Here is a 56,747-nt window from a genome sequence, read left to right as displayed (position 1 = left end):
CACAGAGAACACTCTCATCCGGGTCGCGATCGATCTGCTGCTCGCGCACCAGCAGCACCTTGCCGGGGGCAGTGAGACCGAACTCCGTCAGTCTGTCACTTCGGCACTCGCGGACTCCGGCAATCCGGAACTCGCGAAGTTCAGCACTCGCGAAGTCGCGCACTCCGACACTGCGGGAGTTCCGGCGTTCGGAACTCGTAGAGTCACGATGTCCGGCACTCCGGATGCCCCGAAACTCCAGAGCGCCACAGTCACAGGCTCCGCGACTCCGGATATCCGAAAAGCCCCGACTCCCGGAACCGGCGACTCCGTCGCCGCCGAACCGCCGAACCATCGCGCGAGCGTTCCCCGTTCCGACAACGACGAGCCTGCGGACTCCGATACTTCGGAAGTCCGGGACTCCCGCACTCCGAGACTGTCGGACTCGCGACCTCACGGGCATCTGGACTCCGACAGTCGCGAACTGTCGATGTCCGGAACTGCCGGAGACCCGCACTCAGCGACCTCGGCGCTCCGGCACTCGCTCGGTGCGGCATACGGCCGCGGCGCGGGGGTGGTCGCATGAACGAGCTCGAACGTCCCGACGTCGCTGCGCCGCTCGCGGAGGTCGCGCGCTGGATCCGGCAGGCACGCCCGATCGAAGGGGCGGCGACCGATGAGGACTGCCGCGTCCGCGGCACCCTCATCGGCGAGGCGCTCGCCGAGCGTGAGGTCGCCCAGGGGGAGTCGTGCTGGTACACCGCGCAGTTGGCGACCGGTCACGTCGTCGGACAGTGGGCGACGTCCCTGGAAGAGGCCGAACTCTCCCTCAGCGTGTGGTGGGGGACCGGCTGTCACTGGGTGATCCCCGACGGCGACCTGCGCGTTCGGGAGGAGTACTTCCCGAACGGGGTGCGCACCGCCGCTGCGGCGACGCGTGCGTTCCCGCTCGGGCCTCCGCGGCGTCCGCGTGACCGGTTCGCACCGGCCGAATCCCTGCTCGCCGCGTTCGAGACGACCGACCGCGGAAGGAGCCTGGCATGACCGATCAGCTTGACGACCGCATCCGCGACACTCCGGACGCGACGGATGCCGCCGCCGCCGCGCGGGAGGCGAGACTCGAGCGACGCTGCGAGTACGATCGCAGGTGGCGGAAGGAGAACCACGCGAAGGTCCGCGCGTACCGCCTGGCGTACGACGCCGCGCACCGCGACCAGGTCAACGCCGCTGCCCGCGAGTCGAGCCGGCGGGTGCGGGAGCGCGCCCGCGCCGAAGGCGAGCAGGAACGCCTCGAAGAGGAGCGGCGAGAGCGCAAGCGGCAGGCCTCGCGCGACTGGTACGCGAGGAACAAGGACCGGCACCTCGAGTCGCAGCGCAAGACGAACGCCCGCAAGAAGGCGGAGGACCCAGACAAGTACCGTGTGGACAAGGCCGCGCGTACGAAGAAGTGGGCCGACGCCAACCGGGAAGCCGTCAACGCGCGGCTGCGGGCCAAGTACCGGGAAGACCCGAGCAAGAAGGCGGAGGCCGCCCGCGACTACTACGAGCGCAACGCCGAGAAGGTCAAGGCGAGGCGCCGGGCGTACTACGCCGCGAACCGCGAGAGGCAGCTCGAAGCCCAGGCGCGCTGGCGAGCACGCGAGAAGCGACGCACCGAACTCGGGCTGCCCCCGACGCGCCTGCACCGCACCACTGCCGCCGAGCGCAAGGCGAACGCGGCCGCCGCGGACGCGTTCTTCGCGCGCCAGTACACGCCCCCGCAGATCCGCGCGATCAGGGAACAGGAACCCGCGCCGTCTCGTGAAGCACTCGACCGGTGGGAGCGTGAGAGCGCCCGCGCCAGGGCTGCGTCGTTTCTCGCCGACGACCCCACCGTCCGAGCCGCGCTGAGCGACACCGAACTCCGCCACATCGAGGCGACCGAACGCCGGCGACGCGAACGCGAGCAGCAAGATTCGGCACGCGCCGAACGGGAACAGCTCCGCCGCGAGGAGGAGGAGCGTCTCGACGCGGTCGCCCGCCAGGTCAACGAACGATTTCGCCGCGGCCCTCGTCCGCCCGAGCAGTACGACCCCGCTCACCCACCCGCATTCCCGTCCAGCCCCTCCCGTGGGCTGGGCCTGTGACAATCGACACACCACGACAGGAGCCATCATGATCGACCGGTCCACCGCAGAGGCGGTCACCTACCGCACCGCCGTCACCGCGTTCACCTACTACCCCACGAAGCTGCTCGACGAGCCGGGCTACAACGTCGACGAGGACATCGACTGGTGCCTCGAACCCCTCGACGCGGACCTGCGCCCCGCGTTCCGCACCATCGCCCGCGACGTCATCACCGACCCCAACGCCGACCGTCAGGCCTACATCCGCCACCTGATGAACCTCGTGCCGTAGAACGGATGCCGGATACCGGACGGCGCGCGCCGAAGAGGAGGAACCCCGTGGGGTTCCTGACGCGGGAGTGTAGCGCCGGCAGGACTTCTCCGTTCCGCCGGCCGTGGCATGTGCTCCTCCGCTGCGCTCCGTCCGCCACGCCCCAGCCGGCGGCACTGCGCAGCCCTCCCGACGCTGGAATCCGCTGAGACGAGGAACACCACTCGACCGGTCACGCACGCGACAACGCGAGCGATGTCCACCCCCTGCGCGACACTGGGATCACCAGATCGACCGGTGACGCACAGGAGGTGACGACTTGGACGCGAGCGCCACAGCCCTCATCGGTCTGTCGTTCCTACTCGGCTGCGCGCTGATCATCGTGCTCTGCGTGATCGCCCTCGCCGTCCTCCGGCTCCGGCCCCTCGTCGTGGTCAGCGCCGGCATCGCGCTCGTGCTCGTCCTCGCGGCCGGAGCGATCGTCGCGTGGATCGTGGGCGCGACGGTCGATCCCGCCGAGGTCCTCAGCCGCTGACGACCGAACCCGACCTACCGCGAGATCCCGCCGCGGTCCGGCGTCGGGGTGACCGGTACGGGTGCCGGCGCGAACCGCGGCGCCGCGGGACGCAGGCTGTGACGAAGACGCGTCAGGTGGTCGACGTACTGACGCTGCTGGCGGGCGACAACCTGCGACCCCTGCGGCACCGCGAGGGCAGGAAGCACATCGCGCACGCCGATCTCATACAGCTCGATCAGCGCCCCGGTCACCGCGCCCTCGGCATCCGGATGATCCGCCGCGAACTCCGTGACCCGCCGCAGCTCGCTCATCCACTGCGCCGCCTCAAGCGGCGACATCGGCCGCTCCTGCGCGCGCTCGAGAGCCGCAACCGCACCCGCGAACCTAGGCTGCGCGTCGGACCGCTTCTCATCGAAGACAACCCGGCCCGTGCGATCGAGGATCGTGAGCTGGTCGGCGTCCGCCGACTCCTCCAGCATCGCAACCAGCCCGCGCGTGCCGTCCCAACCCCGGTCGTGCAGTTCGACGCCGGGGAAGGGGGTACGGATGCCGTCCCGCACGTTCGTCAGGTGCGCCGAAACCATGCCCATGACGCTCTCGGCCCGCGACACACCGACCACGACCACACGCGTCTGGAAACCGTCGTTCGCGAACACCCCGGCAGTCGACACCACCGTCGAAGGGTTCGGGAACGCCCCCTCGATCACTAGGGAGCGCGTGATCGCCCGCGCGTGCCGCAGACACGCAGCGAACCACGGCGACGTCTCCTCAGCGACCGTGCGCTGCGCCTCCAGGTCGCCACTTCGAACCGCGGCGAGATAGCGCGGGTGAAAGGCGCGGAGCCCGTCGCCGCTGACGACAGCGAGGTCGGCTGGATGCTGGGCGGCCAGCCCACCGATCACGCGGGTCCGGCCCGAGCCGACCTGGCCGGCCACGAAGATCACCGTCGGAACTGCGTGCGGAGTCGAATCGGGGAAGACCGCGGGCACCACGAGCTGCTCGAGGATCTCCCGGCTCTGGGCCTCACCGAGCTCCCATGCAACGGTCACCGGTCACCACCCGTCAGCTCGCTCACACGCTCACGCAGGCGGGCACGGAGTGCATCCACATCGGGGCGGGCGAACCCATCCACCACCTGCACTTCAGCCCGCCAAGCGGCGATCTCTTCCGCCGCGGCGGTGCGGGCGTCGGCGGAGTCGGCTTGCGCACTCAGCAGGCCGGTGACCTCGCTCAGCGCATCGAGGAGCACCGCCATCGCGCCGCCATCGCCCAGCCGCCACGCGGAATCTCTCGCCATGATCCCCCTCGCCACGAGTCTAGAGCTCGCCCCGGATACGACCGAGAGGAGATCTCGCATGCCCGCGGCGCTGCACACATCGCGGACTATCAGCGGCGATCCCTTTCCGGGCAATGCGCGAAGCAGGAGCGGGGCGTGCGGGCCTGAGACCGTGCGATTGAGGTTGCTTGGCGGGCGAGTCAGGCGCAAGATTCGCTGACTAGTCTCGCCGCGCGCGCACATTGACTACAGTTTGAGGTCATGACGATGGCGTCTGCGGGGTGGCACCCCGACCCAAGCGGCCGGTTTGAGCAACGGTACTGGGATGGGCAACGTTGGACCGAGTACGCGTGGCGCGCAGGCCATCGATACCTTGATCCGATTCCACCCGCTCAAGTCCCAGCAGAGGACGTCGTGGCGAACCCCGAGCGCCACGAAGACCAAGCCGCTATGGCGCATGAGGAATTGGCCGCAACGTTGCGACCGTTGGGCGCTGAGGAGAGCGAGCCTGAGCCTGAGGACGAGCACGTGGCCTTGCCCACGGATATCGACGACGAGTTCACGTTGCCACAATTCCAGCGGGGGTGGTCGGTCCGGAAGCGAACCAAGAAGGCGGCGGAAGCTGCGCAGTACCTACATCCGGGTGAAGTAGTCATCTACCAGGGCACGGGTGGCACGATGCGACCGCTCACGAGCGATCTCGTAGTTACTAACGCGCGTGTTTTCTCATATGGACCAGGGGGCGTCGGACTGACTGTGGCAGTGGAATCTGCCGAGCACGCAGACTTCGATGCGAAGCGTGGACGGATCCACATCACAAACGACGCAGGCGTCGAGGTCAAGATCAGTGCGATTCCCCTCAAAGAGGTTCCGGTCATTGAATGGGCTTTCGAGCGTGCCAAAGTTCACGAGCGGGCCTCCGAGACTCTGGAAGCGATGTCGATCTCCGCCGAGGTCGAACGTGTCTCGAGGCTCGCGATTCGCGAGCGATGGCCCGACGCCACAGTTCTGGGGGACATTACGAAGCGGGCCGACGACGGGATCAAGCGACTGTGCCAAGGCGATGAGGCGCCCTGGTTGGTCATGGCACCCGGGTTCGCGCAGGGGGTGCTCGTAGCGTTCAATGACCGCCTGGCGATTATCAAGACCGGTGCCGCGACAAGCTTCATGGCGGGGGCGCTGGGTGGCGAGCGGAGTACTACCTTCTACTTCGTTGACATCAACGCAATCGAGTACAACTCCGGACTCGTAACCGGTGTTCTCGAGGTACTAACCGCTAGTTATCAGGGCAACACCAACAAGGACTACTGGCGCGGCACGATGCAGTCGCGGAACGCAAACAGCGACGACCCGTACACGCTGAGCAACACCCTGCCGATGGTCAAGTCGGTGTACTCGCAGTGGGCGCCACACATACAAGAACTGCGCGCTCGGATTGCTCAGGCGAAGCGTCCGAGCGCGGCACCTGCCGTTCTCTCGAATGGTGAAACCAGCGGGTCAGAGCTATCCGTGGTGGAGCAACTAGAACGCCTTGCCGCGCTTCGCGCCTCCGGAGTCCTTTCCGAAGAGGAGTTCACGGCGGCAAAGGCGCGTTTGGTCGGACCTTGACCCGTGGCCGGCGAAGGAGCATCCCCATACGGGCACTGCGCGAGACGGGTACGGAGCGTGCGCGCCTAACGCCGTTCGATTGACGTTGCTCGGGCGTGCACCGGGAGTCGTCCCCGATCTCTAGCTCCGATGTGGTGTCACGACGAGAACGGGGCAATCACTGTAGTCGATCAGGGCGATTCTTACCCAGCCGTGGGGGAAGTAGTCATCGGCATTGCGATTGCCAACTCCCAGCTCGCTGTAGGTGAATGACCCGAAAGCACTTCGGAACAACTCGCCAAGCGTGTCCGGCTCCTCAAGTTGAGAGACAAGCGCTTCCAGAGTCTCGATTTGCGACTGTCGGTAGCGACCGAAGTACGCACCGGTTCGCGAGGCGCCGTCGATCGACGCCGACGCTAGCGCAAGCGCCAGTCCGTCGAAACGTAGCCGTAGCTCAAGAGACGCGCACTCGACCTGGCCGCTCACGGTCAACGTCATCTGTATGTTCGCGGCTTCAAGTCCCTCCTCTGGAAATCGAACGGTGAGGTTGTACCGCCCGCCAAAGATCTCCCGCGGGCGTGTCCACTTCACGGAGCTGCGGACATACGTGATGCGGGTCTGCGCGACGCGCCCGAAGGCCATGCGTCCCGAAGGGTTCAGCACGATGGGATAGAAGTGCAGACGCCGCAGTGTCGTCAGCGAAGTATCTCCGCGCGGGTTCCGCGTGGCCCAACGGGTCAGCGTGGAGTCCGGGTTTGCCTTCAGCGTCTCGTAGTTGTCGTACTCGCCGGCCAGGCTGAGCCTGGCCCAGACACTCGATCGCGCCTGGCGCTCCGCGCTCCTGCGGACAGCGCGGGCGAGCTGGAGCGCCATCGGCCGACGCGCCAACGCCGCTTCTCTCTCGCGGCGCTCCTCCTCCAGACGATCGAGGTACGCAATCCACTGCTCGTCGAAGGCTTCCGCGAGCCGCAGTTGAGCCTCCACGACCGCCGCTGTCTGATCAACGAGCTCAGACAGAAGGTGCTCGACGAACTCCAGACTGACTGGCGTCGATGCGACGTACCATTCATCAAGGGTGCTTGTGAAGTCCGTCCCAGTGACGTCATCCGCGATCACGGCGGTCGTCTCCTTGCTCCCGCGACCGTAGGTCGTGAAGTTCTGCGAGCCCACCGTCACCTGCGCGCCGTCGCAGACGAGGACCTTCGCATGTAGCCGCGGGAGAGAGCGAACTTCGACCCCACGACGAAGTAGGAGGCGGGCCCCGATGAGCTGGCCCCTGTAATTGAGCGCTCCAGTGTCGGGCGACAGGTCGGTTACGACTGACAGACGGCTGGCGTCGAGCGTCGCGTTTCCGAGCAAGCGAGCGAGCATGCGGTCGAAGTACGGAGTGAACACCCTCACAGATTGGGTTGCGGCTTGGACCCGGCGTTTTCAGGGCCGATAGACATCGCGAGCCAAGAGGGTGCGATCGTTCTCCGTCGCCATCCACCTACGGTAGCGGTCGACCTGGCTGGGACTGCCGAGGTGCGCGGTTCCCCCCGCGGCGATCCTTCTGCGGGCATCGCTCAAAACACGAACGACGCGTGCGCACCTGGAGCCGTGCGTTTGGCGTTCGATCTACGCGCCGCAAGGCGAAGCTTGTGTTCGGTCCTTCTCGATGAACGCCCGATTCCCGTCGCTGGCTAGCATCACAAGCATGGGAATCGAAGAGGATGCGCGCGGGATCCTGCGGGGCCGGGACGAACGGGACCGACAGGAGCGCATCGCGCGGGAAAGGACTGAACGGGCGGTAGTCGCTCAGATCACGCGCATCGTTTCGCCGTTGGGGCCTGAGTTTGCGAAAGCCGCTCGCGGGCGGAAGTGGTTTGGTCCGAGCGAGTGGCGATTCCAGGTCGTCTACAACTACGACACATCGGGTGGCGGGTACGCGGATCACGGGAAGGCTGACGTCACCGTCTACCGTGACGGAACGGTCCGCGTTACGAGCGAGACAGCGGGATACGGATCGGGCGCGGTCAATCCGGAAGTTGTTCGCTCGAGCATGACTAGGGCCCTTTCCTACATCCTCGACGGCGCCTGACGAGGGGTGAGCGCGGGGCGCGCCGATATCCCCACACGGGCAGTGCTCCAAGCAGGCTGGTCGCGGATGGGCTGTGGTGCGACGCGATGAGGGTCCGTCGAATGACGCATGGGCATGGGACTGCTGCACGAGTAGGCGATCGTGCGCGCCATGTCCAGGGACGATCGCTCGTGTCGCGTGTCAGCCGGTGCGCTGATCCGCGTACCGCGGTGCCATCGACTCCATCTGGTCCATGACGAGCTTGATCGCCTCGGGCTGCTTGTCCGGCGGGTACTTGTACTTCACGAGGAGTCGCTTGATCGATGACCGCAGCTTCGCGCGAACATCGTCGCGCACCGTCCAGTCGGTGCGCACGTCGCGGCGCATGACGGCGACGAGCTCCCGTGCGATCTGCGCGAGCATGTCCTCGCCCTGCACGTCGATCGCGGACTCGTTGGTGGCGACGGCGTCGTAGAACGCGAGTTCGTCGCTCGAGAGCGGGGGCGTGAACGTTGACCCGCGGTTCGCTTCGGCTGCGACGTCCTTGGCCAGCTCGACCAGTTCGGCGATGACCTCGGCAGAGGTGAGCTGCTGGTTCGTGTAGCGGTTCATGATCTCGGCGATCCGCTCCGAGAACGCCCGCTGGCGGACGAGGTTGCCGCGGGTCGCGGCCGCGCCGGCATCCGTCAGCGACTTGCGCAGCGCCTCGATCGCGAGGTGCGCGTTCGGCGCTGCCTGGGCCTTGGCGAGGAACTCGGGTCCGAGGTCGTCGAGGGCGAGGCGAGGCAGGCCGGCGGCGTCGTAGATGTCGACGACATCACCCGGCGCGATCGAGTCAGCGACGAGCGTGCCGAGCAGGCGCGAGATCTCCTCGGGGATCGGCTCGTCGCGCGACTGGCGCTCGGCGGCGTCGAACTTCGCCATCCACACACGGACCTCTTCGTAGAAGGCGATCTCGTCGTGCAGCTCGGCGAGCCCTTCACGCCCGGACGCGAGCGCCCACGCCCGCGCCAGCTGCCCACTCGCCAGCCGGTACTGCGCCGAGAGCCGTTCCGAACCGAGCTCCTCCGCGTTGAGCGGGTTCTGCGGGTCGCGCAGGTAGTTCGTCGCCATGGTCGCCGCGGTTCGCCACGCACGTGAGCCGCCCGCGCGCGCGACGGCCCGCCAGTCGCAGTCGGCAAGCAGATCCCGGATCTGCGCCACCAGCTCGGTCGCGATCGCCACCGCCTCGTCGACATCACGTCCGATCGGCTTGTGCTCCTGATCCGAAACCGTGTACTCCGACAGTGCCTTCGCGAGGTTGTCCGCCAGCGGAGCGTACGCGACGAGCAGTCCGTCCTTCTTGCCGCGGAACGTGCGGTTCACGCGAGCAAGCGTCTGCATCAGCAACGCACCCTTGAGAGGCCGGTCGAGGTACAGCGTGTGCAGCGGCGGGGCGTCGAACCCGGTGAGCATCATGTCCTTGACGATGACCAGCTCGAGCTCGTCCGAAGCATCCTTCAGGCGCGCCTTGATCGCCTTGTTCTCGGAGTCACGCCGCACATGGTCGCTCACCGGCGGCTGATCCGACGCCGACCCCGAGTACACGACCTTGATGCGGCCCGAGTCCAAGGCATCCGAGTGCCAGTCCGGCCGCAGCGCGACGATCGCCGTGTAGAGCCGCGCGCAGATCTCGCGCGTGCCACCCACGATGAGCGCTTTGCCCGGCGACTCGAGGAACGGCTTCATCCGCTCGCGCCGCTCCTCCCAGTGCCGCACCAGATCCTCGGCGAGGGTCTCGATCCGCTCGGGAGCCCCGTACACGGCGTTGACGACGGCGACGGATGCCTCGAGCCGCGCCCGCTCGGTGTCGTCGAGTCCGAGCGTGTACTCGTCGGCGGCGCGATCGATGTCCTCTTCACTCGCCCCGTCGGCGAACGAGACCTTGATCAGCCGCGGCTCGAAGTACACCGGGACCGTCGCCCCGTCATCCACAGCCCGTGTCAGGTCGTAGATGTCGATGTAGTCGCCGAACACCGCACGGGTGTCGCGCTCGGCGAACGAGATCGGGGTGCCCGTGAACGCGATGAGCGTCGCGTTCGGCAGCGCGTCCCGCAGGTGCCGGGCGTACCCGTCGAGGTCGTCGTAGTGGCTGCGGTGCGCTTCGTCGACGACGACGACCACGTTGCGCCGATCGGTGAGGAGCGGATGCTGCGTGCCCGACTGCTTCTCGGCATCGGTCAGCCCGAACTTCTGCAGCGTCGTGAAGTAGATGCCACCCGTGACCCGGTTGCTCAGCTCGTCACGCAGCTGCGCGCGCTCGCGCACCTGCACCGGCCTCTCGGCCAGCAGCAGGCTCTGATCGAACGTCTGGAACAGCTGACCGTCGAGCTCGGTGCGGTCAGTGACGACGATCACGGTCGGGTTCTTGAGCTTCGGATGCCGCGACACGAGGTTCGCGTACAGCTCCATCTCCATCGACTTGCCCGACCCCTGCGTGTGCCACACCACACCGGCCTTGCCGTTCGTCTCGACCGCCTGCACCGTCGAGCCCACCGCCTTCGTCACCGCGAAGTACTGGTGCGGCTTCGCGATGCGCTTGGTGAGGCCGTCGGAGTTCTCGTCGAACGCGGTGAAGCTGCGCACGAGCTGAAGGAACCGCTCCTGGTTGAACAGTCCATTCAGCGCGTCGTCGAGCGGCTCGACCGACATCCCGTTCTCGAGCCGCGGCTGCTTCAGCGGGGCACCGTCGTCGTCGACGTTCCAGGGCGCGAAGTGGTTCAGCGGCGTGAACGGCGTGCCGTACTTGGCCTCGAGCCCGTCGCTCGCGAGCGTCAGCACGCAGAACCGGAACACCATCGGGAACTCGCGCAGATACGTCTGCAACTGCCGATGCGCGTCGGCGACGCCGGCGGATGCCGAGCCGGCGCGCTTCAGCTCGACGACGACCAGCGGCATCCCGTTGACGAACAGGACGATGTCGAACCGGCGGTGCAGATCCCCCTGACGGATCGTGACCTGATTGACGGCCAGCCAGTCGTTCTCGTGCGGCTGCGTTCCGAGCAGCCGGAGCCGCGGATTCTGCTCGACCCCGTCAGAGTCGAAGTAGCTCAGCGGATACCGGTCGACCAGGTACTGATGGATGCGGTGGTTCTCGGTGATCGCGTCCTGCGAGGTCGGCGAAGCGATCTGAGCAACGACCTGCTGCAGATACTCGCCGGGGACGCCAGGGTTCAGGCGACGCAGCGCGTCGAGGAGCCGCGGACGGATGAGCAGGTCATCCCACGTGTCGCGCTGGCCGCTGCCGGGTGCGATGATCTCGCCCTTGGTCGGCTGCCAACCGAGTGGCTCGGCGAGCGTCTCGAGGGCGTCCTGCTCCCAATCGGACTCGGACAGAGCTGTCATGCGACTCCCCTCGTGAGGCTCACGACTTAGCGATGCGCTGCTCGAGCATCTTGCGCCAGACGTCGAGGAATGACGGTGCGAAGTCGCCCCACGACTCTGAGATCTTCGCGATGTCGAGCTTGCCGGTGTGGACCTGCTCGCACAGTTGCAGCCATGCCTCGCCGGTCGCTGCCGTGAGAGCGGCCGCGACGCCAGCGTTCACGACGGTTCCCGCCCCGGGGATCAGCTTGATGACGCTCCGCGCGAGCGCCTGCCCGGCGATTTGCGCACCGAGTTGAGCGAGCGCACCCGCCGACATCATCGTCTTGAGCTCTAGATCGTAGATCGCGGCGATGCGCCCCATCATTCCAAGTTGGATCGGCGCAAGCGCGATCGCATCTGCAACGAGAAGTGGGGTCGCAGCTGCGGTGGCAGCCAAGGCGGAAGCGCCGGCGATGACCGGCCGAGCCATTTCCCGCTTCCAGGGGAGATTGAGCCGCTGAGCGATGCGAAAGGCATCCTTCTCGTCTTCCGGTGAGAGGGCGAGTGTCTCGGAGAGGAGCTCACCGAGGCCATGCTTCGAATCCTTTCCGTGCTTGTCGACGGTGGATGTCGGGATCACGCGTTCATAAGGGATGCTCAGAGGCTGGCCCTCGGCGTCGACGGGGCTCTCGAGCCAATCGATGAATGCCTCAACTCCCTTGGGGACCGACCGGTTGCCCGTGATGGGGTTCCTTCCCCAATCGACCTTCGTCAGCACGAGGATCACAGGCAGCCCTGCGGCATCGAGTTCGCGAATCATCGCGACGTCAGCGGGCGTGAGGCGATCATCGGTGGCCTTCACGCAATACCAGACCACTGCGATCTGCTGATTCGCCGGATACGCCGCGATCGTCTTGAGGTGAGCGCTGAGCTGCTCACCGGGAGGTACGGGCGACCCGATCTCAAACCCTTCGACGTCCCAGATGCCGAGCGACTCATCGCTGAAGTACTGCACGCCGCGCGTCACCGGAAGCCCCTTCCCGACCTTCGCCCAGTCGCGATCGAACACGGCATTGACAAGCGAGGACTTGCCAACCCCCGAGCCGCCAATGACTGCGAGGTTGAACCGGCCGTACCTGGACTTCGCGTCGGCGGTCGCTTCGAGGAACGGCTGCTCGTCGATCTCCGGAGAAGCTGATGTCGGGTTCTTAGGCTCGGTTGTCACGGGTACATCCTCTGGCTGGCTGATATCGGTCATTGTGCGAATTCGAATGTGAGTTCGGCATCGGGGTCGATGCTCTTGGCGAGCTGTGTGAAGTAGAACTCAGCCTGGTCACGGAGAAGCTGCAGGTTGTCGTCCAAGTACTGTTGCTTGAGCTCGTCGTCGACGATCTCGTTGAACTGCTCAGACTCGCTGTCTTGGGGTGTGAATGCACTCAGGACCCCGTCATCGCTGAAGACCCGATCGATCTTCAGGTCGTCGACCCCGATCCAGATGAACTGCGGGACCGTCACCAAGAACTCATGATCGGCCGTCGACTTGATCTCGACACTGTCGACACCGAGCTTCACCTTCATGCTGTACTGCATCAGGCGCGCCTTCTGCAGCCAAGGCAAGTCCTTGAAGAATGCAGGCGGTATCCCCTCGGCCGTAGAGATTCCTTGGACCCCGAGTTGGAGGAGCACCGGCTGCTCCTTTCGCTCGATCGACGTCACTACCTGCTCGTTTCGGACGACGGTCTGAGGGCCAAGCGCTGACGCCACCCAGGGCGGGGTGAGAAGGCCGACCGCAAGGCCGGCCACGAGTGCGCCCACTACAAGGACGACAATCCCGAATGTCGCGAAGTGTGACCAGAGAGGAACGGGCTTCTTCAGGAACTTCATTGGATCCCGGCTTCGGATGCTGTCGGCTTGAACGCTCGCGCGAGGGCAGAGTCAAGCGGATGGCGCGGCCCGCCCGTGGCCTCAATTGCGGGCATGGTGGAGGCCAAGGGCCCAGCTGTTGTTGTCATTGCGGTGTCTCTCCCCGGGTGGATGCAACCGTGCACCCAGTATGAAATCTAGAGTCTCAAGTCCCGTCCTCGCTCATGCACCAGCTTTCGCCGCCATGGCCTCCGCGTCGCGGACGCGGAGTTTGCCCGACATGAGCTGCGGGAGCAGCGCGTCGCGGGTGGTAGCGAGAGTGTCGTTCTCGGCGAGCGTTGCCGCGATCGAGGATTCCAGCGACGTCAGTACTTGCTCGACGACCTCAGCTAGTTTCGGATCGACAGTCCGCAGCTGGATGCCGTGGAGCTGATCGCGGTTGATCGAGCCGAACACGGTTCCTTCCGCCTCGTACGGTTCCCAAGCGTCACGCTCCGCCTTCAACTGATGGAACAGCGTCGCCTGCCTTCCGGTGGTCGAGCGCACCGCGGCGATCCCGCGGCCGATGCAGAGTGCCTCGTTGGCGACGTTCACATCACCAACGGGTGCACGCACGCTGACGAGGATGTCACCGGCGTCCGCGGATCGGACAGGCGAGGTCGTGAAGACCCGACGGGCGGGCGAGCGGAACCCGTAGTCGCGTACACCCTGGTAGAACGGCATTCCGTCGCCGAATTCGTTCAGTGTCTCGCCCTTCGGAGATGAACCCATGATGATTCGCGCGATCGAGTCCAGTCGCACTCGATCCGTGCTGAGAGAGCCAAGCAACACGGTCGATGCGTACAGATCCGCGGTGGTGGCGAGAGCGAGGTTAGCGGCGATCTTGGCGTCAAGGGCGCCGAGCACCTCGGCGATGGACTGCTGCTCGGCGAGGGGAGGAACCGGGAAGTACTGGGCGCCAAAAGCCTCGCGCGTGAGCGACGGGTTCGAGGTTCCGTGCTTGAGGTGGTTCACGCCGACGTGATTCACAAGGTAGTAGGCAAACTTGAGATCCACGCCCGATCGAGGTTGAAGCGAGTAGGCAGTGTCGATCACCCAGTAGTCACGATCTGCCCACTTGACTCCGAGATTGCCCATCCCCTTGCGGCCCACAATGATGCCTGGCCCGTCAAACATCGCCTCGTTGTGCCAGCCCGTCTGCCCGTTGGTTCCATAGACGGGAATACCTCCTGCGACCCGGGATGACTCGACCAGCGCTTTCCCGTATCGGAGCTCAAAGAGATCGCTCGAGCGCTCGAGCGGCCAGATTCCAGTGGAATCCAGACCACGGGCGAGAGAAGCATGCCCGATGTCAGACATCGACCCTCCCCAGCTGCTCACGCACGACCTCAGCCAAGCGCGCGGACTCCGCGAACTGCGCTACGAGTTCTGCCCTCAGCCGGCCAAGCTTCTCCTCGATGGGCTCACCGTCCTCCTCCACCTCGGCGATTCCGACATAGCGCCCGGGGGTGAGCGCGTAGTCCGCGGCCTTGATCTCGGCGAGGGTCGCCGAGTAGCAGAACCCCGGAACGTCCCTATACTCGTCAGGCGCTGCATCCGACTCCACCCCGCGCCACGCGTGGAATGTTCCCGCGATCCTCGCGATGTCCTCGTCGCTGAGCGCGCGCTCGGCGCGGTCGACCATGTGCCCGAGGTTGCGAGCGTCAATGAACAACACCTCGCCAGCCCGCGTGCCCTTGTCCTTCGCGAAGAACCATACGCATACCGGGATGCCGGTCGAACGGAACAGTTGCGTCGGCAACGCCACCATGCACGACACGAGGTCGGCTTCGACGATCTCGGCGCGGATCTGGCCCTCACCGCCGGAGTTCGATGACATCGAGCCGTTGGCCATGACGACGCCGGCCTGTCCGCCGGGGGCGAGCTTGGAGAGGATGTGCTGGATCCACGCGTAGTTCGCGTTGCCTGCGGGTGGCACGCCGAAGCGCCAGCGCGGGTCGTCTTCGCTTCGGGCCCAGTCCTTGATGTTGAAGGGTGGGTTGGCCATGACGAAGTCGGCCTGCAGGCCGGGGTGCAGGTCACGTGCGAACGTGTCTCCCCAGCGCGGACCGAGGTTGCCCGAGAGCCCGTGGATGGCGAGGTTCATCTTCGCCATCCGCCACGTGCGCTCGTTGAGCTCCTGCCCGTACACCGAGATGTCGCTACCTTCGCCGTGGTGCGCGTCGATGAACTTCTCGGCCTGCACGAACATGCCGCCCGATCCGCAGCATGGGTCGTACACGCGCCCGTGCGTGGGCTGCAGCAGTTCGACGAGCACGCGTACCACGCCGGCGGGCGTGTAGAACTCTCCACCGCGCTTGCCTTCGGCGGCGGCGAACTTCTCGAGGAAGTACTCGTATACCTCGCCGAGCAGGTCGCGCGCGCGGCGGCCGTCCGAGCCGCCCTGCCCCTGGGCGGCGAATCGCGCGGAGTTCAGCAAGTCCATCAGCTCGCCGAGGCGCCGCTGGTCGACGTTGTCGCGGTTGAAGATCCGCGGCAGCGTGCCCGAGAGCTGCGGGTTCGCCTGCATGACGGCATCCATCGCCTCGTCGATCAGCAGGCCGATCGACTTCTCGACGCCGTCGACCTGCGCGCCTTTCGCGTTCTCGGCGAGGAACCCCCACCGTGCGTTCGCGGGCACCCAGAACACCCCGCGGCCGGTGTACTCGTCGGTGTCGTCGATGAGGTCGGCGATCTGGTCGTCGTCGTACCCGTCGGCGGTGAGCTCGGCGCGGATGCCGTCACGGCGCTCGTCGAAGGCATCCGACACGTACTTGAGGAAGACGAGCCCGAGGATGACGTCCTTGTACTGCGAGGCGTCCATCGATCCGCGCAGCTTGTCGGCGGCCTTCCAGAGCGTGTCTTTCAGCTCCTTCATGGTCGACGGCGCCTGCGGGGCGGATTTGGGTGTGCGGGGCATGGAGCTTCCTTACTGCGGGTCGGATGCCGCGGGCGCGGTGTCCGGGTCGGTCAGAGTGACGGCGCCGGCGGCCACAGCGGCTGTCAGCGTATCGATGTAGTGGTCGAGATTCGCGACGCGGCTCTCGAGTTCGGCGCGAGTGGCGGCTAGTTCGGCGAGAGCTCGGCGAAGGGGGGCGATGGATGCCGGGGTGACGCGGCGCAGCATCCACCGTTTCCACGCGCCCGGCCCGGCGGGCTGAGTCGGGATGTCGGCGGCGACGAGCTCGGGGACGAGGCCGCCGGGGTCGGCCGCGGTGATCCGCAGGACGCGGGCGGGGTATGCGACGATCTTGGATCCGTCGTGATCGACCCAGGCGGCGGGTGTGGGGCTGGTGCGGAAGACGATGTCGTCGGGGCGGGTGAGCTGCGCGGACGGATGCTGGTGCGCGAAGGTCATCGGGTCGATGCGACGTTTGCCGATCCTCGACGGCGCGCCGAGGTTGTCGGCGGTGACGACGACAAGGCCGGTGGTGCCAGTGTTCTCGATGGCGAGTCTTGTGCCGGGGATGATCCGCGCGTGTCCGTTGCCGATGAGGTCCCCGAGCGCGGCCGGCGGCACCGCTGCCGACGTGTCACCAATCGCCCCGATGTGCTCTGGGAGGTCGATGGCGGCGGTGGCGGCCGCGGCGTCCAGGCTCGCGGCGAGTTCCCCGGCGCGCGAAGCGGATGGCGTGTGCGGGGTTCGCGGGGCGAGGAGTGCGCCGGAGCGTGCGAGGAACGATGGCGTGCGCACGAGTCGCGCGAATCGGAAGGTGCGCGCCAAGACGTCGGCGCGGCTTCCCATGCCGGCGAGGACGTCGCCGACGATGTCCGCGCTCGTGGCGGGAGTGAGTTCGCCATCGATCAGATCCGCAACAGCCGTGAATCGCTCACCGCGGGGCACGTCGCCGGTCGGCGGGCCGAGCACCCACAGTGCGAGCGGTTCGCGGGTCGCGGCAGTGACGAGTCCCTGTGGCAAGCGGACCGCTGCACGAAGGCGACCGGATCGGAGCACGTCGTCGCGCGCCGCTCGGACGGGCGCGGGTAGCGCGTCGATGAGGGCGCGTGCCGGGCCTACCACGACGGCGACGTCATCGTCGCGGAGCGACAGCGCTACGTCGTCGGCATCCGCCAGCATCCGCTCGACGTTGTCGCCGGGCGTCGACGGCACGCGCGCGAGGTGGACGGTCGCGGCGCTGTCGACATCGTCTTCGATCCAGACGTCGGCGACCCGGAGGTGTCGGCGGATGCTCCGCTCGCGAGGCGATGCCACGAGCGAGAGCGCAATGTCATCGCTGACGTCGCTCGCCGTGCGGAGCGCGGTCAGTTCGTCGATTCCGCGGTCGATCACCACCCGATCGACGCCATCCCGCTGGGCGAGCCCCGTCGTGACTTCGAGGATGAAGTCGAGCGCAGTTCCGGCGAGTGGAGCGGCCGAGCCATCCGCTGCAGTCGTTGCGGCGTGACGAGCGCGCGAGATCTCAAGCGCCTGAGCAGGCGAGTACGCCGCATCGATCAGCTGGTCGGCGAATGGCGCCCAGTCTGCGCCACGATCGAGGTGTCGGGACACCTCGGTGCGAAGGAACGCGTCAGCCGGGTCGGCGTCGCCCGCAGCGCGACGCAAGGCGTCGTGCGTCTCGTCGGCGAGTCCGCCCGTGAGAGTGGCCAGGACGACGAGTGCGTCGAGCTCGGCGACGTCCGATGCGTTCGCCCAGTCGAGATCGGCCGGCGCGGCGGCTGCCGCGGCATCCGCCACCGCTTCGGGATTGTTGCCATGGCCTGTACGGACGAGCCACTCGGCCACTTCGCCGGCATCGAAGAGTGGCGACCCCGACTTGCGAGCGATCGGCGCGGGGAACGCATCGTCACCTGTCGCGAATCGTGAGCGCCACATCGATGCGACTGGGCGCCGCACTCTCGCGAGTTCGGCCACATCCGACAGCGAGAGGCGAAGAGGCGCATGGCTCTCGGCTGCTCGCTGGGTGGAAGTCGCGGTGGTCACGAGCCAAACGGTAGTGCACCACGCGTGCCACGGTCATCAATCTGTTGATAAGGGGAATTATCACCTCGCTAGACCACACGGATGCGCGACCTTCGTAGCTTCGGTCACGGCGGACAACTTGTACCGCCGGAGCGGACGGGCCCTACTGGGGGGGCCGGCCCGTCCGCTCGCTTCCGACACGAAAGGACTGACCATGCGACGCACGCTCACTCTGACTCTCACTCTCGCAGTTGCGGGCCCGTTGCTGTTGGTCGGATGCACGCCGACGGCGGCGCCCGATGCGGATCACGTGCCCGATACGGCGCCGGTCGCGACCGCGAAACCGACGCACACGCCGAGCGACGACCCCGACCAGACGGCCACATACGGGGACCGGGTCATCAACGACCGCGGCAACCTCGTCAAGGACGTCGGACAGCTCGCCGGTATGTCCACCGTCGACGACGCCGACGTCACCGCAGCTCAGTTCGCCGTGACCGACATCGTCGTCGACGTCGACTGCACCGACGAGTACGCCGACGCGCCGAAGAACGGCCACTTCGTCGGCATCCATCTCAACGTCGAGACCACCCCGGAACTCGCTCAGGACGAGCTCCCGACCGTGTCGTTCTCGGAGTGGGCGTGGCAGGCGTTCGACGCCGATGACAAGCGGGTGAACGACCCCGTCGGGAACGCCTTCTGGTGCATGGACGCCGGCGACCAGCTGCCGTCCGACATCGGCCCCGGCCAGAGCGCTTCCGGGTGGATCGTCCTCGACCTGCCCACCGACCACGGTGCCGTCGTGCTCACGATGGGCGCCGCCAACGGCTGGGAGTGGGCGTACTGAGCCCGTCCCGACCTCACCTCAATCACAAAGGAGAAATCACAGTGAGCAATCCCTCAACCCCGGCGCCGCCGGCCATGCCCGCCGCTCCCGTGCCCGGCGCGCAGTTCCCGCAGCCGCCCGCGAAGTCGTTCATCGCGACCTGGCTGTTCGCCTGGCTGCTCGGCGTCTTTGGCGTCGACCGCTTCTACCTCGGCAAGGTCGGCACCGGCATCCTCAAGCTCGTCACGTTCGGCGGTCTCGGCATCTGGGTGCTCGTCGACCTGATCATGGTGCTCGTCGGCGCCACCCGCGACAAGCTCGGCCGCCCCCTCGAGGGCTACGACAAGCACCGCGTCATCGCATGGATCGTCACCGGCGTCGTCATCGTCCTCGGCATCGCGATGGGCGCAGTCAACGGCGGGAGCGGTGGGAACGACGCAGTCGACGTGCCCGCCGTGGAGCAGAGCGACACGACCACCGACGAGTCAGAGCAGCCCGCTGAGCCGACCGAGGAGGCACCCGCCGAGGAACCCGCGGTTACTGCGGCGAGCTGGGCGAACGAGGAGTGGGGCGAGTTCGCGCCCGTCGAGCAGTCCGGCACGGGCGACACCCTCATCACCCTCCCCGAAGGAGCGACCGGCGGGATCGTGACCGCGACCCACAACGGTGAGCGCAACTTCGCGATCTCGGTCCTCGACGCCTCGAACGAGACCACCGGCGAACTGCTCGTCAACACCATCGGCACCTACTCGGGCATGACCGCGTGGGGCGTCAACGCCTTCGGCGAGGGCGCACGCCTGCAGGTGACCGCCGACGGGGCATGGACGATCACCATCAGTCCCATGGGGTCGGCGCCGGCCGTCGCGCAGTCGGGGACCGGCGACGCCGTGTTCCTCTATGACGGAGGGGCCGCCGCCCTCACCGCCACCCACGACGGCGAACGCAACTTCGCGATCCTCGAGGAGACCTCCGAAGCGTTCAACATGGGCCTCCTCGTGAACGAGATCGGCACCTACTCCGGTACCGTCCCGCTCTCGGCCGGACCGTCGGTTATCACCGTGACCGCCGACGGCAACTGGACGCTCGCCATCGAGTGATCCATCGGCAGGGGCCGAGTCGCGATACCGCGGCTCGGCCCCTGCTGCCACATCAGGGCGGCTTTGCCGAGCCCCCGAAGTCGACCAATCAGCCAGAACCAGTTCGAAGGATGCGACGCACATGTCTCTGCACAAGTCCCACAGCTGCGGCAAGGTTCGCTTCCGCGACCACCGCGAGGCCGTCTCCGCGCTCCACAACGTCACGACCCTCCGCAAGCGCGCCGAAGAAGACATGGTCCCGTCGCGCCGGCGCGAGGTCCGCACATACGAATGCGACGCCTGCCACGGGCACCACCTCACGAGCATGGCCGCGTGAGTGCGCAGCGGCACTAGCACCTGTCCCCTCGATGATCTGTTCCTCGTTGCGTGGCTGTACAACGTCCACCGTTGTGCCAGAGCGGCCGAGCACTTCGCAGTATGCGTCGGGGTCCTGGACCGGGAATGAGTCAAGCTGCATCGAGCGACAGATCGATGAGGCACGAGGGTGATTGCGGGACCCAACGATGACGGACGACGAGAAGAGATGGTGTTGGCGCCTGATTGAGAAACCTCTGCCGCAGGCTCAGCGCGGTGCTGCACGAGGAGCAGGTGGACCCTGCTAGATGGGCACCGCATTCCTACGTGTGGGTCTGGCTGCGCGAAGCAGCAAGTAGTGACAGCCGGTGGGACGCCGGCCGTTGTCACCCATAGGCTGGCGGGCGTGACCGACGACGAGACCTACGCCTTGCCGGGAACGGCCCTCATCGTGCCTCCGCTGTCTGAGCACCATGACGGCGTTTGGCACTACACCGATGCCCACGGGCTTGCCGGGATTGTCGGGGGCGGTCCGTCAGGCTGGCCGGAGAAGATCGGGGTGCTGTGGGCGACCGCCGCGACCATGCTCAATGATCCCGACGAGCTGGAGTACGGTGTTGCGCGGGTAGTCGAGTGGTTCGAGCAGCAGGACTACCTGGATGAAGGGACCGCAGGCGCCCACATCGTCATTCGCAGCGTCCTGTCGGGCCTTCGCGAATGGATTCTTGCCAATCCGGCATACGTTGTGTGCGCTTCCACTGAGGGGGACATGCTCGGGCAGTGGCGCGGTTACGCCGGGACGGCGGGATACGCAATCAAGCTCGACCCCGCCCATGAGTGGGCGGTCTGGGCTCGGGACGGCCAGGCTGGCTTCGCGTGGTCTCCCAGTTGGGTGAAGGTGGCGTACACAGCTCATGAGCAGGATGCGCTGATGCGCCGCTACTTCAGCTATCTGCTTAGCGAGGACAACTTCATCGGGCGGCTTGTCGCCGAGTTCGCCATTCAAGACGCGGTTGAGCATGTTCGCGCCATGCTGTCAGGACTAGCCACAGCTTTGAAGGACCCCAGCTTCGCTGCAGAGCAGGAGGTGCGCCTCATCGCTTTCCCGCCCGACGGTGTCTCCCCCAGGTTTCGAGGCAGCGTTCGAGGACTGGTGCCGTACCTAGAGCTCGTGCCGGCAGTCTTCCCGCATATGCTCCGCCCGCACAAGCCCATCGCACTCCCAGTCCAGGACATCACAGTTGGTCCACCGCGGGGCGATCAGATGAATCAGCGGGCGCGCACAGCACGCATCCTGCTCGACTCGACCGGCCGGAAGGCCGTCCCGGTCAACAGGTCAGTCATCCCCTTCATCCCATGATGGCTCGCTCTGAGGAACGAGCTCCAGGCGGACTCATTCGCGTGCGCCGATGGGCATAATCGCTATCGTCGGCTGCGCTTCGCCCCGCGCGCGAATCCTGCCCATGGCGATATGTACGGTTCACTCCGCACATGTTGATCCGACTTGCAGGACCGAACGCGAGGGAGGCGCTCCTGGAGCTGCTTGACAGCGAGGAGGGTGAAGACGACGCTGTCGACCACGCGATCATCGCTCTGCGCAGCGCGCCGACCACCGGACGCCGAGCTGCAGCCCTAGATTCGGCGCGTGCCGTCGCCTTCGCCGAGCCCCGTCCCCGTGCTGATCGTTGATCCGGCGCCGGGCCTTTGGTCGCCGGAGTGGTGGATTGACGCGGGCATCCCTCTGCTGGGGGCGGTCGGTTCGCTCGGCGTGGCTGTCGCGGCGATCATCGTCACTTTCGGGCTGGCTCGCCGCGAGCGAAACGAGGCAGCGCGTCGAGAGCTCGCCGAGGAGCAGGCACGCGACCGAGCCGACCGCGCCGAGTTCCTTCGGGTTGCCATGGCTCAGTTGGAGCAGTGGGCGACTGCCGAGTTCTCGACGGAAGAGGACTTTAGGAATCATGCACGACGCTCGCGCGCACGCCTATATGCGGCCTCAGCTGTTGCAGGATCGAACGCTCCAGCGATCGCCGGTTGGATGGTAGACCAAGCGCGGAGGTGCATTAGTTGGATTGAACTCACGAAGCGGATGAGGGCAGATGTCGAGGCGCTCGATCACGCTGAGTCTCCAGAGCTATCTCTAGCCGAGAGGGGCAGACAATCCTGGCTAACACTGGAGGCTTCTGTGGGATACCGGCTTCGAAGGTGGGTGAGTAGCGGTGAGTTCGATCTGAGCATCTACATCATTAGCGCGCTCGGAATTGACGTCGAAGATGATGTCCCACGGTGGTGATCGATCCGCCCCGACGAGGGCGCATCAAGGGTCTTCGGGCTCGGCAAGTACTTGCTGAACAAGGAGGGAAGGGCCCTCATCCTCTCACGAGGCGCGGAGTCTGGCCGATCAGACGACCGGGCCATTCCAGGGCTGCCGACCGATGACCGGTCGCCCACCGCACGTATTCCGGTCGCTCCCTCAATGCGCTGGGCACACGTTGCGTCGCCGAAGGCATCCCCGAAGCCTTCGGCGAGCGCGGCGGGACGCGCGGTTGACGTGGGAGTGACACTGGCTCACTGACCAACTCGACTGTGTTACTTGAGCACCGCTTGCCGCGTCCGGCCGCCTCGCCGCGAAACGGGATTCCAGCGAGCATTGCGTCTCGCAAGACCAGTGCCGGCGGACTCGCCAGGCCGCAAGTCCCTCGGACAGGCACCAAGAAAAGCAATCCACGAAGAGCAATCCACGAAGAGGCAATGCACGCAGGCACTTCATGTGGAATGCGTATCGACTTCAGCAATTAACGCGTAGCCTGGGCTCGTGCGCGGGGGGCTCGAGCGGTGGAAGCGGGGTGTCGGATCCCAGGGGGTTCGACAGGCGCTCGCCTACGCGTTCCAGGCTTCATGCGATTCACATGTACGCGTGGCGTCTGGTGTCGATGCGCTCGCCGAGTATGGAGACGCCGGCACCGGTGTGACCCGCTTCACGGTCGAAGGTGGGGTGATCGCGACCGATGTGCTCGATGAGGACGAGCTTCGCCTGTGGGTGGATGGGCGGGACCCGCGGACGGGGGAGCGGCGTGGTCGTGCTCTGGAGTCGCCTGACGCCGACCTGATCCTCGATGGCACGATCAACGCGCCCAAGTCTTACAGCATCGCCGTGCTCATCAACCCCGACCTCGCGCAGGAGTTCGAGGCGCTGCAGGATCGCCTGCGCGACCGCGTGATTGTGCTGTGGCAGCAGGAGTTGAATGCCCGCCGCGGTGCCGGCGGTCGCATCCGTGAAGCGCTGCAGCGGGTCGAGGTCGTCGAGTTGAAGCACCGGCGGTCACGGGCGCTGGACCCGCACATCCATCGGCATCTGTGGCTGAACGTGAAGGTCCTCGGTGAGGACGGCAAGTGGTCGAACGTCGACTCGCGCGTCGCGATGAAGCTCCACACCGTCGTCAACGCCGAGGGCGAGCTCGCCGCGCGCACAGACCCGGAGTGGATCGCAGCGCTCGCCCGGAACGGATACACGCTCGACCAGGACGGAGAGATCGCCGAACTCGCGGCCGCGGTTCGACCGCTGTCTCGCCGGTCCAACCAGATCGAACGGAACCGTGCCGTCCTCCTCGCCCGGTGGCGAGACGAGCACCCCGGCCAGGAACCCAGCGCCGACGTGGTCCAGCAAATCGACCGCAGGGCCTGGGCGACGGGACGCCCGAACAAGCCCGGTCAGGTCGACGAGGCGGCCTGGGAGGAACTCATCCGCGATGAGCTCATGGCGGTCGACTCGCGCATCGCTGACCTCCGCGGTGCGGTTGCCCCGGCGAGTGTGGCGATGGACGACCTCGACCTCGAGTTACTCGCCGCGCGAGCCATCGTCGAAGCCGACGCCCGCTCCACCCCGTACGGCGGGCGGTTCAGCGGCCTCGACATCCGCGCGGGCGCGATGCGCGCGCTCGCCGCATCCGGGGTCGCTCACCAGCGCACCGGATTGCAGGCGACGATCGACAGGGTCATCAGCCTCGCTTCTCTTCATGTCGTTGACCTGCTCGCCGACGAAGGTGAGCGCCCGGATCACATCAAGGGGTACATGGCCGAGGCCACTGCGGCGCTGAAGGTCGAGCTCGCCGATCGCTTCGATTCCCTCGCCCGCGCTGGCGCCCGGGTCGACCAGGAGCGGGTATCCGCGATCGCGGCCGGAACCTTGGCTGACGGCATCCGCCTCGACGACCGGCAGATCGCCGCTGCGGCCGCGATCGCCGGCTCCGATCGGCTGGTGTCCATCACCGGACCGGCGGGTGCGGGCAAGACGACGATGCTGCGGGTCGCGAACATCGCGCTCGCGCACCGCGGCCAGCGGATGCTGGTGGTCGCGCCCACGAAGAAGGCCGCCTCGGTCGCGGGACGCGAACTCGGCACAACCGCTTCGAGCGTGCACGCCCTCCTTGCCGACTACGGCTGGCGGTGGTCCCGCGACGACGCCGGCGCCGAGCAGTGGGCGCAACTCCGCCCCGGCGGCACGGACCCAGCCACCGGCATCGTCTACGAGGGACCGCGCCGGTTCTCGATCACCGCCGGCGACCGGATCGTCGTCGACGAAGCCGGCATGGTCGACCTCCACACCGCCAACGCCCTCGCCTCAGTCGCGGCGCAGACCGGGGCCGGGGTCGCGATGGTCGGCGACCACCTGCAGGCGATGCCAGTCGGTCACTCCGGCGCGATGGCCTGCATGGCCCGACGCAGCACCGCGGTCATCGAACTCACCGCCGTGCACCGGTTCCGCGACCCCGACTATGCGGAACTGACCCTGCGCATGCGGGAGCCCGCATCGAAGGATGCGGCGCTCGCCGTCGCCGCGGAACTCGACGCGCGAGGCCAGATTCATCGTGTAGCCGACCAGGTCCAGGCGCGGGACGTCATGGTCGAGTCCTACTTCCGGTGGGCGACCGGCAACAGGAGAGTCGCGCTCGTGACCAGCACGAACGAGGAAGCGGATGCGATCAACGAGGCGATCCAGCAGCGCCGCATCGACACCGGTCAGCTCGCACAGTCACGGATCGCGATCGGGCAGAGTGAGCAGCGGATCCTTGAAGGAGACATCGTGCAGACCCGTCGCAACGACCGTCACGCCGACGTCGAGAACCGCGCCGTATGGACGATTCGCCGCATCACGGCGGACCGGGTGGAGTTGGCGAGCGTCGGCGACAGCGGCGATCTCCGAATGGTGAGCCACGAGTACGCTGCCGCGCACGTTCACCTTGCGTACGCCTCCACGGTCCACGGCATCCAGGGAGAGACCACGGATGCCTCGGTCGTCGGTCCCGGGGTGGACGCGTCCGGCCTGTACGTCGGCATGACCCGCGGTCGCTCCCACAACGAGGCCATCGCGCTCGCGCGCACCGACGGCGCCGCTCGCGAGGCGATCGCCGACAGCATGCTGCGCGGCATCCCCGAGGTCAGCATCGACGACTCGATCCGCGCCGCCCGCACGGAGCTGGGCCGCGCCGCCCGGGCTCCGCTGGCGGACGAGGCGGGGACGCCCGCGCCGTGGAATGACCGGTCCCGGCGCCCGTATGGTGCGGACGCGGATCTGGCGCGCACGCTCGGCATGGCCCGCGAACGCGAGCGGGATGCCCGCGAGCGTTGGGAGCGCGCGAGCGACTGGATGCACGGGGCCAAACGGACACTGATGGACCTCGATGCCGACGCGTGCCGCCGGGCCGCGAACACCCACGCCCGCACCGAACGAGCAGCCGAGGACTCGGGTGACCACGAGGCCGCGACGCGGCTCTCCAACCGGTACGCGGCACGGTCCGCGGACCTGCTCGAACTCGAGCAGGAGCACCTCTCGCTCGCCCGAGTGCTCGACGAGCTCGAGTCTGAACTCGCGATCCGCGCGGCGCTCCCCGCCGACGCCCGCAGACGTGAGGAGCGCGACCGGGGAGCTTCCGAAGCCGTCCGAGTGCCGGTTCCGACCACCCCAGAACGCGGGATCAGTCGCTAGCGGTGAGTGCTCAGCACTCGTAGACGAATGGGAACATTAGTTCTACAGTGGTAAGCCATGAGCGAGGCTACTGTAGAACATGATGTGACCATGTGGATGGTCGATGAGGTGCCTGCCCGGATGTTCTACGCCGGTCGACGCTGGCGGGTCACCGACATGCCGACGAGGTTGCGGGGATCCATCTGGGAGGCATCCGTCGGTTCCGGCGGTCTGTATGGGTGGCGATTCCAGGCCACGGATGCCGAGGGTGAGTCGTTCGTGTTCGACGTCTACAAGACCGAAGAGGACTGGCATGTGCACCGCGCCTACCCGTAGGAGCATGCGCAGATGAAGCGGCTCCGCTATGTCAGGAGGCGGAGGAGCGAGCGTCGTCGTGACTGGTGTCCATCGCGGTCGACTGCAGGTGCATGAGGGCAGCCGCATCGCGGAGCGCGCCGAGCGGGGTCTCGACCGGTGCGTAGTGGTGCGTGAAACCGTTCTCGTCGACCACAGTCAGGGTCGCCAGGACGTATCCGCGGCGGGGCAGTTTGGCGACGACGCGGGGCAGGCGGGCAGACTTCATGGCCATCAACGTAGCGGCATGCCCGGACACCGGGGCGCGAGCGACACTCGGCGAGCGAGCCTGCCTGGCGGCGGGGTGACGCCAGACCGAGTAGAGGCTGGTCGCCTGCCCGCCCCGCGCTGAGCCGAAGCGCCAGGCCGACGGGGATAGGTCTCATACACGGCGGTGCGGCGGGAGTACGATGTCTCCCGCCGCACCTGTTGCGAGATGGGTCAGCGGCTGATCCCGGCACTGGCGTACGAGGCCGGTGCTACTGAAGGCCCCGTTGCAGCGGGGCCTTCAGCTTTTGGGGTGCGCTCGATCTGGACGCGCGCGAACCGCATGGACGCGCCGACGTTGTCGGCGACGATGTCGCGGGTCTCGCGGGTCTGTCCGGTCTCCTTGTCGGTGTAGGTCCCGAACCGCAGATCGCCAGCCACGATCACGTTGTCGCCCTTGCGGAGCGACTCGGCGAGGTTGCGGGCCTGCTGGTTGAACACGACGACCCGGTGGAACACGGTGCCGGCGTCCTCCCACCGGCCGGTGGACTCGTTGAGCCTGCGGTCGTTGACGGCGACAGTGAACCTCGCGTATTCGTTGCCGGACTCGCCGGCGCCGTGCTCGGGGTCACCGGTGAGGTTGCCCTCGATGGTGACGGGGATTCTGGTGGTCATCCTTCTTCCTCTCTATTGGGGAGTCACCCCGGGTGGGTGTCTCAGCGGGCGTGGGCCTTGCTGGTCCACGCGTTCCAGTCCTGCTCGTCGGTCGTGCCGACCCATGAGCGGGGGACGTGGTCTCTGTGCCCGTCGGTGCATCCGCCGGCGTATGCGCGGGTGAGGCGGGGCATGGCCTGCGCGAGGCGTTCGTGCCAGCCGAGCGGCCCGTACCCGGCGTCGCGCTCGTCGAACGCGGCGATGTGTGCGGAGTGCAGGGCGGAGAGCTCTTCGACGAGCTGCCCGTGCTTGTACCAGCAGGGAGGGATGGTGGTCTGCGATACCCGGTAGCGAACCGCGAACCACTCCACCCACCGGCGCAGCGCCTCCCATCGGGCTGCGGCGTCGCTGTCGGGAAGGTCACGCCAGCTGACGACGTTCCCGCCGATCGGCCCGGAGCTGCCGTCCCGCGATGGGGGAGGCGGTGGGCCGAACGCACCCATCTCGGCGCCGAGCATGGCTTCGGGATCGGGCTTGCCGGGATTGGTCATGGCGCCTCCTTCGCGGCGTTCAGCTTGTACCGCAGCGTCTCGAGGGCGATCGCGGATGCGTCGCGCCTGGTGCGGTGACGGGCGAGCACCTCGTCGCGTTCGATCAGCCGGTGCAGCAGGTCGTGGCAGTACGGATGCATCGGCACCAGGTCGGCATGAGGTTCCCGCGCCTTCCACCTGCCGTCCTCGAGGACCACCCGGTCGTAGTCGAGATGGTGAAGCTCAAGGTCGGACTTCACCGCGCCTTGCCCACACGCGGCGCATGCGAGCGCGGCGCCGGTCGCTGCCTGCTCGCGGAACCACCGGTCGCGGCGCGCGAACCAGACCCGGGAGCGGAGGTACTCCGACCGGTAGAGGTTCAGAATCCACGAACGGCGTGCGTTGCTCATTCCTCGGTCGCCTCCTCCACCAGCCGCGGTGTCGGCGCCGGCTGGAAGCCTGCGCGGAATACGTCGCGCTGCTCGCGCTCCACGTCGCGTTTGCCTGTGACGATGTGGCGGGCGTCGCGGCGCTCGTCCCAGCCGGCGAGGTCGAGGAGCACGCCGCGGCGGTTGCGGTAGGCGAGCAGTCCCAGACTCTGCGGCATCCGCCTGATCTCGTCGACCGACATCAGCGGGCGACGTTCGTGCTGTTCGCTGGTGCTGTGCCCGACGTGCTGATTCGACCAGGACCGTTGGGTGCGGCGGGTGTCGCGGTACCCGAGCAGCGTCTCGACGTCGCGCAGATGGCCGACGTGGCTGGCGCCGCCGAGCAGGACCTTCGCGGTCGCGGCGGCCCAGATGGTGTCGGCCTCTGCGCGTGACCAGGACGTCTCGGCCTGCGAGAGGGCCTGCAGGACGACGAAGGTGCAGATGCCGCGGCCGCCGCCGTCGGCCATGATGCGGGGGAGGTTGCCCCATCGGAACATGTTGGCGATCTCGTCGAGGATGAGCCCGAGGGGCTGGGCGAGTCGGGAGCCGGGGGAGGCGAGGGCGCGGTTGCGGGCGACTTCGACGATGTCGTCGAGCACGGCGCTCAGCCATCCGCCCATCGCCGCCGCCCCCGACGACGACCCGATCAGATACAGGGTGTTCGCACCGTCGAGGAACTGCTCGGGGTCGAAGGCGGGGTCGCCGGGCCGGGGCATGAGGGCGTCGCGGATCTGCGGGACCGCGAGCGGTGCGACGGCGCCCTGCACGCCGAACCAGATGGAGGAGACGATCTTCTCGTCGCCGGTGATGGTCGCTTCGAGGTTGTCGCCCCAACCGGGCGTGCCGGCGGCGTTGAGGATGTCGACGGCGTCGCGGGCCTGCCCGGGGCTGGTGCCCCACGCGTACACACTGTCGATCGACCGGTTGCCGACCGCGGCGGCGTGCAGCAGCCGTCCGAGGACGACACCGGACGCCTGCGCCCACTCCGCGTTCGCGGTGGACGCGCCCAGGGCGGTACCGGTGATGATCGCGTTGCCGCGCTGCATCGCGACCAGCGGGTCCTCGCAGCCGGCGATCGGGTTGATCCGCAGCGGGTGCCGGATGCCGGACAGCCCTTGCGGGTCGAACACGTGCACGTCGCCGCGGGTCTGCCGCATCCGCATGGTCGCGGTCAGGTTGTCGTTCGTGGTCGACGTGGTGATCAGCGGCCCGGACCAGTCGAGGATCGCGGAGATCAGCACCCGGTACCCCTTCCCGGAGCGGGGCGGGCCCTCGAGGGCGACGGAGTCCTCGATTGACACGTACACGTCGGTGCCGCGCGCCTTCCCGACCCTCCACCCCACATCCGTCGGCGTGGGTCGGGCGAGGTTAGGGCGCAGCTGCGCCGCACGGCCGAGCACCGCCCTGGCGGAGAGGTGGTCGCGGATCTCGGATGCCGGTGCGAACCCGGGTCGGGTGCGCAGGTCGGACAGGAACGCCTGGTCCGACTGCCGGTACCGGTTCACCGCCCACACCAACCACACCACCCCGGCGGCGACCAGCGCCACGACGGCGGCATCGACGATCCGGATCGGCAGCACCGGGAGGGAGCATCCGGCGGGGGCGGTGTACGCGGCGGGGTCGCCGGTGACGGCGAGCCACAGCCCCGAGAACAGGTTCACCGCCGTAGGCCGCGCCCCGCAGACGAGGCTGGTGATGGTCTCGGCGATGAACCCGAACAGCAATGACAGCACGACGGCGCACGCGATGAGGATCGCAACGCCCTTGCCGAGCAGCCCCTCGTTCACGTCGCGTCTCCTCCGAGCTGCTTCGCTGCGGACGCCGCCGCGGCCACCCATGCGTCCCTGGTGGCGGGGCGGAGCGCATCGAACCTCAACGGCCCGGACTTGAGTGCGGGGTCGTAGGGGACGATCCGCACCGCCCGCACGTGCCCGCTGAACCCGGCCGCGATCTGCTGTGCCGTCATCGCGGCGGAGGGTTCGGATTCGGTGACGATCACGACCGCGTTGTCGGCGAGCAGCCTCGACCGGGGGTCACGGGCGCGGAGCGCATCCAGCAGCAGCGCGGCGGATTCTGCGGACTCGGGTGTGGCGATGGTGGGAATGACGAGCTGGTACGACATGTCGATCATCCGCAGCCACCGTTCAGCGGATTCGTCGTTGCCGGAGTCGAAGATCACCAGCCGGTAGTAGCGGGCAGCGACCTGCATCAGCCGGTCGAACTCGGCGGTCGCGATGCGCTGGTCGGTGGCGAGCAGTTCGGGGTTGGAGCGGAGCACGTCGTACCGGTCGGCGGACTGGTGGTGCACGAACTGGCTGATGTCGGCGATGCCCGCGGTCGGGGCGAGGAGCCTTCCGGCGGCGGGGAGCAGGTCGCGGACGGTGGTGTCGTACAGTCCCTGTTCGGTGCGCCATCCGAGGGTGCCGCGGGTGTCGTTGTTGTCCCACGCGAGCACATTCCCGCCTCCTTCTCGCGCGTACACGGCGGCGAGCATCGCGGTGGTCATGGTCTTCCCGACCCCGCCTTTGCCGTTCGCGACCGCGACTGTCCGCCAGCCCGCCCAGTGCCGCGACACGATCGCGACGTGTTCGGCGTGCGCTCGCTCGCGCGCCGACGGCTTCCGCAAGCGGCCAAACACGCCCCGTGCCGTGGGCTGATCACCGCGCGCGGGGGTGAGGAAGGTGGGACGCGCCCGTCCAGACTCCGCAGCCGGCGCGGCCGGAGCGCGGGCCGCGCCGGTCTGCGGAGCCTGCTCTCTCACCTCCTCTCCACGAAGCTCCCGTGCCGGTCGGTCATCCGCGGGGGGCTCCACCGTGACCGTGTGGATCTGCGGCTCGGCGGGATCGCCAACGGCGTCGAGGGTGCCGTCGGCGCCGACGACGAGCCGGTGCTCGCCCCGGTCGCCCGACGTGTAGAGCACGACCCGGGCGCCGGTGCGGCGTGCTTCCTGGTGGGCGCGGCGGACGATCGCCTGCCGGATGTCCTCACCGGTATCGGGAAGCACCGGCTCCCTGCGGCCATCGACGGCGACGAAGGTCGCGGCGTTGCCGGTGACGGTGGCGTACGCGCGGAGTGTCGTGGCGGTGGGGGTCATCACTGCTCCTTCGGACCGGTGTTCGGAGTGAGCCAGCCTTCGAGACTGGTGTCGGGGGCGAGCGTGTCGGGCCAGTAGCTGTCGAGCTCGCCCGTGTCGATGACTCGCAGCTGTGCGTCGTCCTGGTCGGCGGGGGCGACGGCGTCGTCGGTCTTGAACAGCTCGAACTCCCATGGCGTCGAGGTCGCGAAGCAGTCGACGAGGTACGAGTACTGGCCGACGTATGCGATGAACTCGCCCTTGCGAAGCTGCCTCGCCATCTCCACGTGCGGTGCGGGCAGGTTGAGTCGCTGCCGCAGCGCGGTCTGCTCCTGCTGGTTGACCCGGAATACGAACTTGTTCTCGATGTCCCCGACGATCGAGTACGCCAGCGAGCGCTCCAGAGAGTCGGCGTCGCCGACGGCATCCAGGTCCCCCATCTTGTGGAGGATCACGATGTTGCTGATCCCGTAGTGGCGCGACAGCTTCAGCCACTGCTGGAACATCTGCAGGCTGGCGAGCGACGTCATGTCCCGCCAGCCCTCTTCGCGGACCACGTAGCGGGTGCGCTTGGCAGCGCGGTCGGCGATGACCGCCTGAATCCACGCGGTCGAGCACACCTGCGTGAGCTGCGCAGCGAGATCCCCCCGCGCGAACAGCTCCGACGTGTCGGTGACCACGATCGGAGCATCCTGGTCGAAGGTGACGGTGGACTCGTCCTCGAACAGACCCGACAGGTCGCCTTCGACGAACCGGCGCAGAACGAACCGGGGCTGCACGGCACCTTCGGCGGCGCGGAAGGCGGCATCCGTCTCTCCGGCGATGCGCCCGAGTTCTTCGTAGACACCGCGGAGGGTGGGCCGGTCGTGCGTACGGGCGATGCACCGGTCGAGGGCGTCGAGGATCGCGGCGTGCTCCACCGCGGTGAGACGGCCGCCGAGGGTCATCTCGATGATCGCGATCAGCGTGCCGATGCGCCGCTGCTTGACCATCTGCTCGTGCTGCTCATCGGTCGAGTCAGTTCGGCGCGGCCCCCGGTCCAGGGGGTTCAGACGGGCGCCGGTGCCGCCACCGAGACGGATGACCTTGCCGCCGGGGATCGCTTCGGCAACCGACACCCACTCGCCCTTCGGGTCCGACGGGACGACGACCTGGTGGCCGAATGCGATCGACCGGGTGGTGAGCGTCTTGATGGTGCCGGACTTGCCGGACCGATACGCGCCGAGCACCAGGATGTTCGTCGAGAACGTGCCGCGCTCGGAGGCGTCGATGTACGACTCCCAGGGGGAGAAGTGCCACAGCGCGTCGGCGTTCAGGTCGACCCCGATCACCGGGCCCCGGTGCCCGAGGCCGGAGTCGGCGACGAACGGGTAGATCCCTGCGATGTGCTGCGACGTCGCCTGATGTGGCGGGAGCGACGGCTTCGCAAGGTTCCAGTACCCGCCCTGGATGATCCCGGGACCGAACGGGCCGGCGACGGCCGGCTCGGGCAGTGACCGGTCGCGGCGGCTGGTGCGGGCGGGCGTGTCGTCGTGGACGAACCGTGCCGCTTCGCGCCGCACCTCCGCCTTCTCGGCGCGCGACAGGTTGCCCGGGGTGAATGTGTAGGAGCGGCGGGCCATCACTTCATCCCCAGCCCGATCGGCAGCGCGCTCACCATCAGCGCCTCCGCCTGCTGGCAGTAGAGCGTCTGCCCCTCCATTCCGGCGCGCGACAGGGCGTTGCGCATCCCCGCGACCGCCTGGTCGAGGTGCTCTTCATCGGGGGCGGACACGGTGAGGTAGGCGCCGTACCGGAACTCGCCGTGCCCGTTGGCGATCTCCTGCTCCTGCTGCTCGAGGGCACGCCAGTCCGCGGCATCCGCCGCCGACCCGTCGGCGCCGCGCTTGGCGCGCAGCTGCTCGTTGCCGCGCCACACCTTCTTCTCGTCGCGGATCCGCTTCAGCGCCTTCGCCACCGGCACCGGGGTCAGCACGATGGACAGGATGTGGGTGATGGCTTCGCCGGTGTGCGGATGCCGTGCGAACACGACCGGGGAGAGGAACCCGACGGGGGCGTCCGAGCGGGGCCACTCGTGCACCCACATCGTGGTGTGCACACCGGAGTCGGTGAGGACGATGCCGTTGCGGCCCTTCGGCTCCTCGAGGTACATCGGCCCGATCGCCACGGGGTCGACGCCGGCGAGCTCGTCGGGACGGTTCTGCACGGTCGCGGCGAACTCCGGGTCGAACGCCAGGCGTCCGAGGGCTGCGACGTCGCGTGGGGACAGCCACCGGCGCACGGTGATCTTGGCGGTGCTGAGCGCGTCGGCGAGGTTGCGGGCCTCGATCGCGGCGAGGGCAAGGATCGCATCCTTCCCTCCGCCGAGGGACTTCAGCTGCGCGCCGAGGTCGATCAGGTCGAGGGTGAAGGTGATGTAGTTGCGGTGCGCGACCTCGAACCGCTCGGAGCGGTCCATCACGTCGGCGTAGTTGATCGCGATCGGGGACGTCGTGTCGAGACCTCGGAGTCGCATCACCGTCTCGTAGTGCTCGCGGGCGGCGCGGATCGTGGTCGGCAGGGTCCGCTCCTGCAGAGTCACCCGCTTGATCCCGGGCCGCTGAGTGAGCGGGCCGAGGACCCGGTCGAACTGCGCGGCAAGGTCGTACCGCTCCGGGGTGTCGTGCATCAGGAACCCCTGCACCTCGAGCTCGGCGAGCACCGACACCGACCGGTCGTGCGGGTTGTACACCGCGGCGACACCGTCGACCTCCCACAGCTGGATCGACGCCCGCGTCCCCGGCAGGTTCAAGGTGCCCGCGAGCTCGGTGCGTTCGGGCCGGTAGACCGACTTGGTCGCGCCGGCGCCGTGCCGGACCTGCTTCATGAGCCACAGCCCCGCCATCTTCGGCGTCGACATCCCGTGGATGCTGGTGAGCGCCGTGACCCCGAACGCGAGATAGATCGGTGCCGCGTACAGCAGCCCGGGAGGACCGAACCGGTTCACCGCGATCAGGACCGTGAGCGCGGCGATCGCGAGGAACAGCAGCTGGAACGCATCCATGCCCATCGCGACGCCCTGGCGGGAGCGGCGGGCGAGGCGGACGGGACGGGCGAAGTCGGGTGCAGCGGTCATGAGGACGCCTTTCCGGGGGAGCGGCCCGCCGGCGCGGACGGAGACTGAGGCGGTGCGCCCGACGGGCGCGCGGGGGAGGAGGATGCCGCCGGGGCGGCGCCGGGACGAGGTGCTGGAGTCGACGGGGCCAGTGTCTGAGCCCCGGCCGGCCCGGGCCGGCGAGGCGACCCCGAGGGCGAGCCGCTCGGTGCACTGCCGCCGCGAGCGGGGCCGGTCGAGCCGCCCGGGCGGGCGCCACCGCCGGGGATGCTCGGCCCGCTGGGACCCACGCCCGACGGGCGGCCGCCCATCCGGGTCGGGATGCGCACCGCCGCACTCGCGGCGCCCGCCGTCATCCGTGCACCATGCGCGCCGAGCCGTGAGCCCACCCCGTCGGCAGCGACGGCTCCGACGAAGCTGAACAGCCCGAACACCGCGAACGGCGCGAACGCCACCAGCACAAGCCCGACCAGCAGCGGCCACGACTGCGGGTCCCAGATCGTCCTCACGCTCGCGAGCCCGTTGATGATCAGCGTGACGAACCCGATCGTCAGCGGGCCCGACAGCAGCAGGACGACGACGGCGGACACGTAGCGGACCACCCACTGAGGCCCGAGGCCCCGCACCGGGAACAGCATCCACGCGACCGGGCCGACCGCGATGAGGGCGGCGAGGGTGATGTTGCGGAACGCGAAGACGAGCATCAGCAGCAGCATCCCGATCATCAACAGGCCGTGGATGAGGAACGCGAAGAAGTAGTTCGCCTGCCCGCCCGCCCACATCACCGACTGCAGGGTCGAGAACAGGGTGAACGGGCCGTCGCGGTTCACGATGTACCAGGTCATGTCGTCGATGGCGTTCAGCAGGTGCCCGGTCAGCCACAGCGACAGCGGCACCGCGGGGATCGCGAGGAACGACCGGATCAGCGCCCCGACGAGCTCTTCGCGGTCGCCCGAGACCACGGCGGCGGCGACCGCCCACACCATCGCGCCGAACGTGATGATGAGGATCGCCCACTGCCAGAACGACCACTCATCGACCGCGGCATCCCACAGCAGTGTGCTCGTGTCGAACCGCATGTTGTCGGCGACGAGGAACATCATTGCCGTCGCCGACAGTGCCATCCCGCGGCCCGCGTTCTCGAAGGTCACGCACACGAGGTCGCCGAGGCTGCATCCGTACTCCACGATCAGCGGGGTGCCGCCCGCGTTCTGCAGTGCCTGCGCGTGCCCCTCGTACGTCGTGCACACCGTGTACGACTCGCCCGCGTACAGCACACCCATGAAGCACTTCTGCTCCGTCACGGACGCCGGATCCGACGGGGTGCACGTCACCTGCCCGCTCGAGGCCTGACACTCGACCGGGTAGGCCGGCGCCGACCACGGAGCGCCCGACACCGCCTCGGCCGGCGCGACCCGGACATCCGCGGGTTGTGTGGCCGACGCGGTGGTCACGGATGCGGGCGGGAGGGCGGATGCGGGGGCGAGGACGCTCAGCGCCAACCCGACGCCGAGCGCGGCGCCGAGGAGAGCAGCGAGCCGGGTGCGCATCAGAACCCGAAGTCGAAGTTCACGAACCAGGCGAACAGGCCCGACGCGGCACCGAGGACGGCGGCGGCGATGAAGATCCACAGGATGTTCTCGCCCGCCCAGGTGCGCACCCGGTCGGACGCGATCCCACGGAAGGCGAGGGCGGCGCCGGCGATGATCAGCATGATCAGTACTACGAGCATCGCGCCGGCGAGGATGTATGACGCGATGACCTGGAAGCCGGCGAAGAACGGGGCGGAGAAGTCCGGCTGGATGTCGGGGATCTCAACGTCGGTGGGGAGGGGGGAGATGGGGGACATGGTGCGCTCCTTGCTGTTGCTGATTACGTGAGGGGAAGACCGAGGGCTGACATGAACGGCTCCGGATCTACCGAAGTTCCGGACTTCAGGACTTCGAAGTGCAGGTGGCAGCCGAAGGACTTGCCCGTATTGCCTTCGGCGCCGACCGGGGTGCCCGCCGTGACCTGTTGGCCGACCACGACCCGAAGCGACCCCCACTGCATATGCCCGTAGAGAGTGACCAGGCCCTCGCCGTGGTCGATGCGGACGGCGTTGCCGTATCCCTGGTAGTTGCCCGCGGTGATCACCTCGCCAGGACCTGCGGCGTAGATCGTGCTTCCGCACCCCTGCGCCATGTCATAGCCCTGATGGTCGGTCGAGCAGTACGCGCATCCGGCGACGGGGTTGAACCCGAACCCGCGGCCCTTCGTGTAAGCGCCCGCGAGCGGGTACCCCCACTCTCCGGACGCGGCCGCGGCCCCAACCCCGGCTTCACCACTGGTGAGTTCAGTGCTGGTCTGGCTTCCGGCGACCGCGAGCGGGACTGCGATGAGCGGCGCGAGCACCGTCATCACCACGACGGCGATGACCGCGACGATCCCGATCGCGATCCTGCGGCCCGACTTGCTGTTGGCGAGGGCTGCGGCGGCGGCGACCGGGGCTCCCATCAGGGCTCCAACGACTCCGCGAACCAGCGGACCACCTTGCAGTCGCCCGCCTGCTGCGCCGTATCCGGCGTCGGCACCGACCCCGCACCGCACAGCACCTGCACACTCACCCGGACCGTCTCGTCATACGACCCCTCACCGCCGCTGCCATCCGACCGGGTGAACGTCAGCGTCACATCCGCGGTGCCGATCGACATGCCACCCGAAGAGTCCTCAGCCACCGGAACGAACGTCACATCGCCGTTCGTCGTCGCCACGACGCGGCCGTCCTCGGCGGCGAGCGAATCCCACTCCTGTTGCGGAAGAACAACCGCCTGCCGCAGCTCGAGCTGCGCCGCCTTCATCCGCGCCGCCTGATCCGCCTCGGGATACCGCGTGTCCGGCGTGAACCAGGTGTCGAGATGGCTCAGCCACTCATCCCGCGTGCCCTTGGTGGTGTCGAAAGTCGACGCCGACTCCAGCGCCGCGCGGATGTAGGTCTCGGCATCCGTTGTGATCGGCTCCGGCCGCCAGCCGCGCTCGGCGACCGCAGGGTCGACAGCGGCGTCGAGGTTCGCGGGCGGTGCGGGGGTCGAGGTGGGTGAGTCCGTCGGCGATGGCGTCGCGGGTGTGTCGGACTGGGGGAGCAGCCCGAGAAGGATGATCGCGACGACGCCGGCCACGAGGATCACCCCGCCCACCACGGCCCATACGAGGCCGCTCCGACCCCCAGACCACTGCGACTGCGTCATCGCCCGTCCTCCTGCTCCCTCGCAACGGCGACCGGAACCAGGGACGAGTACCCGGGGGGAGGCTGCCGTCGGGGCCACTCAAGCACTCGACGCAACTGCCGAACGTGCGGTGTGGACGAACTGTGGATAACTCGGCGGGCGCACGCGGAGACGGATGCCCGCGCGGCGGTCGAGCGAACAGTCCTCGATGCAGAGCGAGGTCGCGCGTCGGGCACTGTGGGGGGTCGCGACGGGCATGCGGGTGTGCGGGTTGACTCCCACCCGATGCGCACCGTCAGTCCGACCATGCCCACACTGTATAGCCGTATGGATGCAATGTAAACCGGTAAGCCGTATGGAACTCTCGACGACCGCAGGGGCTATGCGGAACAATGGCCCCATGCCCCGACTCGCGCAGCCCGCCGGCTCAGACGACGCCAAAGAGCCCGTCGCGATCCTCGGCAATCTGGTCAAGACCGGCATCGTCCGCGTTCTGCGCGCCGACCCCGACGTCACGATCAAGAACATCTGCGACGCTCTCGACCTCGGCCCGACAACCGTCCAGCCCTACCTTGCAGAACTCGAGGCCGCGGGCATCGTCATCGCCGACCCGCCGCGCACAGAGGCGCGCAAGGGCGCGTGGGTGAAGTACCGCGTCAACAACGAGGCGGTGACGGACCTATATCTCAGACTCGGGCTGGCTATCGGGGAGTTCTAGTGTCGTGCGTCTGAATCTCGTTGGCGGGTGGGGGGAAGGATCTCGTCGACGGTCTTGACCATGTGAAGGGTGGCAGCGGTCATTCCAGCCCTTCTTGCTGAGTGTCCGCCGGTCCGGCCGGGCCCGGGCGGGTGATCAGGCGGTCGCCCGGCCCGCCTCCGTGGCAGCCTCGATCTCGATCAGCCGGCCCGAGCGCACGTCGTAGACGAAGCCGTGGACGGGGATCCGCGCCGGCACCATCGGGCTGGCTTTGATGCGCACGACGTCGTCGACGACGGCCTGCGCCTGGTCGCTGATCGTCAGCCAGTCGACGGCGGCGCCGGCATCCGTCCCCGGCCCCTGCCCGACGTCGCGGAACCCGTCAGGACCGAGCTCGGCGGTCTCGAGGCTCTGCGCCAGCAACCCACTCATCACCTCGTTGGTGAAGAACTCCATGCCGCAGTCGGTGTGGTGAATGACGAAGAACTCGCGCGTGCCGAGGAGCTTGTACGAGATAACGAGTGAGCGGATCGCGTCTTCCGACGCCCGCCCCCCAGCGTTGCGGATGACGTGCGCATCGCCCTCGGCGAGACCGGCGTACTGGGCCGGGTCGAGACGTGCATCCATGCACGTCAGGATCGCGAATCCACGCGCCGGCGGCAGGGCGAGTTCGGACCGCGCACCGAAGTCGGCCGCATACGCGACGTTCGCCTCGAGGATCTCCTCACGAACAGACATGTTGTCCTCCTTCGCGGCGCGGGTCTGATGAAGCGCTCGCTCGAGTCACCGTAGGCGTCGATCGCGTGGAGGTGATCCCGTGTGTCGCGATATGACGCGGTGGGTGCGCGGCGGGGATCGGGTTCGAGGCGATCAGACCGAGGCTGCGATGCCGGCGAGGAGCGCCAGCTTGTCGGAGTCCGGGCTGCCCGGCTCGACGTGATTCCAATGTCACGCCGAGCGTGGAGTTCAGACGACGTCGGCGTGCGTCGGCCGACCGAGATCTGCGGATCCATTCGGATCCACAGATCCCCTCGGTCACCATGCCGACTCCATCTGCTCGAGCGCCCGACCGAGGCGATCGAGGAGGTCGGCGATCTCACTCTCTGTGATCGTCAGCGGCGGAGTGATGAGGATCGCGTTGTTGAGGGGCGCGATCCCGGCGGGGTAGACGATCAGGCCGTGCCGGCTGCACAGCTCGGTGAACGCCGTCGCCGTCTGACGTGCGGGATCGGGCGCGCGCGTGGTTCCCGCCTCGGCGGTGAACTCGAATCCCCACAGCAGTCCGCGGCCGCGCACGTCGGCCATGCGCGGATGGGCCTGCGCGAGCTGCCGAAGACCGGCTTCGAGCTGCCGGCCGCGTCGGCGGACGTTCTCGAGCACGGCATCGCGCTCGAGAACGTCGAGAACGGCGAGGCAGGTGGCGGCGCCGAGCGGATTGCCCGAGAAGGTGTGCCCGAACGGTGCGACGCCGCTGCCCGCGGCGAAGGCTTCGACGACATGTCGGCGCAGCAGGGCGCCGGCCACGGCGGCGTACCCGCCGCTGACCCCCTTGCCGAAGACGAGCACATCCGGGACGACATCGTCGCTGCCGCAGGCGAACCAGTCCCCAGTGCGCCCGAAGCCGGTGATCACCTCGTCGGCGATCATCAGGATCCCCAGCCGGTCGCACATCTCGCGCAGCGCCGACAGGTAGCCGGCGGGCGGGACGAGCGCACCGCCGGCGGCGCCGACGATCGGCTCGACGATCACCGCCGCGATGGTGTCAAGATCCTCGGCCCTCACCGCGGCCTCGAACTCGGCGATCGTCCTCGAGCAGTAGCCGGCCTCCGTCTCACCGGCTTCGGCGTAGCGCCACGCGTGCGCGGGGGGTGCGACGGGAAACGGATGCAGGAGGTTGCCGTAGTCAGGCCGACGTGCGTCGTGTCCAGACATCGAGAGGGCGCCCATGGTCATCCCGTGGTAGCTCACGGCGCGGCTGAGCACCTTGGTCTTCGCCGGGAGGCCGCGCTCCCGCCAGTAGCCGACCGCGGTCCGGATCGCGTACTCGGTCGCCTCGGATCCGCTGTTGACGAAGAAGGCGTAGTCGAGGTCGTCCGGCGCGTGCGCGGCGATCCGCGCCGCGAGGCGCTCGGCGGGCGCGTTCGTGAACTGGGTGCGGTACGTGAAGGCGACCGTGGCCGCCTGGGCGCGGATCGCGTCGGCGACCTCGGCGACCCCGTGCCCGATGCTCGCCGTCATCGCGCCGCTTGCGCCGTCCAGGTATTGGTGCCCCTGGTCGTCGTACAGGTATACGCCGCGTCCGTATTCGACCTGCGGATACTCCGCCAGGACAGTCTGTTTGAGCAGCGCGCTCGTCGGCAGCGATGTCATCTCGAACGCAGCGCTCCCTCGCCGCTCGTGGCGATGGCGCCGGCGGGAACGCGCACAGTGAGCGGCGCCAGCTGCTCGCCGTCGGTGTACGTCCCGCCGAACAGTTCCGGGCCCCCGCCCGTCAGCGCGACCGGGCACTCCAGCCACATGGCCACGTTGCCGTCCCGGATGGCGCGCGGCAGCTGCACGGTCGCGATGTGCGTTTCGGATTCGCCGACATGCACGCTGAGGTCGGCGAATCCGTCACGCAGCGTGATCCGCGGCTGCGTGATCGCCACGGAGAGCATGCCGTGATGCGCCGTGAAGACCACGCTCCCGCGGAACGTGAGGACGTCGCAGTCCGAGAAGCGACGCACCCCCGCCAGCGGGAAGAAGAACTCGCCGCCGCTGGTGACGGCAGCGCCGCCACTCCAGGCGATGTCTCCGTCGCGCATCCGACGGATGTACTGCAGAAAGGTGTCCTTGACACTCCAGGCGAAGCCGAGGTCGGCCCGAGCGGTGAACAGTGAGTCATCCATAGGTGCCTCCTCAGGCAGCGAGTGCCGTCTCGACCGAGGTCGTCGCGATGTCGAGGGCCTCCCCGACGGCGGCGTTGGTCAGTCGACCCTCGTGCGTGCTGAGACCCTTGGCCAGTGCCGCGTCCTCGGTCAGAGCGCGGCTCCACCCCTTGTCGGCGATCGCGAGGGCGTAGGGGAGGGTGGCGTTCGTCAGCGAGATGGTCGAGGTGCGGGGAACGGCGCCCGGCATGTTCGCCACGCAGTAGTAGATCGCGTCGTGCACCGGGAAGGTCGGGTCGTCGTGCGTGGTCGGGCGTGAGCCTTCGAAGCATCCGCCCTGGTCGATGGCGATGTCGACGAGGACCGAACCCGGCCGCATCCGGGCCACCATCGCGTCGGTCACGAGCTTGGGTGCTGCGGCGCCGGGGATGAGCACCGAGCCGATCACCAGATCGGAGTCGAGGAGGGTCTCGGCGATCGTGTACGGGTTCGAACGCAGCGTAGTGACACGACCGTCGAACCGTGCCTCGAGCGCCCGCAGGCGGGGCAGGTTGACGTCGAGGATGGTGACTTCGGCCCCGAGCCCGACGGCCATCGCGGCAGCGTGCTCACCCGCGACCCCGCCTCCGATGACGGCCACCTTGCCCTTCGGGGCACCCGGAACACCGCCCAGCAGCAGGCCGCGCCCGCCGGCGGTCTTCATCAGCTGGGTGGCCCCGACCTGGGCCGACAGGCGACCCGCGACCTCGGACATCGGCGAGAGCAGCGGCAGGCTGCGGTCGGCGAGCTGGACGGTCTCGTAGGCGATCGAGGTCGTGCGGGCCGAGAGCAGCGCCTCGGTCAGCGGGGCGTCGGCGGCCAGGTGCAGGTATGTGAAGAGCACCTGCTCCTCGCGCATCAGCGTGTATTCGCTGAGCACCGGCTCCTTGACCTTGAGGATCAGGTCGGCGTCGCCCCACACCGTCTCGGCTTCGGGGACGAGGTAGGCCCCGGCGTCGACGTATTCGGCGTCGGAGAACGAACTCCCTTCGCCGGCGCCGGCCTGCACGACGACCCGATGGCCGTGCTCCGTCAGCTCGGCGACGCCGGCGGGTGTCGCCGCGACGCGGTTCTCGTTGTTCTTCACCTCGGTCGGAACTCCGATGATCATGTGTCTCCTGCTTTCGTCGTACCGGGATCTAGTCCGGTGGTGCTGCTCTAGATCGGAAGGTTCGCTGCGTCGACGCCCACGACGCGTCGACCCTGCGAGAAGGCGACGCCGTGCGCGGGATCGTGGCCGCCGACGCCGGCGGTGCCCCAGAACGTCTGCTCGGAACCGTCTGCAAGGTCGGCCATGTACGTCCCGTTGACGCGTACTTCGCCGGCTCGGATCCGCGCGCCGACCTCCAGCGCGGCCTCTTCGTCCTCGCCGAACACGAACCCGTCCAGTCCTCCGCCGGGCAGATTCGCAGCCTGGACGGCCTCGTCGACCGACTCGACGGCGTGGATGGTGAGCGCGGGACCGAACAACTCGTCGGGCGCGTCCGCGGCACCGAGGCCCGTGACCAGGGCCGGACGGAAGAACCAGCCGTCCAGGTCCGGCGCCATCCCCACACGCCGCACTGTGGCACCGGCCTCGGCATAGGCGGCGAGCTGAGCCTCGAGGCGGTCGCGGTGCGCGCGGTAGGCCAGCGGACCGAGCTGCGTCCCGGCTTCGAAGGAGTGGTCGATCTGCAACTCGCCGGCACGTGCCGAGAGCGCGTCGACCAGCGGGTCGTGAAGTGCGGGCGGCACGAGCACCTTGCCGGGAGCCTCGCACCACTGACCGTTCAGCCGGGTGACGCCGGCGACGAGCATCTCCGCGGTCCGCTCGACGTCTGCATCGGCAAGCACGATCGCGGGATTGTTCGAGCCGAGCTCGAGTTGGACGACGGCGAGCGTCTCTGCCGCCGCCCGCGCAACGGCGCGTCCTGCGGCCAGGCCGCCCGTGAAGCTGATCGCGCGCACCCGGGCGTCGCCGGCCAGAGCGCTCCCGACGGCCGCGGCACCATGGACGAGCTGCGCCGTCGCCGCGGGGAACCCATGCTGGTCGAGCGCCGCCTGAAGCAGTTCGAACGCGATCTGCGCGCCGCCCGGCGTCCACTCCGACGGCTTCAGGATCACGGGGGACCCGGACCCGATCGTCGTGCTGAGCTTCGACACCGCGACGAACGTCGGTGCGTTCCACGGGGCGAGGACCAGCGTGGGCCCGAGCGCCCGGTTGAGCAGGCGCACCGTCCGTCCGTCCGCGGGGAGGACGAGGCCGTCGCCGATCTGGGTGGCCTGCCGCGCGGCCGACCGCACGCGGTCGCCGAGGAACGAGGCGAGCACCCGCGTGGTCGTGATGGGGTTCCCGTTCGAGATCGCGTCCTGCACCGCGATGTCCTCGGCGCGGAGGTCGAGCGCATCGGCCCACGATTCGAGAACGGCGGCGCGGGATGCGGCCGGCATCCGGTCGAGCGTCTGGGACGCGTGCAGCCGGTCGGCGGCGCGCAGCGCGTCCTCGACGTCGTGAGGTGTCGCGCCGAGCTGTTCGACGCGTTCGAGGCCCGTGTTGGGATCGTGCAGAACGCCCAGCCGTTCGGCCGGCGTGCGCCAGGCGCCGTCGACGAACAGGCGGCTGGCGACGACGGGGATCGTGTGCATCACCATGTCCCTTCTCCGAAAGAGGTGACCGTGCGAATGGACGACGGAGCTGCCATGGCGGCGAATCCCCCGTCGATGCCTTCTAGGGCGACGGTGCCGGTGACCATCGCATCCAGATCGAGTCGGCCGTGGCGGTAGTGATCGGTGAGCGTCAGCACGTCGGCGAGGAACCGGTTGCCCCCCATGTAGGAGCCCTGCACGCGTCGGTCTCCTTCGACGATGGCGGCCGCGTCGAGACTGATCCGGCTTCCTGTCGGCATGAGTCCGAGCAGCGTCGCGACGCCGCCCGGCGCGAGCAGCGCGAAGGCGAGTTCCGCCGTCGACGGTCGTCCCACCGCTTCGAAGACGTGGGACACGCCTCCCGGTATCAGCTCGAGCACGGCCTCGCGCACGTCACCGCTCGCAGATAGGACGGTGTCGGTCGCCCCGAGGCTCTTCGCCAGTGCGAGCTTCTCGTCGTGCAGATCGATCGCGACGATCCGCCGGGCGCCGCTGAGGCGAGCGGCCTGGATCGCCGCCATGCCCACGCCGCCGCATCCGATGACCGCGACGGTGTCGGTGGGCCCCACACCGGCTCCGTGGATCACGGCGCCGACCCCGGTGCTGATGCAGCACCCGAGAAGAGCCGCGACATCGGGCCGGATGTCGGCATCGACCACGGCCAGAGCGGCCTCGGGCACGACGATCGCCTCCGCGAACGCGCCGATCGCGCCGAGCGAGGTCACCGGAGCGCCGGCTCCGTCCGTGAGAAGCGGCTCGCTGCGCCGGCGCCGCTCTCCGACGCGACTGCACCGCGTGGGAGCGCCCGAGACGCACTCGGGACACTGGCCGCAGCTGGGAGTGATCGTGACGACGACGCGGTCGCCCACTCGCACGCGATCGACACCCGGCCCGCACTGCTCGACCACGCCCGACACTTCGTGACCGAGGACGGCGGGAAGTGAGATGTCGAGCGAGCCCGTGAGGTAGTGCAGGTCGCTGTGGCAGAGTCCCGCGGCGACCGTCCGTACCATCACCTCACCGTGGCGCGGCTCGTCCAGATGAAGGGTCTCGATCGAGAGCGGCTCGCCGGGTGCTCTCAGCACGGCGGCACTCACAGGGATGCGTGGCATGTCGTCCTCTCGGGGGTACCAGGGCATCATCACCGGCCGGAAGCGCGGCGGGGCGTGCACGATGCACGGTGATGACCACCCCGATGTGCGGACGAGACATCGGACTGTCCCATGCGAACCGGATGCTGGGGGCGGGCGTTGCACGTGGACGCTGCACTGCGCGAAGAGAAGGAAGGGAATCGCCACCCATGGGAATCAGCCGAACGATCCGGATCGCGGTCGTCCAGCCCGACGACAAATGCGACCTCGACCGGATGGGAGAGTGGCTGGAACAGGACGGCGTCGAGCTCCGGGTCATCCGACCCTTCGCCGGCGACGCCGTTCCGGCGTCGATCCACGATGATGCGCTCATCGTGCTCGGCGGCGCCATGGGCGTGCACGACGGGGATGCATACCCGTACATCGATGACATCAAGTCCCTGCTGCGGGCGACCGCCGATGCCGACCTGCCGACGCTCGGCGTGTGCCTCGGTGCACAGCTGCTGGCCGATGCTCTCGGCGGCGAGGTCGCGGTCGGGGGAGAGGGTCTGGAGAGCGGGCTCGTGCGCATCCGGCTCCTGGACGACGCCGTGGGGGACCCGCTGGTGAAGAGTCTTCCGGCGCAGATGCTGATGCCGTCGCTGCACTTCGACGCCATCACCCGTCTGCCCCGCGATGCGGTGTTGCTCGGGACCGGAGAGGTCTACCCGAACCAGGTGTTCCGCGTCGGCTCGTCGTGGGGTGTGCAGTTCCACCCGGAGATCTCGCCGACCCGATTCGTCGAGTGGCGCGACGAGGTGCCGATGCCCCTCCTCGCCGAGGTCGACGCGCAGGCGCGCGAATTCGAGAGCGCGGACACGGCGGTCAGCGATGACGCGCGCCACCTCACCCGCGGGTTCGTCGGGATCGTGCGGGGCCGGCGAGCCGATGCCGGGTCACGAGACGGACACTCCTGACCTCGAGCGAGTGGGCGTCATGCACACACTGCTCCGTGATGGTGTTCAGCGGCCACACGAGAAGCGGACGAAGCGCTCGCTACGGTCCCTCACAATCCGCGGACGAGGTTCGGGCGGTGCGCACGCATCGCCGGGTCGTCGAGCGGAACCACCCGGAATATCAGGCATCACGCACTGAGAGGTCACCCGAATGTCCACCACTACGAATCAGAAGCGATCGGCGGCCGAAACGTCGACCGACCTCATGAAGGGGTCGATCAGGTTCCTCACGATCGTCCTCATGGTGACAGCGGCCGCAGCACCACTGGTCGTCGTCAGCACCTACATCCCGATCTCCTACGCCTACGGCTCGGGATTCGCCACCGCACTGACCTACGTGTCCGCGACCCTGATCCTGCTGGTGTTCTCGGTCGGCTTCGCCCAGATGGCCAAGCGCATCACGGCGGCAGGCGCCTTCTACAACTTCACCACACAGGGCCTGGGGAAGCCGCTGGGTCTGGGCGCGGGCTGGACCGTCATGGCGGCGTACAGCATGATCGTCCCGGCGATCAGCGGTGGGTTCGGATACTTCGCATCCCACATGCTGGAGCTCTACCTCGGGTGGAGCGTTCCGTGGTGGATCTGCAGCATCGCGGCGATCGCGCTGATGTGGCTGATCTCGTACTTCGAGGTCACCGTCGCGGGCCGGGTGCTGGGGGCGGCGCTGACCCTCGAGATCATCGTCATCTTCATCATCGCTACCGCGGTGATCGTCCAGGGCGGCGCGCAGGGGCAGATGCCCGAGGTGTTCAGCCCGGCGCAGTTCCTCGCCGCGCCGGCGATCGGAATCGGCTTCTTCTTCGCATTCTGGTCGTGGATCGGCTTCGAGACGACGGCCATCTACGGCGAGGAGACCACCGACCCCAAGAAGGCGGTGCCGCGTGCGACCTACATCGCCGTCATCACGCTCGGTGTCTTCTACAGCTTCGCGGCGTATGCCGGAATCGTCGGCTTCGGCGACGAGACCATGTCGCAGGCCGAGTCGCTCCTCGGTGACTACTTCTTCGTGCTCGCAGAGATGTACACGTGGCAGCCGATCCGTATTCTGCTCGACTTCCTCGTGCTGACGAGCTTCTTCGCGTGCGCCTTCGCGTTCCACAACAACGCCTCGCGCTACCTCTACTCGATGGGCCGCGACCACATCCTCCCGCGCAGCCTCGGCCGCACCCACCCGCGCCACAAGTCGCCGTTCGTGGCGAACGGCGTGCAGGCAGCCGTCGCGATCGTCGTCGTGGCGCTGTTCGCGCTCGCCGGAGCGGACCCGCTCCTGCAGCTCGGTACGTGGCTGCCGATCTTCTGCACCGCGGGGGTGGTCTTCGTCCAGCTGCTCGTGTCGCTGGCGGTCATCGCCTACTTCAACAAGGTGGGACGGCACAGCGCGGGCGACTGGTGGAAGACGCTTGTCGCGCCCGTCGTGGGCGCGCTGGCTCAGGCCGTCGTGCTCGTCCTGCTCGTCATCTACATCCCGTTCCTCGCCGGGGCGGACGTGACGGTGGTCAACCTCATCCCGGTCTACGTGGCGGCGATCACGCTCGCCGGCGTCGGATTCGCCCTCTATCTGCGCAAGCGGCACGTTTCGCGCTACGACCGGATCGGCACGATCTACGACGAGGAGGAGCTGCCGGACGTCATGGCTGTGCCCCTCCCGCACCACGACGCCAAGGACTGATGCTCGTCCCTTGACGTGACGCGGCGCCCGGTGACGACTCTCGTGCCGGGCGCCGCGTTCGTGGTTCCTGCACCGTGCCCGGTCTGCACTCCGCCTCACCGAAGCATGGGCATCATGCACACTGCACCCCCACAGCCTCCGAATACTCTCGCAACACGCTCCACCGTCCACCGGCATCCGCCGGGCCATGAAGCCGAAAGCAGGCCGAAGCAATGAACAACGCAGCTCCCATCGAAGACGCCAAGCAGTACGTCGACGCCTTCATCAAGGAGAACGACATCAAGGTCTTCAAGATCGGGGCTGTCGACATCGACGGGCTCTGGCGTGGCAAGCGCCTCTCGGCGCAGTACTTCTCCGAGGCCGCCCACGCTGCCGGCACCAACATCTGCAACATCCTCTTCGGATGGGACCTGCACGACACCCCGATCCCCGGCCTCACCTTCACGGGCTGGCACACGGGCTACCCCGACGTCAACCTCCGTCCTGACCTCACCACGCTCCGCGTCGTGCCGGGCGAGCCGGGTGTGGCATCCGTCATCTGCGACCTGTACCAGCCCGACGGCACGCCGCTGGCGATCTCGCCCCGCGGGGTCCTGCAGCGTGTGGTGGACCGGGCGAACGCGCTCGGCTACGACCCCATCTGCGCGTACGAGTTCGAGTTCTACCTGTTCGAAGGGTCCCCCCGCGACCTCGCCCGAGGCAAGTGGCGCGACCTCGAGGCGATCACGACCGGGAACCACACCTACAGCGTCTACCGCGACACCGGCACCGACTACGTCATCGGCGAGATCCGCGACCGCCTGGCCGAGCAGGGGGTCTTCATCGAGGCGAGCAACAGCGAGCATGGCGCCGGCCAGTTCGAGGTCAACATCCACTACGGCGACGCCGTCCGCGCCGCCGACAGCGCGCTGATCCTCAAGAACACGGTCAAGGAGATCGCCGCGAAGCACGGCCTGACCGCGACGTTCATGGCGAAGGTGAACACCGAGCACGCCGGATCCTCCGGTCACGTCCATCAGAGCCTGGTCTCGTCCGACGACGGCGCATCGGTGTTCGCCAACCCCGCCGACCGCACCCAGCTCAGTGAGACCGGAATGAAGTACCTCGCCGGGCTCGTCGCCGGCACCCCCGACTTCACCGCGCTCTACCTGCCGACCATCAACTCGTACAAGCGGGTCGAGGGCGGCCAGTGGGCCGGGTCCAGCGCGACCTGGGGATTCGACAACCGCACCGTCGCCGTGCGCAGCATCCCCTCCGCCGGTCCCGCCGCCCGCGTCGAGAACCGCGTGCCCGGCGCCGACGCGAACCCCTACCTCGTGCTCGCCGCGAACATCGCATCCGGGCTCAGCGGCATCGAGAACGACATGGTCGCGCCCGAGCCCATCACCGGGAACGCCTACGAGCAGGATGCCGAGACCTCGCTGCGCCTGCCGAACACGCTCGCCAAGGCGACCGAGGTGTTCGCGCAGAGCGAGGTGGCCAAGGAGTACTTCGGCGAGGAGTTCGTGCGCCACTACGTCCAGACGCGGGAGTGGGAGATCCACAGCTACGCCACCGCGGTCACCGACTGGGAGATCAACCGCTACATCGAGCACATCTGATCCGATCCCGCTTCATCACCACACCCGCCTCATCAGAAGGAACCACCGCCCATGACCAATCGACTCGACGGCCGCATCGCCGCCGTCACCGGTGCCGCCTCCGGCAACGGTCGCGCCATCGCCGAGAAGCTCCTCGCGGACGGTGCGACGCTCGTCGCCATCGACCTCAACCCCGACGCGCTGGCGAGTGTCTTCGGCGACCGCCCCGAGGTCCTGCAGGTGCAGGCGGACGTCGCCGACGAAGCATCGGTCAAGGCCGGGATGGCGAAGATCGCCGAGGCCTTCGGGCGTCTCGACATCCTCGTCAACAACGCCGGCATCGTGAAGTTCGGGACCTTCGAGGAGCTCTCGCGCGCCGAGTGGGACCAGGTGTTCGCGGTGAACTCGACCGGGCCCTTCCTCGTCTCGCGCGAGGCGTACGGGCTGCTGCGCGCCGGCGACGGCGACCACACCCGCGCGATCGTGAACATCACCTCGGTCGAGGCCCACATCGTCATCTCCAGCAGCGGGCACCCCCAGATCCACTACAACGCGTCGAAGGGCGCGCTGCTGCAGCTGACGCGAGCGCTCGCTGTCGAAGCCGCCTCTTCCGGCATCCGCGTCAACGCCGTCGCCCCCGGCTTCATCGAGACGCCATTCACAGCCGAGGCGCTCGGCAAGGAAGAGGTGCGCAACTGGCTCCTCGAGCGCACCCCGATGGGACGCATCGGCAAGCCCGAGGACGTCGCGAACGGCGTGGCCTTCCTGGCCTCGGACGACGCCAGCTGGGTGACGGGCACGACCCTCTTCGTCGACGGCGGATGGACGATCTACTGATGGCCGCTCCGCTGATCGCCGTCACGGCGGACCGCAGCCTGCGGGAGTCCGCCTTCGGCCCCCGCGACTCGACGCTGCAGGTGGTGGAATACGCCGACGCAGTGGTGTCCGCCGGTGGCCGGCCCGCCATGCTCCCCGCGACGGAGGTCATCCCGACCGATCTGCTCGACGGCTTCGACGGGCTCATGCTCACCGGTGGCGGCGACCTGTCGCCCGAGCTGTACGGGCAGGAGCCCGACGAGAAGGTGTACGGCGTGAGCCCGATCCGCGACCGGTTCGAGGCGGCGCTCGTCGCCGAGGCGCAGCAGCGCGGCCTCCCGATCCTCGCGATCTGCCGGGGCATGCAGCTGATCAACGTGCTGCGCGGCGGAAGCCTTCTCCAGCACATCGACGCGCATTGGCAGACGCGCACGTCCCACGAGGTCGAGCACGACGTCGCCATCGACCCGTCATCCCGCCTCGCCGAGATCGTCGGCGCGTCCGTGATGGGGGTCAACAGCTACCATCACCAGGCCGTCGACTCGATCGGATCGGGCCTGCGCGTGACGGCTCGCGCGGGAGACGTCGTCGAGGCCTTCGAGGACCCCGACGCGAACCTGATCGCGGTGCAGTGGCACCCCGAGCATCTGTTCCGCGTCTCAGCCGACAACCATGCCCTGTTCGACGACCTCGTCGGCCGGGCGCGCGCACACAAGGAAAGGAACACCGCCCATGTCTGACCGAACAGTGCCACAGGACTTCGACTTCCACGGCAAGGCCCTCGACACCATCTTCGATGACTACGAGGCGATGCTCGCCGAGAAGCCCGTCGGCCACAGCTCGAAGTACGGCGGCTTCTGGTACATCTCCAAGAGCGACGACATCTTCGAGGCCGAGCAGGACCCCGACACGTGGTCGGTCGGCCCCTCGATGATCCTTCCGGGGTTCGGAACCGAGATGCCGCTCATCCCCATCGACATCGATCCGCCGACCCACGCGGGGTTCCGCAAGCTCCTGCTGCCGATGTTCACGCCGATGGCGATCAACAAGCTCGAGCCCGGCATGCACGCGACCGCCGAGGAGCTCGCCGCCGAGGTCAAGCAGGCGTTCGAGGCGGATGGTGTGGTCGATGTATCGCACCGCTTCGCGCGGCCGTATCCGACGATCATCTTCAGCCGCCTCGCCGGGTACCCCGAGGCGGACTGGCCGATGTTCGACCAGTGGATCGACGACATCATCTACGAGCGGACCAAGAGCCCCGAGACGGCGAACAAGGCGGGCGACGACCTCGTCGCGTACGTCCAGCGCCTGATCGACGACGGTCGTGCGGGCACCGCGCAGCACGGCATCATGGGCGATCTGCTCGACGCCAAGGTCGACGGCCGTCCGCTGACGAACGACGAGCTGATCTCCTACGGCTACCTGCTGTTCCTCGCGGGGCTCGACACCACCGCGTGGGCGATCCGGTCGTCGCTGTGGTACCTCGCCGGCAACCTCGAGGCGCAGCGCCTGCTGCGCGCCGAGCCGGACCGCGTCCCCGACGCGGCCGAGGAGTTCCTGCGGACGCTGTCGCCCGTGCAGGCGATGGCGCGCACGGCCAAGAAGGACACCACGGTGCGCGGCCAGGAAATCCAGGCAGGGGAGCGCGTCGTGCTCGTCTTCGGCGCCGGCAACCGCGACCCCGAGGTCTACGACAAGCCGAACGACATCGACATCACGCGCGAGAACAACCGGCACCTCGCGTTCGGCGGCGGCATCCACCGCTGCCTCGGCTCGAACCTGGGTCGCAAGGAGCTGGTCATCTCGCTCCAGCACTTCCTCGCGACGATCCCCGAGTTCGAGCTGGCCGAGGACGAGCCGTGGCACGGCGTCGGCTCGCTGCGCATTCGACTGACCGGAGGTGAGTGAGATGGCGGAGGTCTGGATCGATCCGGCACGCTGCCAGGGCCACGCGCGATGCTTCATGCTCGCGCCCGAGACGTTCGAGATCGATGACGACGGCTACGGCCACGTGATCGCGGGGCGCGAGGGCTCGTACGACGAGGAGAACGTGCGCAAGGCGATCCGCAACTGCCCCGAGCGCGCGATCAAGGTCATCGGCGCAGAACCCGCGTCATGACCGAGCAGCTGGTGGTGGTCGGCGCGTCCGTCGCGACGACCGCCTTCCTCGAGCGCATGCGGGAGCTCGGCGACCGGCGATCCATCATCGTCGTGGACGGCGACCCGGATGCGCCCTACGATCGTCCCCCGCTGTCCAAGCACTTCCTGGTGGAGGGCGACGCGGAGGACATCGCGGTCGACTGGAGTGATCTCGACGCCACCCTGGTGCGCGGCTGGGCGACCGGGGTCGATGTCGAGGCGCGGATGCTCCTCGTGCGCGAGGCCGGAGGCGAGGAGCTGCGTCTGCCCTATGGCCAGCTGGTCATCGCCACCGGCGCGTCACCGATCCGTCTCCCGATCGAACCCGCCGACACCCTCGCGCTGCGAAGCGCCGAGGACGCGCGGCGCCTGCGTGCCGGCACCGGGGATGCCGAGCGGACGGTGATCATCGGCGCGGGCGCGATCGGCGTCGAACTCGCCTCGTCACTGGCCGCGCGGGGTGGACAGGCGGTGCTCGTCGATCGCGCCCAGGGCCCCTTGGAGCGACTGCTCGCCGGACACCTCGCCAACGAGGTGACGCAGTGGCTGGAGGATGCCGGGGTGGAGTGCGTGTGGGGGGCGGACATCGCCGCGATCACCCGCACGGATGCCGGCTGGCGCGTGGACATGGGGGACGGTTCGCAGGTGGCGGGCGATGTGCTGGTCAGCGCGGTCGGCGCGCGCCCCGCGGTGGGCTGGCTCGCCGGCACCGGGCTGCTCACCGACGGCATGCTGCTCGCCGACGAGGACGGCAGGGTCGTGACCGCAGAGGGGGCGGTGCCGGACGTCTACGCGATCGGCGATGTCGTCAGCCGGCGCGATGCCGGCGGCTCGACGACACGCACCGAGAGCTGGGCAGCCGCGCGCCAGCACGGCGCCCGGCTGGCCGAGGACCTGTGCGGCGCGGATCGGGAGCAGGAGCCGCGCCCGTACTTCTGGACCGAGGTGGCCGGCCGCAAGCTCCAAGTCGTCGGATCGCTCGACCCTGCCATGACGCTGCAGGTCGAATTCGAGAACCCCGAGCGGGGCACCGTCCTGTACCGGGCCGAGGATGACAGCACGGCGTGGATCGGCATCAACGCGCAGCCGCGCATCGCGCGGCTTCTGATGGGGGTCTGACCTTCCGGAGCGAGTCGAACATCGAGGGCATGTGCGAGCTGCACATGCCCTCGATGTTTTCGGTGCTCACCGTACGCCTGCGGACGGCCCACCATCGGCGACAGTGGTGCGACGACAGCGGCGGCGAGCCGCGAGTGAGACGAGGACCGATGACGAACCAGACCATCCCCGTGTGGAACCCCGCGACCGAGCAGAAGATCGACGACGTGCGCTCCTTCTCGTCGAGCGAGGTCGACGAGTGCATCACGCGATCGGTCGAGGCGCAGCGCGAGTGGGCGCGGCTTCCGCTCGGCCGCCGTCAGCAGTTCCTGTTCGACCTCGCAGACGAGATCGATGCGCACCGTGACCAGCTCGCCGCTCTGGAGTCGCAGGACGTCGGCAAGCCGCTGCGCGCGGCCCTCGCCGAGGCCGAGAGCGTCGCGTCGGTGTTCCGGTACTACGCGGGCACGATCGACAAGCTGACGGGCGAGACGATCCCGGTCGACGGCGGGGTCGCGATGACCTTCCGCGAGCCGATCGGGGTGGTCGGGGTGATCACGCCGTGGAACTTCCCCCTGCCGATCGCGAGCTGGAGCATCGCACCGGCGCTCGCCGCAGGGAACTCGGTGATCGTGAAGCCGGCGAGCATGACGCCCCTGTCGTCGCGGCTGCTCGGTGAGCTCGCCGAGAAGGTCACCCCGGTGCCGTTCCTGCTCCAGGCGGTCACGGGCGGGGGCGCCGCCGTCGGCGGCGCGCTGATCGACGACCCGCGCGTCGGGAAGATCAGCTTCACCGGCTCCACCGAGGTCGGGCGGTCCATCCTGACGGCGAGCGCGGCGACGATGAAGCGGGTCACGCTCGAGCTGGGCGGCAAGTCCGCGAATGTCGTCTTCGCCGACGCGGACATCGACAAGGCCGCTGCGGCTGCGCCGTGGGCCGTCTTCGACAACACCGGGCAGGACTGCTGCGCGCGCAGCCGCATCCTGGTTCAGCGCTCCGCGCTGGATCGGTTCATCGATTCCTTCGTCGACGCGACGCGCGCGATGCGCATCGGCGACCCCGGCGACCTCGCCACCGATCTCGGTCCTCTCGTCTCGGCGGAGCACCGCGCGAGCGTCCAGTCGTTCCTCGACAGCGACCTCGAGCTCTGCTACCGCGGCGATGCGCCGTCGGGTCCCGGCTTCTGGATGGCCCCGCACATCGCCCTGGACGAGGCGGGGACCTCGCGTGCTGCACGTGAGGAGATCTTCGGCCCGGTGGCCGTGGTCATCCCCTTCGACACCGAGGAGGACGCCGTGCGCATGGCGAACGACTCGATCTATGGGCTGAGCGGCTCGATCTGGACGTCCGACGTGGGGCGCGCGCTCCGTGTCGCACGCGGGGTCGAGAGCGGGACCCTGTCGGTCAACTCCAACTCCTCGGTGCGCGTCCAGGTGCCCTTCGGCGGATTCAAGCAGTCGGGCATCGGGCGCGAACTCGGCATGGAGGGCGTCAAGGGATTCACCGAGCACAAGTCCGTCTTCGTGAGCACCGCAGCATGAGCATCATCACCGACCTCCACGGCGAAAGGCCCATCGTGACCGACATGGACGCGCCCGACCTGACCATCCTGTACGGCAGCCAGACCGGGAACGCGGAGTATCTGGCGTATCAGATCCACGGCGCCAGCGAGAAGAACGGCGACACGGTCGCCCTCGCCTCGCTCGAGGAGTGGCTGCACTCGGACGATCGGGCGCTGCGCCGCCTGCTGGTGGTGACGTCCACGCACGACAACGGCCACATGCCCGACAATGCCGCGGAGTTCTGGGAGTGGATCCAGAGCCTCGAGCCCGGGGCGCTCGCCGGCATGCCGTACGCCGTGCTGTCCATCGGCGACTCGATGTACGACGACTTCTGCAAGGCAGGCCACGACATCGACGGGCGCCTGCACGAGCTCGGCGCGGTGCGTGTGGTGGAGGGCGTCGACTGCGATATCGACTTCGAGTTCACGGCGACGAAGTGGGCCAAGCCCGCGGTCGCCGACCTGCTCGCCGCCGACCCCTGGACGGCCGATGCGCCGACCGCTGGGGTCGAGGCGGGGATGGCCGAATCGACCGGCGACTCCGACCGGCGCTACCTCGCCCGCGTCTCCGCGAGCCAGAATCTGTCCAAGCCCGGCTCGGCGAAGGAGGTCGTGCACTACGAACTCACGGTCGACGACGGCGGATTCGCGTACGAACCGGGTGACTCGATCTCGGTGTTCGTCACCAATCCTCCGCGGCTCGTCGAGGAGTGGATCGCCGTGTTCGGGGACGTGGACGTCACCCGACAGGACGCGACGCGTCCGCTTCGGGAGGTCCTGGCGGCCGAGGTCGAACTCAGGCTCGTGCATCCCGGTCTCATCGCGGGTCTCGCACGGCTGCGACCCGACAACCGGGCCGTCGCGCGTCTGGCGCAGATGCTGCAGACGGGCGATCGCGACGGGCTCGAGGAGTGGCTCTGGGGCCGCGACGTCCTGGACGTCCTGACCGACTTGGACTGCCGCGACGTGCCGGCTGAGGACGTGCTCGACATCCTGCGTCCACTGCAGCATCGCGACTACTCGATCGCCTCGAGCCCCGTCGGCGACGATGGACGGGTCCATCTGACGGTCAACGGCGTGCGGTACGACGCGGGTGGCCGCAGCTATGCCGGGGCGGCGACGAGCTTCCTTCGCGAACGCGCTGTCGATGGTTCACCGTTCGAGGTGCGGCGTGTGCCGGCGCACGAGTTCCGGCTCCCTGCGGCCGATGTCCCGGTCATCATGGTCGGTCCCGGCGTCGGCGTTGCGCCGTTCCGGGCGTTCCTGCGCCACCGCGACGCGGTCGGTGCCGGTGGGCGCAACTGGCTGTTCTTCGGCGACCAGCACCGCGCATACGACTTCCTGTACGAAGACGAGTTCGCCGACCTGAGTCGTCGAGGCACCCTGACGCACCTGGACCTGGCGTTCTCTCGGGATCAGGCGGATAAGCACTACGTGCAGGACGAGATCAGGCGCTCCGCCGACGAGCTGCGGGACTGGGTCGCGCAGGGTGGATACATCTACGTGTGCGGCGACAAGGTGCACATGGCTCCCGATGTGGACAGGGCCTTCGCCGACATCCTCGGAGGTGACGCGGCCGTCGACGAGCTGAAGGTCCAGGGCCGCTATGTGAAGGACGTCTACTGACGCCGCTTCGCTTCCGCCGCGGTCAGCTCTGGGCCGGGCGGAGCCGATCCACCCGGTCCGCGGCGACACGGCTCGCCAGTGACAGCACCGTCCAATCGCTCGCGGGGTCGAGCGGTGTGCCCAGTACCTGCTCGATGCGCTGCAGGCGCTGACGGAGGGTGTTGCGGTGGATGACGAGTCTCGTCGCCGTCTCGTTGACGGATCCACCGCAGCCGGCGAGCACCGAGAGAGTCCGGACCAGCTGGGAACCCTGG

At 68.2% G+C, this 56,747-nt stretch carries 52 protein-coding genes and 2 pseudogenes (2 of these 54 only partly in view); 26 read left to right on the top strand and 28 right to left on the bottom strand.

What is annotated here, in order from left to right:
* The 5 genes from HD594_RS01625 to HD594_RS01605 all read left to right on the top strand — a co-directional run.
* Positions 1-565 carry the 3' portion of a hypothetical protein gene (locus HD594_RS01625; RefSeq protein ID WP_184749277.1) on the top strand. Its footprint begins 203 nt before the window's first position, so 565 of the gene's 768 nt are visible here — the last part of the coding sequence; its start codon lies beyond the left edge, outside the window; it ends in the stop codon at positions 563-565.
* The gene (locus tag HD594_RS01620) at positions 562-1,023 is read left to right on the top strand and encodes a hypothetical protein (protein WP_184749276.1); all 462 of its coding nucleotides are present in this window, start codon (positions 562-564) and stop codon (positions 1,021-1,023) included. Before HD594_RS01625 ends, HD594_RS01620 begins: the two co-directional genes overlap by 4 nt.
* Positions 1,020-2,105: a hypothetical protein gene (locus HD594_RS01615; RefSeq protein ID WP_184749275.1), complete on the top strand. Its 1,086-nt coding sequence runs from the start codon at positions 1,020-1,022 to the stop codon at positions 2,103-2,105. Before HD594_RS01620 ends, HD594_RS01615 begins: the two co-directional genes overlap by 4 nt.
* Positions 2,106-2,133: 28 nt before the next feature.
* Positions 2,134-2,376: a hypothetical protein gene (locus HD594_RS01610; RefSeq protein WP_184749274.1), complete on the top strand. Its 243-nt coding sequence runs from the start codon at positions 2,134-2,136 to the stop codon at positions 2,374-2,376.
* 298 nt (positions 2,377-2,674) lie between these two features.
* Positions 2,675-2,890 (top strand): hypothetical protein, encoded by a 216-nt coding sequence (locus HD594_RS01605; RefSeq protein ID WP_184749273.1) that lies wholly within the window; start codon positions 2,675-2,677, stop codon positions 2,888-2,890.
* A gap of 14 nt (positions 2,891-2,904) precedes the next feature.
* On the opposite strand, the gene HD594_RS01600 is transcribed toward HD594_RS01605, so the two are convergent.
* Positions 2,905-3,921, bottom strand: a complete 1,017-nt coding sequence (locus HD594_RS01600) for a zeta toxin family protein (protein WP_184749272.1) — start codon at positions 3,919-3,921, stop codon at positions 2,905-2,907.
* A complete protein-coding gene (locus HD594_RS01595; RefSeq protein ID WP_184749271.1) occupies positions 3,918-4,169 on the bottom strand; it encodes a hypothetical protein in 252 nt (83 codons plus the stop codon). The genes HD594_RS01600 and HD594_RS01595 overlap by 4 nt, the downstream gene beginning before the upstream one ends.
* Positions 4,170-4,409: 240 nt before the next feature.
* Here HD594_RS01595 and HD594_RS17890 point away from each other — a divergent pair.
* Positions 4,410-4,487, top strand: a pseudogene (locus tag HD594_RS17890) (DUF2510 domain-containing protein); the annotation flags it as partial.
* Between the two features lie 75 nt (positions 4,488-4,562).
* Positions 4,563-5,756: an SHOCT domain-containing protein gene (locus HD594_RS17790; protein ID WP_184753008.1), complete on the top strand. Its 1,194-nt coding sequence runs from the start codon at positions 4,563-4,565 to the stop codon at positions 5,754-5,756.
* A 120-nt stretch (positions 5,757-5,876) separates the two neighbouring features.
* Here HD594_RS17790 and HD594_RS01580 read toward each other — a convergent pair.
* A pseudogene (locus tag HD594_RS01580) lies at positions 5,877-7,148 on the bottom strand (phospholipase D-like domain-containing protein); the annotation flags it as partial.
* Between the two features lie 283 nt (positions 7,149-7,431).
* On the opposite strand from HD594_RS01580, the gene HD594_RS01575 reads away from it, so the two are divergent.
* Positions 7,432-7,815, top strand: coding sequence for a hypothetical protein (locus tag HD594_RS01575; RefSeq protein WP_184749269.1), 384 nt, complete (start codon positions 7,432-7,434; stop codon positions 7,813-7,815).
* 180 nt (positions 7,816-7,995) lie between these two features.
* On the opposite strand, the gene HD594_RS01570 is transcribed toward HD594_RS01575, so the two are convergent.
* From HD594_RS01570 to HD594_RS01545, 6 genes are all read right to left on the bottom strand, one after another.
* Entirely contained in the window at positions 7,996-11,178 is a 3,183-nt protein-coding gene (locus HD594_RS01570; RefSeq protein WP_184749268.1) for a type I restriction endonuclease subunit R, read from the bottom strand.
* A gap of 19 nt (positions 11,179-11,197) precedes the next feature.
* Positions 11,198-12,397 carry a GTPase family protein gene (locus tag HD594_RS01565; protein WP_184749267.1) on the bottom strand — a complete coding sequence of 400 codons (1,200 nt, stop codon included), beginning with the start codon at positions 12,395-12,397 and terminating at the stop codon, positions 11,198-11,200.
* Positions 12,394-13,023, bottom strand: a complete 630-nt coding sequence (locus HD594_RS01560) for a hypothetical protein (protein WP_184749266.1) — start codon at positions 13,021-13,023, stop codon at positions 12,394-12,396. The genes HD594_RS01565 and HD594_RS01560 overlap by 4 nt, the downstream gene beginning before the upstream one ends.
* Positions 13,024-13,224: 201 nt before the next feature.
* Positions 13,225-14,361: a restriction endonuclease subunit S gene (locus HD594_RS01555; protein WP_184749265.1), complete on the bottom strand. Its 1,137-nt coding sequence runs from the start codon at positions 14,359-14,361 to the stop codon at positions 13,225-13,227.
* Positions 14,354-15,961, bottom strand: a complete 1,608-nt coding sequence (locus HD594_RS01550) for a class I SAM-dependent DNA methyltransferase (RefSeq protein WP_184749264.1) — start codon at positions 15,959-15,961, stop codon at positions 14,354-14,356. Before HD594_RS01550 ends, HD594_RS01555 begins: the two co-directional genes overlap by 8 nt.
* Positions 15,962-15,970: 9 nt before the next feature.
* Complete coding sequence (locus HD594_RS01545) at positions 15,971-17,785, bottom strand: hypothetical protein (RefSeq protein WP_184749263.1); 1,815 nt, start codon at positions 17,783-17,785, stop codon at positions 15,971-15,973.
* Between the two features lie 487 nt (positions 17,786-18,272).
* Here HD594_RS01545 and HD594_RS01540 point away from each other — a divergent pair, with 487 nt between their 5' ends.
* From HD594_RS01540 to HD594_RS01510, 7 genes are all read left to right on the top strand, one after another.
* The gene (locus HD594_RS01540) at positions 18,273-18,809 is read left to right on the top strand and encodes a DUF4352 domain-containing protein (protein ID WP_184749262.1); all 537 of its coding nucleotides are present in this window, start codon (positions 18,273-18,275) and stop codon (positions 18,807-18,809) included.
* A gap of 41 nt (positions 18,810-18,850) precedes the next feature.
* Positions 18,851-19,885 (top strand): NINE protein, encoded by a 1,035-nt coding sequence (locus HD594_RS01535; protein ID WP_271171242.1) that lies wholly within the window; start codon positions 18,851-18,853, stop codon positions 19,883-19,885.
* Between the two features lie 121 nt (positions 19,886-20,006).
* The gene (locus HD594_RS01530; protein WP_184749261.1) at positions 20,007-20,201 is read left to right on the top strand and encodes a hypothetical protein; all 195 of its coding nucleotides are present in this window, start codon (positions 20,007-20,009) and stop codon (positions 20,199-20,201) included.
* 384 nt (positions 20,202-20,585) lie between these two features.
* The gene (locus HD594_RS01525; protein WP_184749260.1) at positions 20,586-21,539 is read left to right on the top strand and encodes a DUF2971 domain-containing protein; all 954 of its coding nucleotides are present in this window, start codon (positions 20,586-20,588) and stop codon (positions 21,537-21,539) included.
* Positions 21,540-21,824: 285 nt separating this feature from the next.
* Positions 21,825-22,469, top strand: a complete 645-nt coding sequence (locus tag HD594_RS01520; protein WP_184749259.1) for a hypothetical protein — start codon at positions 21,825-21,827, stop codon at positions 22,467-22,469.
* 624 nt (positions 22,470-23,093) lie between these two features.
* Positions 23,094-26,162 (top strand): AAA family ATPase, encoded by a 3,069-nt coding sequence (locus tag HD594_RS17785; RefSeq protein WP_271171241.1) that lies wholly within the window; start codon positions 23,094-23,096, stop codon positions 26,160-26,162.
* A 90-nt stretch (positions 26,163-26,252) separates the two neighbouring features.
* Positions 26,253-26,477, top strand: coding sequence for a hypothetical protein (locus tag HD594_RS01510; protein ID WP_246413808.1), 225 nt, complete (start codon positions 26,253-26,255; stop codon positions 26,475-26,477).
* A gap of 31 nt (positions 26,478-26,508) precedes the next feature.
* Here the strand turns inward: HD594_RS01510 and HD594_RS01505 are convergent, their stop codons facing one another.
* The 12 genes from HD594_RS01505 to HD594_RS01450 all read right to left on the bottom strand — a co-directional run bounded on the left by HD594_RS01505 (position 26,509) and on the right by HD594_RS01450 (position 37,711).
* Entirely contained in the window at positions 26,509-26,724 is a 216-nt protein-coding gene (locus HD594_RS01505; protein WP_184749257.1) for a hypothetical protein, read from the bottom strand.
* Between the two features lie 212 nt (positions 26,725-26,936).
* Positions 26,937-27,377 (bottom strand): single-stranded DNA-binding protein, encoded by a 441-nt coding sequence (locus HD594_RS01500; protein ID WP_184749256.1) that lies wholly within the window; start codon positions 27,375-27,377, stop codon positions 26,937-26,939.
* A 41-nt stretch (positions 27,378-27,418) separates the two neighbouring features.
* On the bottom strand, positions 27,419-27,907 hold the full coding sequence (locus tag HD594_RS01495; protein WP_184749255.1) for a hypothetical protein: 489 nt from the start codon (positions 27,905-27,907) through the stop codon (positions 27,419-27,421).
* Positions 27,904-28,296 (bottom strand): hypothetical protein, encoded by a 393-nt coding sequence (locus HD594_RS01490; RefSeq protein WP_184749254.1) that lies wholly within the window; start codon positions 28,294-28,296, stop codon positions 27,904-27,906. Before HD594_RS01490 ends, HD594_RS01495 begins: the two co-directional genes overlap by 4 nt.
* Positions 28,293-30,104 carry a type IV secretory system conjugative DNA transfer family protein gene (locus HD594_RS01485; RefSeq protein WP_184749253.1) on the bottom strand — a complete coding sequence of 604 codons (1,812 nt, stop codon included), beginning with the start codon at positions 30,102-30,104 and terminating at the stop codon, positions 28,293-28,295. The genes HD594_RS01490 and HD594_RS01485 overlap by 4 nt, the downstream gene beginning before the upstream one ends.
* Entirely contained in the window at positions 30,101-31,411 is a 1,311-nt protein-coding gene (locus HD594_RS01480; protein ID WP_184749252.1) for a nucleotide-binding protein, read from the bottom strand. The genes HD594_RS01485 and HD594_RS01480 overlap by 4 nt, the downstream gene beginning before the upstream one ends.
* Entirely contained in the window at positions 31,411-33,012 is a 1,602-nt protein-coding gene (locus HD594_RS01475) for a hypothetical protein (RefSeq protein WP_184749251.1), read from the bottom strand. Before HD594_RS01475 ends, HD594_RS01480 begins: the two co-directional genes overlap by 1 nt.
* Positions 33,012-34,505, bottom strand: a complete 1,494-nt coding sequence (locus HD594_RS01470; RefSeq protein WP_184749250.1) for an SCO6880 family protein — start codon at positions 34,503-34,505, stop codon at positions 33,012-33,014. Before HD594_RS01470 ends, HD594_RS01475 begins: the two co-directional genes overlap by 1 nt.
* On the bottom strand, positions 34,502-36,034 hold the full coding sequence (locus HD594_RS01465) for a hypothetical protein (RefSeq protein ID WP_184749249.1): 1,533 nt from the start codon (positions 36,032-36,034) through the stop codon (positions 34,502-34,504). The genes HD594_RS01470 and HD594_RS01465 overlap by 4 nt, the downstream gene beginning before the upstream one ends.
* A complete protein-coding gene (locus HD594_RS01460; RefSeq protein WP_184749248.1) occupies positions 36,034-36,333 on the bottom strand; it encodes a hypothetical protein in 300 nt (99 codons plus the stop codon). Before HD594_RS01460 ends, HD594_RS01465 begins: the two co-directional genes overlap by 1 nt.
* 23 nt (positions 36,334-36,356) lie before the next feature.
* Positions 36,357-36,980: a M23 family metallopeptidase gene (locus HD594_RS01455; RefSeq protein WP_184749247.1), complete on the bottom strand. Its 624-nt coding sequence runs from the start codon at positions 36,978-36,980 to the stop codon at positions 36,357-36,359.
* On the bottom strand, positions 36,980-37,711 hold the full coding sequence (locus HD594_RS01450; RefSeq protein ID WP_184749246.1) for a hypothetical protein: 732 nt from the start codon (positions 37,709-37,711) through the stop codon (positions 36,980-36,982). Before HD594_RS01450 ends, HD594_RS01455 begins: the two co-directional genes overlap by 1 nt.
* Before the next feature lie 379 nt (positions 37,712-38,090).
* Between HD594_RS01450 and HD594_RS01445 the strand changes: the two genes are divergently transcribed.
* The gene (locus HD594_RS01445) at positions 38,091-38,408 is read left to right on the top strand and encodes a helix-turn-helix domain-containing protein (RefSeq protein WP_184749245.1); all 318 of its coding nucleotides are present in this window, start codon (positions 38,091-38,093) and stop codon (positions 38,406-38,408) included.
* A 135-nt stretch (positions 38,409-38,543) separates the two neighbouring features.
* Here HD594_RS01445 and HD594_RS01440 read toward each other — a convergent pair whose 3' ends face one another.
* From HD594_RS01440 to HD594_RS01415, 6 genes are all read right to left on the bottom strand, one after another.
* Positions 38,544-39,125 carry a beta-class carbonic anhydrase gene (locus tag HD594_RS01440; protein WP_184749244.1) on the bottom strand — a complete coding sequence of 194 codons (582 nt, stop codon included), beginning with the start codon at positions 39,123-39,125 and terminating at the stop codon, positions 38,544-38,546.
* Positions 39,126-39,422: 297 nt separating this feature from the next.
* Positions 39,423-40,757 (bottom strand): aminotransferase family protein, encoded by a 1,335-nt coding sequence (locus HD594_RS01435; RefSeq protein ID WP_184749243.1) that lies wholly within the window; start codon positions 40,755-40,757, stop codon positions 39,423-39,425.
* Positions 40,754-41,275 (bottom strand): HtaA domain-containing protein, encoded by a 522-nt coding sequence (locus HD594_RS01430; protein ID WP_184749242.1) that lies wholly within the window; start codon positions 41,273-41,275, stop codon positions 40,754-40,756. Before HD594_RS01430 ends, HD594_RS01435 begins: the two co-directional genes overlap by 4 nt.
* 10 nt (positions 41,276-41,285) lie before the next feature.
* Positions 41,286-42,404 carry an alanine dehydrogenase gene (gene ald, locus HD594_RS01425; RefSeq protein ID WP_184749241.1) on the bottom strand — a complete coding sequence of 373 codons (1,119 nt, stop codon included), beginning with the start codon at positions 42,402-42,404 and terminating at the stop codon, positions 41,286-41,288.
* Positions 42,405-42,451: 47 nt separating this feature from the next.
* Positions 42,452-43,924, bottom strand: a complete 1,473-nt coding sequence (locus HD594_RS01420; RefSeq protein ID WP_184749240.1) for an aldehyde dehydrogenase family protein — start codon at positions 43,922-43,924, stop codon at positions 42,452-42,454.
* Positions 43,918-45,030, bottom strand: a complete 1,113-nt coding sequence (locus HD594_RS01415; RefSeq protein ID WP_184749239.1) for a zinc-binding dehydrogenase — start codon at positions 45,028-45,030, stop codon at positions 43,918-43,920. Before HD594_RS01415 ends, HD594_RS01420 begins: the two co-directional genes overlap by 7 nt.
* Before the next feature lie 188 nt (positions 45,031-45,218).
* Here HD594_RS01415 and HD594_RS01410 point away from each other — a divergent pair, with 188 nt between their 5' ends.
* From HD594_RS01410 to HD594_RS01365, 10 genes are all read left to right on the top strand, one after another.
* On the top strand, positions 45,219-45,965 hold the full coding sequence (locus HD594_RS01410; protein ID WP_184749238.1) for a type 1 glutamine amidotransferase: 747 nt from the start codon (positions 45,219-45,221) through the stop codon (positions 45,963-45,965).
* A gap of 190 nt (positions 45,966-46,155) precedes the next feature.
* On the top strand, positions 46,156-47,673 hold the full coding sequence (locus tag HD594_RS01405) for an APC family permease (RefSeq protein ID WP_184749237.1): 1,518 nt from the start codon (positions 46,156-46,158) through the stop codon (positions 47,671-47,673).
* 212 nt (positions 47,674-47,885) lie between these two features.
* Complete coding sequence (locus tag HD594_RS01400) at positions 47,886-49,274, top strand: glutamine synthetase family protein (RefSeq protein WP_184749236.1); 1,389 nt, start codon at positions 47,886-47,888, stop codon at positions 49,272-49,274.
* A gap of 51 nt (positions 49,275-49,325) precedes the next feature.
* Positions 49,326-50,090: an SDR family NAD(P)-dependent oxidoreductase gene (locus tag HD594_RS01395; protein WP_184749235.1), complete on the top strand. Its 765-nt coding sequence runs from the start codon at positions 49,326-49,328 to the stop codon at positions 50,088-50,090.
* Entirely contained in the window at positions 50,090-50,809 is a 720-nt protein-coding gene (locus tag HD594_RS01390; protein ID WP_184749234.1) for a gamma-glutamyl-gamma-aminobutyrate hydrolase family protein, read from the top strand. The genes HD594_RS01395 and HD594_RS01390 overlap by 1 nt, the downstream gene beginning before the upstream one ends.
* A complete protein-coding gene (locus HD594_RS01385; protein WP_184749233.1) occupies positions 50,802-51,977 on the top strand; it encodes a cytochrome P450 in 1,176 nt (391 codons plus the stop codon). Before HD594_RS01390 ends, HD594_RS01385 begins: the two co-directional genes overlap by 8 nt.
* 1 nt (position 51,978) lies before the next feature.
* On the top strand, positions 51,979-52,188 hold the full coding sequence (locus tag HD594_RS01380) for a ferredoxin (RefSeq protein WP_184749232.1): 210 nt from the start codon (positions 51,979-51,981) through the stop codon (positions 52,186-52,188).
* Positions 52,185-53,327 (top strand): NAD(P)/FAD-dependent oxidoreductase, encoded by a 1,143-nt coding sequence (locus tag HD594_RS01375; protein WP_184749231.1) that lies wholly within the window; start codon positions 52,185-52,187, stop codon positions 53,325-53,327. Before HD594_RS01380 ends, HD594_RS01375 begins: the two co-directional genes overlap by 4 nt.
* Before the next feature lie 149 nt (positions 53,328-53,476).
* Positions 53,477-54,847, top strand: coding sequence for an aldehyde dehydrogenase family protein (locus HD594_RS01370; RefSeq protein ID WP_184749230.1), 1,371 nt, complete (start codon positions 53,477-53,479; stop codon positions 54,845-54,847).
* On the top strand, positions 54,844-56,493 hold the full coding sequence (locus HD594_RS01365) for a diflavin oxidoreductase (protein WP_184749229.1): 1,650 nt from the start codon (positions 54,844-54,846) through the stop codon (positions 56,491-56,493). Before HD594_RS01370 ends, HD594_RS01365 begins: the two co-directional genes overlap by 4 nt.
* Before the next feature lie 22 nt (positions 56,494-56,515).
* On the opposite strand, the gene HD594_RS01360 is transcribed toward HD594_RS01365, so the two are convergent.
* Positions 56,516-56,747, bottom strand: partial view of a helix-turn-helix domain-containing protein gene (locus tag HD594_RS01360; RefSeq protein ID WP_184749228.1) — the final stretch only. 1,505 nt of this gene lie beyond the right edge of the window; only the last 232 of its 1,737 coding nucleotides appear in the window; its start codon lies beyond the right edge, outside the window; it ends in the stop codon at positions 56,516-56,518.

It is taken from the genome of Microbacterium thalassium, from assembly GCF_014208045.1.
GTDB classification, from domain to species: domain Bacteria; phylum Actinomycetota; class Actinomycetes; order Actinomycetales; family Microbacteriaceae; genus Microbacterium; species Microbacterium thalassium.
Note: the sequence above shows the minus strand (reverse complement) of the source record. Positions and strands in the feature narration are given on the sequence as shown.

What these genes read in the sequence shown, in the direction of transcription:
- HD594_RS01620 (WP_184749276.1), top strand. Translation starts at nt 562, where the DNA reads ATGAACGAGCTCGAACGTCCCGACGTCGCTGCGCCGCTCGCGGAGGTC.
- HD594_RS01615 (WP_184749275.1), top strand. Translation starts at nt 1,020, where the DNA reads ATGACCGATCAGCTTGACGACCGCATCCGCGACACTCCGGACGCGACG.
- HD594_RS01610 (WP_184749274.1), top strand. Translation starts at nt 2,134, where the DNA reads ATGATCGACCGGTCCACCGCAGAGGCGGTCACCTACCGCACCGCCGTC.
- HD594_RS01595 (WP_184749271.1), bottom strand. Translation starts at nt 4,169, where the DNA reads ATGGCGAGAGATTCCGCGTGGCGGCTGGGCGATGGCGGCGCGATGGCG.
- HD594_RS01575 (WP_184749269.1), top strand. Translation starts at nt 7,432, where the DNA reads ATGGGAATCGAAGAGGATGCGCGCGGGATCCTGCGGGGCCGGGACGAA.
- HD594_RS01570 (WP_184749268.1), bottom strand. Translation starts at nt 11,178, where the DNA reads ATGACAGCTCTGTCCGAGTCCGATTGGGAGCAGGACGCCCTCGAGACG.
- HD594_RS01565 (WP_184749267.1), bottom strand. Translation starts at nt 12,397, where the DNA reads ATGACCGATATCAGCCAGCCAGAGGATGTACCCGTGACAACCGAGCCT.
- HD594_RS01560 (WP_184749266.1), bottom strand. Translation starts at nt 13,023, where the DNA reads ATGAAGTTCCTGAAGAAGCCCGTTCCTCTCTGGTCACACTTCGCGACA.
- HD594_RS01555 (WP_184749265.1), bottom strand. Translation starts at nt 14,361, where the DNA reads ATGTCTGACATCGGGCATGCTTCTCTCGCCCGTGGTCTGGATTCCACT.
- HD594_RS01550 (WP_184749264.1), bottom strand. Translation starts at nt 15,961, where the DNA reads ATGCCCCGCACACCCAAATCCGCCCCGCAGGCGCCGTCGACCATGAAG.
- HD594_RS01530 (WP_184749261.1), top strand. Translation starts at nt 20,007, where the DNA reads ATGTCTCTGCACAAGTCCCACAGCTGCGGCAAGGTTCGCTTCCGCGAC.
- HD594_RS01510 (WP_246413808.1), top strand. Translation starts at nt 26,253, where the DNA reads ATGTGGATGGTCGATGAGGTGCCTGCCCGGATGTTCTACGCCGGTCGA.
- HD594_RS01505 (WP_184749257.1), bottom strand. Translation starts at nt 26,724, where the DNA reads ATGAAGTCTGCCCGCCTGCCCCGCGTCGTCGCCAAACTGCCCCGCCGC.
- HD594_RS01500 (WP_184749256.1), bottom strand. Translation starts at nt 27,377, where the DNA reads ATGACCACCAGAATCCCCGTCACCATCGAGGGCAACCTCACCGGTGAC.
- HD594_RS01495 (WP_184749255.1), bottom strand. Translation starts at nt 27,907, where the DNA reads ATGACCAATCCCGGCAAGCCCGATCCCGAAGCCATGCTCGGCGCCGAG.
- HD594_RS01490 (WP_184749254.1), bottom strand. Translation starts at nt 28,296, where the DNA reads ATGAGCAACGCACGCCGTTCGTGGATTCTGAACCTCTACCGGTCGGAG.
- HD594_RS01480 (WP_184749252.1), bottom strand. Translation starts at nt 31,411, where the DNA reads ATGACCCCCACCGCCACGACACTCCGCGCGTACGCCACCGTCACCGGC.
- HD594_RS01475 (WP_184749251.1), bottom strand. Translation starts at nt 33,012, where the DNA reads ATGGCCCGCCGCTCCTACACATTCACCCCGGGCAACCTGTCGCGCGCC.
- HD594_RS01470 (WP_184749250.1), bottom strand. Translation starts at nt 34,505, where the DNA reads ATGACCGCTGCACCCGACTTCGCCCGTCCCGTCCGCCTCGCCCGCCGC.
- HD594_RS01465 (WP_184749249.1), bottom strand. Translation starts at nt 36,034, where the DNA reads ATGCGCACCCGGCTCGCTGCTCTCCTCGGCGCCGCGCTCGGCGTCGGG.
- HD594_RS01460 (WP_184749248.1), bottom strand. Translation starts at nt 36,333, where the DNA reads ATGTCCCCCATCTCCCCCCTCCCCACCGACGTTGAGATCCCCGACATC.
- HD594_RS01455 (WP_184749247.1), bottom strand. Translation starts at nt 36,980, where the DNA reads ATGGGAGCCCCGGTCGCCGCCGCCGCAGCCCTCGCCAACAGCAAGTCG.
- HD594_RS01450 (WP_184749246.1), bottom strand. Translation starts at nt 37,711, where the DNA reads ATGACGCAGTCGCAGTGGTCTGGGGGTCGGAGCGGCCTCGTATGGGCC.
- HD594_RS01445 (WP_184749245.1), top strand. Translation starts at nt 38,091, where the DNA reads ATGCCCCGACTCGCGCAGCCCGCCGGCTCAGACGACGCCAAAGAGCCC.
- HD594_RS01440 (WP_184749244.1), bottom strand. Translation starts at nt 39,125, where the DNA reads ATGTCTGTTCGTGAGGAGATCCTCGAGGCGAACGTCGCGTATGCGGCC.
- HD594_RS01435 (WP_184749243.1), bottom strand. Translation starts at nt 40,757, where the DNA reads ATGACATCGCTGCCGACGAGCGCGCTGCTCAAACAGACTGTCCTGGCG.
- HD594_RS01430 (WP_184749242.1), bottom strand. Translation starts at nt 41,275, where the DNA reads ATGGATGACTCACTGTTCACCGCTCGGGCCGACCTCGGCTTCGCCTGG.
- ald (WP_184749241.1), bottom strand. Translation starts at nt 42,404, where the DNA reads ATGATCATCGGAGTTCCGACCGAGGTGAAGAACAACGAGAACCGCGTC.
- HD594_RS01420 (WP_184749240.1), bottom strand. Translation starts at nt 43,924, where the DNA reads ATGGTGATGCACACGATCCCCGTCGTCGCCAGCCGCCTGTTCGTCGAC.
- HD594_RS01415 (WP_184749239.1), bottom strand. Translation starts at nt 45,030, where the DNA reads ATGCCACGCATCCCTGTGAGTGCCGCCGTGCTGAGAGCACCCGGCGAG.
- HD594_RS01410 (WP_184749238.1), top strand. Translation starts at nt 45,219, where the DNA reads ATGGGAATCAGCCGAACGATCCGGATCGCGGTCGTCCAGCCCGACGAC.
- HD594_RS01405 (WP_184749237.1), top strand. Translation starts at nt 46,156, where the DNA reads ATGTCCACCACTACGAATCAGAAGCGATCGGCGGCCGAAACGTCGACC.
- HD594_RS01400 (WP_184749236.1), top strand. Translation starts at nt 47,886, where the DNA reads ATGAACAACGCAGCTCCCATCGAAGACGCCAAGCAGTACGTCGACGCC.
- HD594_RS01395 (WP_184749235.1), top strand. Translation starts at nt 49,326, where the DNA reads ATGACCAATCGACTCGACGGCCGCATCGCCGCCGTCACCGGTGCCGCC.
- HD594_RS01390 (WP_184749234.1), top strand. Translation starts at nt 50,090, where the DNA reads ATGGCCGCTCCGCTGATCGCCGTCACGGCGGACCGCAGCCTGCGGGAG.
- HD594_RS01385 (WP_184749233.1), top strand. Translation starts at nt 50,802, where the DNA reads ATGTCTGACCGAACAGTGCCACAGGACTTCGACTTCCACGGCAAGGCC.
- HD594_RS01380 (WP_184749232.1), top strand. Translation starts at nt 51,979, where the DNA reads ATGGCGGAGGTCTGGATCGATCCGGCACGCTGCCAGGGCCACGCGCGA.
- HD594_RS01375 (WP_184749231.1), top strand. Translation starts at nt 52,185, where the DNA reads ATGACCGAGCAGCTGGTGGTGGTCGGCGCGTCCGTCGCGACGACCGCC.
- HD594_RS01370 (WP_184749230.1), top strand. Translation starts at nt 53,477, where the DNA reads ATGACGAACCAGACCATCCCCGTGTGGAACCCCGCGACCGAGCAGAAG.
- HD594_RS01365 (WP_184749229.1), top strand. Translation starts at nt 54,844, where the DNA reads ATGAGCATCATCACCGACCTCCACGGCGAAAGGCCCATCGTGACCGAC.